At 51.0% G+C, this 56886-nt stretch carries 50 protein-coding genes, 2 tRNA genes and 5 pseudogenes (1 of these 57 only partly in view); 25 read left to right on the top strand and 32 right to left on the bottom strand.

Going from position 1 to position 56886, the window contains the following annotated elements:
- The 6 genes and pseudogenes from pncB to Q9J80_RS03905 form a co-directional block, all read right to left on the bottom strand.
- On the bottom strand, positions 1–440 hold the 5' end (the start) of the coding sequence (gene pncB, locus Q9J80_RS03930) for a nicotinate phosphoribosyltransferase (protein ID WP_304672726.1). It extends 769 nt beyond the left edge of the window; only the first 440 of its 1209 coding nucleotides appear in the window; its start codon is at positions 438–440; its stop codon lies off the left edge, out of view.
- Positions 441–547: 107 nt separating this feature from the next.
- Positions 548–1870: a branched-chain amino acid transport system II carrier protein gene (gene brnQ / locus Q9J80_RS03925; protein WP_304671391.1), complete on the bottom strand. Its 1323-nt coding sequence runs from the start codon at positions 1868–1870 to the stop codon at positions 548–550.
- Positions 1871–1891: 21 nt separating this feature from the next.
- Positions 1892–2737: a segregation and condensation protein A gene (locus Q9J80_RS03920; RefSeq protein ID WP_304671392.1), complete on the bottom strand. Its 846-nt coding sequence runs from the start codon at positions 2735–2737 to the stop codon at positions 1892–1894.
- 170 nt (positions 2738–2907) lie between these two features.
- A pseudogene (locus Q9J80_RS03915) lies at positions 2908–3348 on the bottom strand (hypothetical protein); the annotation flags it as partial.
- Between the two features lie 392 nt (positions 3349–3740).
- Positions 3741–3926 (bottom strand): EndoU domain-containing protein, encoded by a 186-nt coding sequence (locus tag Q9J80_RS03910; protein ID WP_230455333.1) that lies wholly within the window; start codon positions 3924–3926, stop codon positions 3741–3743.
- Positions 3927–4191: 265 nt separating this feature from the next.
- Positions 4192–4968 carry a tRNA threonylcarbamoyladenosine dehydratase gene (locus Q9J80_RS03905; RefSeq protein ID WP_301674180.1) on the bottom strand — a complete coding sequence of 259 codons (777 nt, stop codon included), beginning with the start codon at positions 4966–4968 and terminating at the stop codon, positions 4192–4194.
- Positions 4969–5184: 216 nt separating this feature from the next.
- Between Q9J80_RS03905 and Q9J80_RS03900 the strand changes: the two genes are divergently transcribed.
- The 3 genes from Q9J80_RS03900 to Q9J80_RS03890 all read left to right on the top strand — a co-directional run bounded on the left by Q9J80_RS03900 (position 5185) and on the right by Q9J80_RS03890 (position 7878).
- Complete coding sequence (locus tag Q9J80_RS03900; RefSeq protein ID WP_025457029.1) at positions 5185–5649, top strand: universal stress protein; 465 nt, start codon at positions 5185–5187, stop codon at positions 5647–5649.
- Between the two features lie 81 nt (positions 5650–5730).
- Positions 5731–6459, top strand: coding sequence for a ribonuclease PH (gene rph / locus Q9J80_RS03895; RefSeq protein WP_301674181.1), 729 nt, complete (start codon positions 5731–5733; stop codon positions 6457–6459).
- 201 nt (positions 6460–6660) lie between these two features.
- Positions 6661–7878, top strand: a complete 1218-nt coding sequence (locus Q9J80_RS03890; protein WP_301674182.1) for an aspartate kinase — start codon at positions 6661–6663, stop codon at positions 7876–7878.
- Positions 7879–7999: 121 nt separating this feature from the next.
- Here the strand turns inward: Q9J80_RS03890 and tdfH are convergent, their stop codons facing one another.
- The 4 genes from tdfH to Q9J80_RS03870 all read right to left on the bottom strand — a co-directional run bounded on the left by tdfH (position 8000) and on the right by Q9J80_RS03870 (position 13985).
- A complete protein-coding gene (gene tdfH / locus Q9J80_RS03885; protein WP_301674183.1) occupies positions 8000–10765 on the bottom strand; it encodes a TonB-dependent zinc piracy receptor TdfH in 2766 nt (921 codons plus the stop codon).
- 278 nt (positions 10766–11043) lie between these two features.
- Positions 11044–11604: a pseudouridine synthase gene (locus Q9J80_RS03880; RefSeq protein ID WP_301674184.1), complete on the bottom strand. Its 561-nt coding sequence runs from the start codon at positions 11602–11604 to the stop codon at positions 11044–11046.
- Positions 11605–11719: 115 nt separating this feature from the next.
- The gene (locus Q9J80_RS03875; RefSeq protein WP_301674185.1) at positions 11720–11914 is read right to left on the bottom strand and encodes a YbdD/YjiX family protein; all 195 of its coding nucleotides are present in this window, start codon (positions 11912–11914) and stop codon (positions 11720–11722) included.
- Positions 11904–13985: a carbon starvation CstA family protein gene (locus Q9J80_RS03870; protein WP_301674186.1), complete on the bottom strand. Its 2082-nt coding sequence runs from the start codon at positions 13983–13985 to the stop codon at positions 11904–11906. The genes Q9J80_RS03875 and Q9J80_RS03870 overlap by 11 nt, the downstream gene beginning before the upstream one ends.
- A 492-nt stretch (positions 13986–14477) precedes the next feature.
- Between Q9J80_RS03870 and Q9J80_RS03865 the strand changes: the two genes are divergently transcribed.
- The gene (locus tag Q9J80_RS03865) at positions 14478–14858 is read left to right on the top strand and encodes an MliC family protein (RefSeq protein WP_301674187.1); all 381 of its coding nucleotides are present in this window, start codon (positions 14478–14480) and stop codon (positions 14856–14858) included.
- A 60-nt stretch (positions 14859–14918) separates the two neighbouring features.
- On the opposite strand, the pseudogene Q9J80_RS10965 reads toward Q9J80_RS03865, so the two are convergent.
- The 4 genes and pseudogenes from Q9J80_RS10965 to Q9J80_RS03850 form a co-directional block, all read right to left on the bottom strand.
- Positions 14919–15103, bottom strand: a pseudogene (locus tag Q9J80_RS10965) (hypothetical protein); the annotation flags it as partial.
- Between the two features lie 37 nt (positions 15104–15140).
- Positions 15141–15767, bottom strand: a complete 627-nt coding sequence (locus Q9J80_RS03860; protein WP_301674188.1) for a hypothetical protein — start codon at positions 15765–15767, stop codon at positions 15141–15143.
- A gap of 157 nt (positions 15768–15924) precedes the next feature.
- Positions 15925–16416 carry a contact-dependent growth inhibition system immunity protein gene (locus Q9J80_RS03855; protein ID WP_025457018.1) on the bottom strand — a complete coding sequence of 164 codons (492 nt, stop codon included), beginning with the start codon at positions 16414–16416 and terminating at the stop codon, positions 15925–15927.
- A gap of 138 nt (positions 16417–16554) precedes the next feature.
- Positions 16555–16662: pseudogene (locus Q9J80_RS03850) on the bottom strand (IS5/IS1182 family transposase); the annotation flags it as partial.
- A gap of 191 nt (positions 16663–16853) precedes the next feature.
- Between Q9J80_RS03850 and Q9J80_RS03845 the strand changes: the two are divergent.
- From Q9J80_RS03845 to Q9J80_RS03825, 5 genes are all read left to right on the top strand, one after another.
- The gene (locus tag Q9J80_RS03845; protein WP_301674189.1) at positions 16854–18287 is read left to right on the top strand and encodes an NAD-dependent succinate-semialdehyde dehydrogenase; all 1434 of its coding nucleotides are present in this window, start codon (positions 16854–16856) and stop codon (positions 18285–18287) included.
- Positions 18288–18395: 108 nt separating this feature from the next.
- The gene (locus tag Q9J80_RS03840) at positions 18396–19181 is read left to right on the top strand and encodes a fimb protein (RefSeq protein ID WP_301674190.1); all 786 of its coding nucleotides are present in this window, start codon (positions 18396–18398) and stop codon (positions 19179–19181) included.
- A 106-nt stretch (positions 19182–19287) separates the two neighbouring features.
- A complete protein-coding gene (locus tag Q9J80_RS03835; RefSeq protein ID WP_301674191.1) occupies positions 19288–20844 on the top strand; it encodes a TerC family protein in 1557 nt (518 codons plus the stop codon).
- Positions 20845–20857: 13 nt separating this feature from the next.
- Positions 20858–21604 carry a 5'/3'-nucleotidase SurE gene (gene surE / locus Q9J80_RS03830; protein WP_304671393.1) on the top strand — a complete coding sequence of 249 codons (747 nt, stop codon included), beginning with the start codon at positions 20858–20860 and terminating at the stop codon, positions 21602–21604.
- A 102-nt stretch (positions 21605–21706) separates the two neighbouring features.
- Complete coding sequence (locus Q9J80_RS03825; RefSeq protein ID WP_304671394.1) at positions 21707–22720, top strand: peptidoglycan DD-metalloendopeptidase family protein; 1014 nt, start codon at positions 21707–21709, stop codon at positions 22718–22720.
- A gap of 119 nt (positions 22721–22839) precedes the next feature.
- On the opposite strand, the gene Q9J80_RS03820 is transcribed toward Q9J80_RS03825, so the two are convergent.
- The 4 genes from Q9J80_RS03820 to Q9J80_RS03805 form a co-directional block, all read right to left on the bottom strand.
- The gene (locus tag Q9J80_RS03820) at positions 22840–23322 is read right to left on the bottom strand and encodes an acyl-CoA thioesterase (RefSeq protein WP_101122846.1); all 483 of its coding nucleotides are present in this window, start codon (positions 23320–23322) and stop codon (positions 22840–22842) included.
- Between the two features lie 152 nt (positions 23323–23474).
- Positions 23475–23636, bottom strand: coding sequence for a hypothetical protein (locus Q9J80_RS03815; protein ID WP_003674702.1), 162 nt, complete (start codon positions 23634–23636; stop codon positions 23475–23477).
- 73 nt (positions 23637–23709) lie between these two features.
- Positions 23710–24171: a recombination regulator RecX gene (gene recX / locus Q9J80_RS03810; protein WP_304671395.1), complete on the bottom strand. Its 462-nt coding sequence runs from the start codon at positions 24169–24171 to the stop codon at positions 23710–23712.
- A gap of 71 nt (positions 24172–24242) precedes the next feature.
- The gene (locus tag Q9J80_RS03805; protein ID WP_304671396.1) at positions 24243–24950 is read right to left on the bottom strand and encodes a phosphoglycolate phosphatase; all 708 of its coding nucleotides are present in this window, start codon (positions 24948–24950) and stop codon (positions 24243–24245) included.
- Between the two features lie 406 nt (positions 24951–25356).
- Here Q9J80_RS03805 and Q9J80_RS03800 point away from each other — a divergent pair, with 406 nt between their 5' ends.
- Positions 25357–26622 carry a Glu/Leu/Phe/Val family dehydrogenase gene (locus Q9J80_RS03800; protein WP_301674196.1) on the top strand — a complete coding sequence of 422 codons (1266 nt, stop codon included), beginning with the start codon at positions 25357–25359 and terminating at the stop codon, positions 26620–26622.
- Positions 26623–26680: 58 nt separating this feature from the next.
- On the opposite strand, the pseudogene Q9J80_RS03795 reads toward Q9J80_RS03800, so the two are convergent.
- A pseudogene (locus tag Q9J80_RS03795) lies at positions 26681–26866 on the bottom strand (DUF4198 domain-containing protein); the annotation flags it as partial.
- 107 nt (positions 26867–26973) lie between these two features.
- Here Q9J80_RS03795 and Q9J80_RS03790 point away from each other — a divergent pair.
- Both Q9J80_RS03790 and Q9J80_RS03785 read left to right on the top strand, forming a co-directional pair.
- On the top strand, positions 26974–27183 hold the full coding sequence (locus tag Q9J80_RS03790) for a tautomerase family protein (RefSeq protein ID WP_002223595.1): 210 nt from the start codon (positions 26974–26976) through the stop codon (positions 27181–27183).
- A gap of 88 nt (positions 27184–27271) precedes the next feature.
- Complete coding sequence (locus tag Q9J80_RS03785) at positions 27272–28486, top strand: pyridoxal phosphate-dependent aminotransferase (RefSeq protein WP_301674197.1); 1215 nt, start codon at positions 27272–27274, stop codon at positions 28484–28486.
- 71 nt (positions 28487–28557) lie between these two features.
- On the opposite strand, the gene clpB is transcribed toward Q9J80_RS03785, so the two are convergent.
- On the bottom strand, positions 28558–31131 hold the full coding sequence (clpB, locus tag Q9J80_RS03780; RefSeq protein ID WP_304671397.1) for an ATP-dependent chaperone ClpB: 2574 nt from the start codon (positions 31129–31131) through the stop codon (positions 28558–28560).
- 259 nt (positions 31132–31390) lie between these two features.
- Here clpB and trpS point away from each other — a divergent pair, with 259 nt between their 5' ends.
- Both trpS and Q9J80_RS03770 read left to right on the top strand, forming a co-directional pair.
- Positions 31391–32401 (top strand): tryptophan--tRNA ligase, encoded by a 1011-nt coding sequence (gene trpS / locus Q9J80_RS03775; RefSeq protein ID WP_304671398.1) that lies wholly within the window; start codon positions 31391–31393, stop codon positions 32399–32401.
- An 80-nt stretch (positions 32402–32481) separates the two neighbouring features.
- The gene (locus Q9J80_RS03770; protein WP_304671399.1) at positions 32482–33027 is read left to right on the top strand and encodes a hypothetical protein; all 546 of its coding nucleotides are present in this window, start codon (positions 32482–32484) and stop codon (positions 33025–33027) included.
- A 354-nt stretch (positions 33028–33381) separates the two neighbouring features.
- On the opposite strand, the gene Q9J80_RS03765 is transcribed toward Q9J80_RS03770, so the two are convergent.
- The 3 genes from Q9J80_RS03765 to Q9J80_RS03755 form a co-directional block, all read right to left on the bottom strand.
- Positions 33382–34890, bottom strand: coding sequence for a Ppx/GppA phosphatase family protein (locus tag Q9J80_RS03765; RefSeq protein ID WP_304671400.1), 1509 nt, complete (start codon positions 34888–34890; stop codon positions 33382–33384).
- Between the two features lie 163 nt (positions 34891–35053).
- The gene (locus Q9J80_RS03760; RefSeq protein ID WP_301672743.1) at positions 35054–36721 is read right to left on the bottom strand and encodes a surface lipoprotein assembly modifier; all 1668 of its coding nucleotides are present in this window, start codon (positions 36719–36721) and stop codon (positions 35054–35056) included.
- Positions 36722–36834: 113 nt separating this feature from the next.
- Positions 36835–37884: a factor H binding protein domain-containing protein gene (locus Q9J80_RS03755; RefSeq protein ID WP_301672742.1), complete on the bottom strand. Its 1050-nt coding sequence runs from the start codon at positions 37882–37884 to the stop codon at positions 36835–36837.
- 157 nt (positions 37885–38041) lie between these two features.
- Here Q9J80_RS03755 and Q9J80_RS03750 point away from each other — a divergent pair, with 157 nt between their 5' ends.
- From Q9J80_RS03750 to Q9J80_RS03730, 5 genes are all read left to right on the top strand, one after another.
- Complete coding sequence (locus tag Q9J80_RS03750; protein WP_250314160.1) at positions 38042–38410, top strand: transcriptional regulator; 369 nt, start codon at positions 38042–38044, stop codon at positions 38408–38410.
- A 206-nt stretch (positions 38411–38616) separates the two neighbouring features.
- Positions 38617–39237, top strand: a complete 621-nt coding sequence (locus tag Q9J80_RS03745; RefSeq protein ID WP_301672741.1) for a lytic transglycosylase domain-containing protein — start codon at positions 38617–38619, stop codon at positions 39235–39237.
- 108 nt (positions 39238–39345) lie between these two features.
- On the top strand, positions 39346–40728 hold the full coding sequence (locus Q9J80_RS03740; RefSeq protein ID WP_301672747.1) for an MFS transporter: 1383 nt from the start codon (positions 39346–39348) through the stop codon (positions 40726–40728).
- A gap of 3 nt (positions 40729–40731) precedes the next feature.
- Positions 40732–41268: a single-stranded DNA-binding protein gene (locus Q9J80_RS03735; protein WP_301672740.1), complete on the top strand. Its 537-nt coding sequence runs from the start codon at positions 40732–40734 to the stop codon at positions 41266–41268.
- A 524-nt stretch (positions 41269–41792) separates the two neighbouring features.
- Complete coding sequence (locus tag Q9J80_RS03730; RefSeq protein WP_304672724.1) at positions 41793–42716, top strand: DMT family transporter; 924 nt, start codon at positions 41793–41795, stop codon at positions 42714–42716.
- A gap of 76 nt (positions 42717–42792) precedes the next feature.
- Here Q9J80_RS03730 and fumC read toward each other — a convergent pair whose 3' ends face one another.
- Entirely contained in the window at positions 42793–44181 is a 1389-nt protein-coding gene (fumC, locus tag Q9J80_RS03725) for a class II fumarate hydratase (protein WP_304672723.1), read from the bottom strand.
- Positions 44182–44329: 148 nt separating this feature from the next.
- A complete protein-coding gene (gene tkt / locus Q9J80_RS03720) occupies positions 44330–46309 on the bottom strand; it encodes a transketolase (protein ID WP_304672722.1) in 1980 nt (659 codons plus the stop codon).
- A 555-nt stretch (positions 46310–46864) separates the two neighbouring features.
- Here tkt and ccoG point away from each other — a divergent pair.
- Positions 46865–48361 (top strand): cytochrome c oxidase accessory protein CcoG, encoded by a 1497-nt coding sequence (ccoG, locus tag Q9J80_RS03715; protein WP_196428787.1) that lies wholly within the window; start codon positions 46865–46867, stop codon positions 48359–48361.
- Between the two features lie 2 nt (positions 48362–48363).
- Positions 48364–48912 carry a FixH family protein gene (locus Q9J80_RS03710; protein WP_118792238.1) on the top strand — a complete coding sequence of 183 codons (549 nt, stop codon included), beginning with the start codon at positions 48364–48366 and terminating at the stop codon, positions 48910–48912.
- 210 nt (positions 48913–49122) lie between these two features.
- Here the strand turns inward: Q9J80_RS03710 and Q9J80_RS03705 are convergent, their stop codons facing one another.
- The 3 genes from Q9J80_RS03705 to Q9J80_RS03695 form a co-directional block, all read right to left on the bottom strand.
- Positions 49123–50298, bottom strand: coding sequence for an NAD(P)H-dependent flavin oxidoreductase (locus Q9J80_RS03705; RefSeq protein ID WP_118792237.1), 1176 nt, complete (start codon positions 50296–50298; stop codon positions 49123–49125).
- 558 nt (positions 50299–50856) lie between these two features.
- A tRNA-Glu gene (locus Q9J80_RS03700) sits at positions 50857–50931 on the bottom strand.
- Positions 50932–50948: 17 nt separating this feature from the next.
- Positions 50949–51025: transfer RNA gene (locus Q9J80_RS03695), tRNA-Arg, on the bottom strand.
- Positions 51026–51142: 117 nt separating this feature from the next.
- On the opposite strand from Q9J80_RS03695, the gene Q9J80_RS03690 reads away from it, so the two are divergent.
- A complete protein-coding gene (locus tag Q9J80_RS03690) occupies positions 51143–52528 on the top strand; it encodes a 3'-5' exonuclease (RefSeq protein WP_301672736.1) in 1386 nt (461 codons plus the stop codon).
- 109 nt (positions 52529–52637) lie between these two features.
- Complete coding sequence (locus tag Q9J80_RS03685) at positions 52638–52784, top strand: hypothetical protein (protein WP_239991665.1); 147 nt, start codon at positions 52638–52640, stop codon at positions 52782–52784.
- A 70-nt stretch (positions 52785–52854) separates the two neighbouring features.
- Here the strand turns inward: Q9J80_RS03685 and Q9J80_RS10880 are convergent.
- Positions 52855–53074, bottom strand: a pseudogene (locus tag Q9J80_RS10880) (hypothetical protein).
- On the opposite strand from Q9J80_RS10880, the gene Q9J80_RS10875 reads away from it, so the two are divergent.
- Complete coding sequence (locus Q9J80_RS10875) at positions 53059–53187, top strand: hypothetical protein (RefSeq protein WP_308017661.1); 129 nt, start codon at positions 53059–53061, stop codon at positions 53185–53187. The pseudogene Q9J80_RS10880 and the gene Q9J80_RS10875 sit on opposite strands and share 16 nt — an antisense overlap.
- Positions 53188–53239: 52 nt before the next feature.
- Here Q9J80_RS10875 and Q9J80_RS03675 read toward each other — a convergent pair whose 3' ends face one another.
- From Q9J80_RS03675 to Q9J80_RS03665, 3 genes are all read right to left on the bottom strand, one after another.
- Positions 53240–53662 (bottom strand): hypothetical protein, encoded by a 423-nt coding sequence (locus Q9J80_RS03675; RefSeq protein ID WP_239991664.1) that lies wholly within the window; start codon positions 53660–53662, stop codon positions 53240–53242.
- Entirely contained in the window at positions 53659–54438 is a 780-nt protein-coding gene (locus Q9J80_RS03670) for a ferredoxin--NADP reductase (protein WP_301672746.1), read from the bottom strand. The genes Q9J80_RS03675 and Q9J80_RS03670 overlap by 4 nt, the downstream gene beginning before the upstream one ends.
- Before the next feature lie 637 nt (positions 54439–55075).
- A complete protein-coding gene (locus tag Q9J80_RS03665) occupies positions 55076–55252 on the bottom strand; it encodes a hypothetical protein (RefSeq protein ID WP_167435370.1) in 177 nt (58 codons plus the stop codon).
- Between the two features lie 253 nt (positions 55253–55505).
- Here Q9J80_RS03665 and dinB point away from each other — a divergent pair, with 253 nt between their 5' ends.
- A complete protein-coding gene (gene dinB, locus Q9J80_RS03660) occupies positions 55506–56564 on the top strand; it encodes a DNA polymerase IV (protein ID WP_301672745.1) in 1059 nt (352 codons plus the stop codon).
- Positions 56565–56886: the final 322 nt, after the last annotated feature.

Genomic DNA, 56886 nt, shown 5'->3' with positions numbered 1-56886 from the left:
TCGCCTTCTTCTATGACCGCAGGGGTTTCCAGGCGGCGGAAGTAAAGTTCATTGACTATGGCAAGGATGAAGATTTCAAAGAACATCGCTTGAATCATGGGGCCTTCGATACGGATGTTCAGACGGCCTTCAGCATCGGTGCCGACTTCGACAAAGCGGCGCTGGAGCTGGAAGAGTTCGAGATAGTCGACGAAATCGCTTTTAATGAAACGCAGGCTGCGGAGGTAGCCGAGTTCGTCATGGGTAAAGCGCAGTTGGCAGAGTGAGTCAAGTTCCTTTTCCAAGTCTTCCTTGATATCGGCAAGCGGATAGGGAGTTGAGGCATTGCGGCATCGGAATTCGTAAAGGCTGTGTGTCTGCGGAAACTGGTGCAGAACCACTTGCAGCATAGTGAATTTGTAGAGGTCGGTGTCAAGAAGTGAATGTATGATGCCGGTCATATGGCGTGTCTCCCGATTTCTGGTGGCGGCTTAGGACGTATTAGAACATATCACATTTGCCCTGTGTACCGAAAATGCCGTCTGAAGGTCTTTCAGACGGCATGGTTTCAGGATTTTTTCCTTACGGCCGCATTGAGCAGGCAGCCTAAGGCAAAGCAGGTTAAAGAGGGAATAATCCAACCCAGTCCTATGCTGTATAGGGGAAGGGCTTTGTCGATGGCTTTTGCTGCCGTTTCGCTGAAACCGAAGGCGGTTTTGTATGCATCGAGCAGACCGACCGCCAGTGCAGGCATCATGGTGCAGAAATAGACGATGCGGCTGCTGCCGAACAGCCTGTCGGTCAGGGTCAGCAGGATGAGTACGATGGTCAGCGGATAAAGCAGCATGAGCATGGGGACGGAAATCTGCAGGATGGCTGACAGACCCTTGTTTGCCAAGACAATGGAAACCAGCGTATTGATGATGACGAAGGTTTTGTAGGAAATGCCCGGACAGAGGCGGTTGAAATATTCGGCGCATGAGGTAATCAGGCCGACAGCGGTGGTCAGGCAGGCAAGCAGTACGATAATGCCCAGCAGCAGGTTGCCGCCCAGTCCGAAATAGTATTGTGCCGATTTCGACAATACCAGCGCACCGTTTTCCTGCAAACCGATTCCCGCCACACTGGTTGCCCCCATATAGCCTATCAGCAGGTAAACCGCAGCAAGGCAGCCTGCAGCCATCAGGCCTGATATGGCGGTGGTTTTCAGCAGGTCCGAACGGTTGTCGACACCCATGGCGCGGACGGCGTCGATAACGATAATGGCAAAGACGAGTGAGGCGAGGGCGTCCATCGTGCCGTAGCCTTCCAAAATGCCTTTAATCATCGGGCGGACGGCAAAATCGCCTTGTGCGGCAAGCGGTGCGCCGATGGGGTTGAGTGCGGCATAACCGACCAATACGGCGATGGTCAGCAGGAGTGCGGGCGTCAGGATTTTTCCGATGCGGTCAACCAATTTGCCCGGAGACATCGAAAGCCAGTAGGCCAGGCCGAAAAAAAGTAGGCTGAATACTGCCTGAGCCATATTCGGGGGAAGGTTGCCGATCAGCGGTAAAACGCCGATTTCAAAGGAAACCGTCGCCGTCCGGGGCAGGGCGAACAGCGGGCCGATGGCAAGGTAGAGGGAGGCGGCAAACGCTATGCCGTACCAGGGGGCGACACGCGAGGCGAGTGCTTCGACATCACGGGAACCCGAGTAGCCGATGGCGATTACGCCCAATAGCGGCAGGCCTGCACCGGTCAATAGGAAGCCGGGCATGGAAATCAGCCAGTTTTCGCCTGCCTGTTGGCCGAGATACGCGGGATAGATGAGGTTGCCTGCGCCGAAAAACAGGGCAAACAGCATGAGTCCGACCGCCCATAATGAGGCTTGGTTTTGTTTGCTTGTCATCCATGTTCCTTTTTAAATAGGTCAATCCGGTGTTTCTGTCCCGGTCGTGCCGTCTGAATGCGCCCCTTCATGATTGAGGCTGATTCGGATTTCTCCGAAACCGTCTTCCTGTACGATTCTGACCAAGCCTTCCTTGGCAAGCTCCAACAGTGCGATGAAGTTGACGACCACGTAAGCCGCGCCCTGTTCGGGATTGAACAGGTCGTGAAACCCGCATATCCCGTGTTCGTTCAAACGGCGCAGGATTGCCGTCATTTGCGCTCGCACGGAGATGGTTTCTTTGATCACTTCGTGACTGCGCGTATGTTTTGCCCGAGACAAAATACTCAGCCACGCTTGCGTTAAGTCGGCAATATAGACTTCGGGCAGCTTGGCTTCGACGACAATTTCCAGAGGCAGGTACGCCCATGCGAAATCCCGTCCGGCTCGGGGCAGCGCGTCCAAACCCTGTGCCGCCAGCTTCATCTGTTCATAAGCCAACAGGCGGCGCACCAACTCGGCACGCGGGTCGGCTTCTTCGTCTTCGACGGCTTCGGTACGCGGCAGCAGCAGGCGCGATTTGATTTCAATCAGCATGGCCGCCATAAGCAGGTATTCCGCCGCCAAATCAAACTGATAGGCTTCCATTTGGGCAATATAGTGCAGATACTGTTCGGTAATCTTCACCATCGGAATATCCAGTACGTCGATATTCTGTTTGCGGATCAGATACAGCAGTAGATCCAAAGGGCCTTGGAAGCTGCCCAATACGACTTTCAATGCATCGGGCGGAATAAACAAATCCTGGGGCAAATCGGTAACGGGTTGACCGAATACCCATGCGACAGTGTGCTCGGATGGTGCGGATGGGGCAGGGATGGGCGGCATGGCGTGAATCGGTAAGTGAATTTTAATATAAATTTACAAAAGAAAACAATCTGCCGGCATTCACGCATAATGTGGTCGGGCAGATGTTCAGACGGCATTATAACGGCTTTTAAATGCAAATGTTTTGAAAAGGAGCGGGTTGTGAATACGGTTTTGCTAAAACCTCTTAATTAATATAAATGTCTGAATTTTAAGTTTCTTGAGACAATATAATCAGTACTGGCTCTATCTATATAACCAGTAGCTTCTTTTACTTCAATATTATCTACATTACCGTATATTACAGGTAGCGACCCATAAATGATAAATTTATTCCCCAAAATTTTTTTACTAATTGATATATCATCTTCCATAAGTAATTCAGCGTAATTTTTAGCTCTTACTTGAAATCTAAACAATATTTTTCCTGCGTAAATTCTCGCATATGTGGGAGAGTTTATACCATAATCTTTGTATAGATGAACAATAGAAATACATTGTTTATCTATGCAATAATAAGCTACTTTTTGTTGGTCAAGATAACGGCAATATATGTAATACATACTGCAAAGTATTACCACTAATAATGTAAAACTTGTTCTTAGGATACATATTTTGCGATAACGTATCTTACTCTGCGCTTGCTCAAATTCGGTGGTATAATTTTTCTTAATAAAATTAATACATTCTTTTAATTTTTCTGTAAAAATTTTTGTTGATATCACAGAAACAATTTCATCAGTTAGCAAGCTATCTATTTGTACTATGTCGCCATTAATAATGACCCCAAAATTTTCTCTATATTGATAAATTTCTTCTTGTGATGATGCATTTTCTTGTATTTCTTTTAATAAAGATTCTGACATTTTTAATAAATGCAAAACTCCTACTCCACCATCATCCATTAAAAAACTACCTAGCCAAGCTAAATTATCATTAGTTTCAAAAACACCAAACCTATCATTACTTCCATCTTTGAAAAAATCTTTAGTAAATATTAAACTCATACTTATTTCTTATTAATTTACATTTTAGGATAAACAGTAATATTTGGTTCTAAATAACCTTCAACTTTTACACCACTTGGTGTAATGCCTTTCCATATTCGAGTAGGTTTTCCACCGCGCAATTCTATACTAATTGTTTTATTTGCAAATGCATGTTCAACTTCATTTTTGATGCGAGCACCATCCCATGATTTTGGAAACATTGTTGAAATTCCACCATTGTTTGTTTTTGGAACCCATCTTCTGGTATATACCATATACTACAAAAAATATCGGAATAAGCATTAGTAATAAAAATGAAAAAAATAACTAAATTATTAACGAATTCCATTAAATAGCTCTCCGATACTTGGTATATTATTAGGAATCATATATTTTATGTTATTTTTTATCCGTATCCTTTTTTGTCCTAAATCATAACCATAGTTTGTTCAAATGCCGTCTGAATCCTGTTTCAGACGGCATTGCTTATTTTTTGCCTGCGATGTGTTCCACCGCCGCCTGCGCGCAATACAGACCGAACGAAGCGGTAACGAGCATACTTGCGCCATAGCCGGCGCACGACAAGCCTTGCGGAGCGGCATCGGCAGAACACGCCGCACCCGATTGCGGCGGTGTGATGTTTTCGGTTGAGAACACGCAGGGCACGCGCATTTTTTCCTTAGTATCGCGGCTGAAGCCGTAGCGTTTCCGCAAGGTGTAGCGCAGGTTGGCAAGCAGCGGATCGTGGGTTACGCGGCTCAAATCGGCGGTTTGGATCGACGCCGGATTTTTTTGTCCGCCCGCGCCGCCGCTGATGATAAAAGGTTGACGGTTTTTCACAAAATAAGCCGCCATTGCCGCTTTGACGCGCACTTGGTCGATCGCGTCGATGACGAAATCAAAACCTTTTCCGAAGTATTCCGGCAAATTGTCTTCGGTAACGAAATCTTCAATTTCAAATACTTCGCATTGCGGATTGATTTGTGTAATGCGTTCGCGCAAGGCGGTAACTTTTGCTTTGCCGAAGTCGCCGGTCAGGGCGTGCAGCTGGCGGTTGACATTCGATTCGGCAACGTTGTCCAAATCAATCAAAGTCAAACGCCCGATGCCCGTGCGCGCCAAAGCTTCGACCGCCCACGAGCCGACACCGCCCACGCCGACCACGCAGACGTGTGCCTGTGAAAAGTGCGCCAAGGCAGAGTCTCCGTAGAGTCTGGCGATGCCGCCGAAGCGTCGCGAAGAGGTCAAAGCGTTGTCGGACATGGTCGAATCCTGCAAGATTGCGTCAAATCAAAAAGTGAACGAAAGCCGGCAAAAAATGCCTGACTGCACGGAAGCGGCATATTATACTGGAAAGCGGTCAGGCTGTTCGGCTGTTGTATAAAGCCCGACGGCGGGTCTATAATGAAACGGCGCAAGCTGTCCCTGCGCCCATCCGACAAGACGGCACCGCGAGGCGGTGCAAAAGGAGAATACGATATGTACAAACATCTGGTCGTTGCCGTTGACGGCAGTGAAACTTCCATCAATGCCCTGAAACATGCCGCCGAACTTGCAGGAGTCAACAGCGCGCGCTTGACTTTGGTGCACGTTGCCAATCCTGCCGAATATATGGCACTTGCCCCTGAATTTTTGCAACACGAGAGTTACGAGGCAGCCGCCATTGCACAAGGCAACGAGGTTTTGGATGCCGCCGAGCGCACCGCCCGGGAACTGGGTGTGGAAAATACCGTTAAACACCTGCTGGTTGCCAATAAGGGTGCGCGTGAAATGGCGCAGGATTTGGTCGATTATGCCGATGAAAACGGTGCCGACCTGCTGGTGTTGGGCACGCACGGGCGCACCGGCCTGATGCACCTTTTGATGGGCAGTTTCGCCGAAACGGTAATGCGCCAAAGCCACCTGCCGCTTTTGATTATCCGCAGCAAAGCCGAAGAGGCGTAGAAATTTTCAGTTTGAAGGCCTTAAATGTGATTTTTCATATTTAAGGCTTTTTAATTTATCTGTTTTTAACGGGAGGGCAGTATGCCTGATTACATCCGCACCTCACGCGCTGCCGACAGCCTGCGCGATATCAAAATCACCCCTCATTTCCTGCCGCATACGGACGGTTCGTGTCTTATTGAATGCGGTAATACCAAAGTTATCTGTACCGCTTCCGTGGATGAAAACGTCCCGCCGTTTCTGCGCGGTAAAAACCAAGGCTGGGTAACGGCGGAATACGGGATGCTGCCTGCATCCACCGCTTCTCGGATGCGCCGCGAAGCTTCGGCGGGCAAACAGTCGGGACGCACACAAGAAATCCAACGTTTGATCGGGCGTTCGCTGCGCGCGGTCGTGGATATGGAAAAACTTGGCGAACGCCAAATCCTGATTGACTGCGACGTGATTCAGGCGGACGGCGGCACGCGTACGGCTTCGATTACCGGTGCGTTTGTGGCGCTGCAAATCGCCGTCGGAAAATTGCTTTCAGACGGCATATTGACCGAAAATCCCATCCGCGAAGCCGTTGCCGCCGTATCCGCAGGCGTAGTGAATGGAGTGCCGCTTTTGGATTTGGATTATCCCGAAGACTCCGGTTGCGACAGTGATGTGAATATCGTGATGACCGCATCGGGAAAAATCATCGAAATACAGGGAACGGCGGAAGGCGCGCCGTTCAGTTTGGAAGAATTGGGCAAACTGATCGGACTGGCGGAACAAGGTATAAGAGAGCTGCTGCGTTATCAGCAAAATGCATTGTCCGTTGCTTAATTATTGTCCGTATGCCGTCTGAAAACCGTTCAGACGGCATTTTGTCAAAAATCTGAAAGAACAGGTTTTTTGCTGACCGCTGTCAAACGGCAGGCGGGAAAGCGCAGTCCGTTCTTGAACTTCATGTAAAAAATAGTAATAATAGCCGCTTTTCCAGCAAACCATGCTGCCCGACCAACCCTACACAAGAAAGCACGAAACATGGCGTTAATCGTACACAAATACGGCGGCACATCCGTAGGCTCGCCCGAACGCATCAAAAACGTGGCTAAACGTGTCGCCAAAGCCCGCGCCGAAGGACACGACATCGTCGTCGTCGTATCCGCCATGAGCGGCGAAACCAACCGCCTGGTTGCGTTGGCGCACGAAATGCAGGAGCATCCCGATCCGCGCGAGCTGGACGTCGTCTTAGCTACCGGCGAACAAGTAACCATCGGCCTTTTGGCAATGGCGTTGAAAGACATCGGCGTGGATGCCAAAAGCTACACGGGCTGGCAGGTCGCCCTCAAAACCGATACCGCCCACACTAAAGCCCGCATCGAAAGCATTGATGACGAAAAAATGCGCGCCGACCTCGCCGATGGTAAAGTCGTCATCGTCGCCGGCTTCCAAGGCATCAGCAGCGAAGGCGATATTTCCACACTCGGACGTGGCGGTTCCGACACCTCCGCCGTTGCGCTTGCCGCAGCCCTCAAAGCGGACGAATGCCAAATCTATACCGACGTGGACGGCGTTTACACCACCGACCCCCGCGTCGTACCCGAAGCGCGCCGTATGGATACGGTAACGTTTGAAGAAATGATTGAGCTGGCAAGCCTCGGCTCGAAAGTTTTGCAAATCCGTTCAGTAGAATTTGCCGGAAAATACAAAGTGCGCCTGCGCGTACTGAGCAGCCTGCAAGACGGCGGCAACGGCACTTTAATCACATTTGAAGAGGACGACAATATGGAAAAAGCCGCCGTAACCGGTATCGCATTCGACAAAAACCAAGCCCGCATCAACGTGCGCGGCGTACCCGACAAACCCGGCGTTGCCTATCAGATTTTAGGCGCGGTTGCCGATGCCAACATCGAAGTCGATATGATTATCCAAAACGTCGGCAGCGAAGGCACGACCGATTTTTCTTTCACCGTACCGCGCGGCGATTACAAACAGACTTTGGAAATCCTGTCCGAACGCCAAGACAGCATCGGTGCGGCTTCTATCGACGGCGACGACACCGTGTGCAAAGTCTCCGCAGTCGGTTTGGGTATGCGTTCGCACGTCGGCGTAGCCGCCAAAATCTTCCGTACCCTTGCAGAAGAAGGCATCAACATCCAAATGATTTCAACTTCTGAAATCAAAGTTTCCGTATTGATTGATGAAAAATACATGGAACTGGCAACCAGGGTATTGCATAAAGCCTTTGATTTGGGCTGATGTTTCACGGTTTGAAACGGACAACGGCACTGCCTTTATCGGGCAGTGCCGTTTTGTCTGCCGTCTGAACGTTCAGACGGCATATTTTTGTTCCGCCGGACGGATAAAACCCTTTCCGTTTTTAAAACTTGTAGCTCATCGTCATCAAAAAGGTGCGTCCGCGTGCAAAATTGGTCAATACGCTTTGGCTTGTGCCGCCGTATTTGCCGTTGCACAAGCCATCAGCATTACACGTTACGTCTTCGTCCTTGTCTTTCGGGTCGAACGAGCTGTAATAACGCTGCGTTGCCGCATCATTGCCCGCATCGAGCGGATCGATATAACGCCTGTCGAACAGATTTTTGACTTCGGCGCGGAAAATAAGGTTTTTCTTCGGTTCGTAAGCGGCGTAAAAATCAAAAATCAAAGGCTGTCGGGCAAGGGTTTCAGTCTGCTTGATGGTGCGTTTGCCTAGTTGTCGAACATTGCTGGTATTTCCCCCGTTGGTGCCGTCGATATAGCGTTCTTCTGCTGTAGCGCGGATGCTCTTGCCGAAATAGCGCATTGCACCGCCTAAAGTCAGTTTGTTGCCCAACCAGCGCGTACCGACTTCCAAACGTCCATAATCTCGCGGCAGAGCGGAAACTCTGCTCAACCCATAACCTTGTTTGAGTTGGTCTTCTTTGGAGGCATTGTTGGGTGACTCGCTCGCATCACTGAAGTTGGTTGGTTGCGTGCTTTTTTGATAGGCGTAAGAAAGGTTGGTAAAAAAACGTCCATAATCGTAATTCAGCTCCAACTCAAAACCGTGTTTGTGTACTTTGTCTTTGAAATTGCGGTGTTGGATGGTGTAGGCAAGCCTTGTGCTGTCAACCCAGCTCGGGATATCCCCATTCAAGTCCCACCATTTCCCGTAAACGTTGTGGATGTAGTTGTCAATGCGACTGCGGTAGCCGACCAGTTTTAATCCTAATATATCATCTTGTTTTAAAAATCCTTTTTTATAGGTATTGAAGCCAAATTGCCAAGTGTTTGCGCGCTCTGGTTTTAGGTCGGTGTTAACGCCGGAGTCGCTGATTTGGGAAAAATACATTTCTTGGATGTTGGGCATACGGTGTGTGCTCGAATAGCCGGCGAACGGCATAAAATAGTCGCCGAAGTCCGCACTAATGCTGACCGAATGGTTGTTGGCGCGCTTTTTGCCGTATTTTTTCAATACGGGTTCATAAAGTCCGCAGCTCGGGTTGCAATGTTTCTTGTATGCCGGCGAGTTTTCTCCGAATGCCCGCTTAAATTCGCCTTCCGAGCTGTAATAGCCCGTATATTCGCCGCCGAAACGGTAGCCGACGGTATTGGTGCTGTAGTTTAAGCGGTAAATGTCTTTTTTGAGCGCGGCATCGAAGTAGAACGTGTTGAAATATTGGCTGCCGGCCGGTTGGACAATGGTTGATTTTTGGGGCAGCAGCCCTTTATCGCCCTTAAACCGCCCCAAATAGGAATAAAGCCCGTTGTCCTGGTCGGGGCCGTCGAAAAATAGGCCCAATTCTTCAGGGAAGCGGTTTTTGCTGTATTTGTTGTTGAAATAATTGAAACCCAAAGTGGTTTTCAACTCGGTTTCACGGGGCAGTTGGAAGGTGGAGGTGTTGTTGAGGTCGAGGATTTTCGCGTTGTTGTAGGTTTCAAAATCTTTTAAAAGTCCCCAGCCTGTAAACTTAGACCCTTTCGGATATCTCTGTCTGCCCGAATTGTAGGCTGCGGTCAGATTGAGGTTGGTATACGGATTCAAAGACAAACCGTAATTGAATTGATAATTGCGGTTGATGATTTTCCGGCTGCCGATTTTGGTGTTTAAATCGCGAAATTGCGCCGTGTATTTATTGAATACGCCGTCGTATTCCAATTTAAACAGATTGCCTGCCGACTGCTGCTTCAGGCTGGACGGATCGATGGGGGTGATGTCGTATTGCGGCGCCAGGTTTTCCCGCCAGCTTTTGTCATGACCTTCGATGTATTTTTGCAGTTCTTGAGGGTCTTCGTATTTTTTATACCACTTGGTTTTCCAGTATTGCCTTTGTAAATCCCGCTCCCATTTTCCGCTGTCGGAATTGAATTTCAAACCACCCTCTTGTACAAAATATTGCTGTTTGCGCCGTTCCAGATATTCTTCACCAAAATTTCCGATGTGCTGCCCGCCGCCACCCACCCGGTAATTTTGAGCCACGCTATGCCTGCTATGTCCGTAAATCAAACCGACAGATGCTCCGCTTTCCAGCCATTTGCGTGCACCTAGCGTTGCCATCGCATTGCCTTTGTTTGAGTTGGTTCCGGTCAGACCTTTTAGCAGCAGTCCGTAGGTATTGTCGCCCTGTACGACGTCATCCACGCTTAAAGTCCGCAGGTTCGCCGAACCGGCAAGGCTGTTGATGCCTGCCGAGCCGCTGAAGCTGCCTTTGACGACATCCATGCCGGCAATAAAATTGGTATCGACAGATGCGCCGAATTGCGAAGAACCGCCAGCCCTACCTGCATCGGTCGAAGTCGAATAAAAGGTCTGCGTGATACCGTCCACCATCGTATTGACCCGCCCGAACCCGCTGTCGCCGCGAATATTCAAAGACACAATGCCCGAGCTTTTATCTTGCTGTGTAAACGCACCGGGTATGCTGCGGACGATGGCATCGAGGTTTTCGCTGGATTTGAATATATCCTGACGGGTCGATACGGCACGTGCATCGGTGAATACCTTTTTGTCTTTCGGTACGCGCTTTGCCTTAACGTGCACATCTTCCAAAACCTGTATCTGCGCCTTGCTGCCCGTGCGCCCTACATCTTCTGCATAACTATAATGATATAACATAACACTCATAAGATAAAAACAAATCGGCTTCAACCTGAAAGAAGATCTCATATTTTCCTTAATTGCAATCAAATAAATGTGTTATGGTATCACTTTTTAACATAAATAAACATCAGAATGATGAAGAAAAGTTGGAATAAAGATAAATATCGATACTATTTGTATTTGAAATGATGAGTTCTGTTTGTTTTCAAATGCAGATCCGACTTTTCTAAATGGTAATCCGATGCAAAATAAAGTTTGCCGGCTGTTGTAAAATGCCGATGCGGTCAAACTGTACAGAAGTAGCAGAAGCGGGTTTAAAAGGATAATGGCAGGGCAGTGCGGTTTTATGGTCTGAACGGGGCGTATGCCCATTCCCCGGGTTTTAAATCCAAATCAAACAGTTTCAGTCTGCCGCTGGCTACCCTGACCAGTCGCAGGCAGGGATAGCCCGCCTTGGAGGTCATTCGCCTGACTTGGCGGTTTTTGCCCTCGGAAATGGTAATTTCAATCCAAAAATCGGGAACGGTTTTGCGGACGCGTATCGGCGGAACGCGCTCCCACAAACACTCGGCTTCGCCGGGATTTAAAACGCGGACGAAGGCGGGGCGGGCAGTGAAATCGCCCAAGTCCACACCTTTTCGCAGAATATCCAAACGGCTTTCGTCGGGCGAGCCTTCCAGTTGCGCCCAGTAGGTTTTGGGCTGTTTGAATTTCGGGTCGGCGATTTGCGCCTGAAGCCTGCCGTCGTCTGTCAGCAGAAGCAGCCCTTCGCTGTCGGTGTCGAGCCGTCCGGCGGGATAGAAGCCGGGCAGACCGATGAAGTCTTTGAGGCTTTTGTGTTTTTCGTGCGGTGAGAATTGGCAGATTACGCCGTAGGGTTTGTTGAAGATGATGAGGTTTTTCATGGTTGGTCTATAGGGACTTGATGCCGGATATTGTAGCCATTTGCCTTTTGGTGTGGAATTTCAAGATAAAATGCCGTCTGAAATTGGTTTCAGACGGCATTTGTTTCAAGCAGGCTTAACAGCAGCGTCCGCCGTTTGCTCCGCAGCGGCGTTTGCGGCAATAGTCTTGAAACTGCAGCTTGGTCATCACGGGGGCGTTGGGATTATGTTTGCGCTGCTGTGCAACGTAGTTTTCATAATCGGGCACGCCTGCCATCAAGTTTGCCGTCAGCTTGATGGTTTTCCACCAAGACGCGATCTTATGCTTCACTTTGAGCCTCCTGTTGTTTTCCGTCGCGGTACACTGCCGGAATTTCTTTAGCAGTTGGCCAGCCGACTTTGCGGGCTTTCATCGCAGTACGGAAACCGTACACGGCGACAATCACGACAACTGCCAGGAACAAAGCGGTCAGACCGGCATTGATTTGGTCGTTGAAGATGATTTGTGACATTTCTCCAATGTCTTTAGCCGGAGCAAGGACTTCGCCTGAAGCCAAGGCATCGCGGTATTTGCCTGCGTGAGCCAAGAAGCTGACGCGTGGGTCGCTGTGGAACAGTTTTTGCAAACCGGCATAGCAGGTGACAAACAATACGCCGACGGCGGGAACGAGTGCCACCCAAACATAACGGTCGCGTTTCATTTTAATCAACACAACGGCGCACATAATCAAGGCTACGCCCGCCAGCATTTGGTTGGCGATGCCGAACAAAGGCCAGAGCGAGTTGATGCCGCCCAGCGGGTCGGTTACGCCGGTGTAGAGGAAGTAGCCCCACAATGCCACGGCGAAGAAGGTTGCAATCAGGTTGGCGGGGATGGAGTCGGTGTTGCCGAAAGGTTTGTAGAAGATGCTGCCCAAGTCTTGAATCATAAAACGTGCGACGCGCGTACCGGCATCGACGGCGGTCAGGATGAACAAGGCTTCAAACAACAGGGCGAAGTGATACCAAAACGCCATCATCGCCTCGCCCGGAATCAGGCGGCTCATAATGTGCGCCATACCGACTGCGAGGGTAGGTGCACCGCCTGCACGGGAAAGGATGGTGTTTTCGCCCACTTCCTTAGCGGTGTGCAACAGGGTTGCGGCATCGACAGGGAAGTTCAGTTTGGCGGTAATCACTTCGGCGGCGGTGTTGGCATCCGTACCGATCAGGGCGGCGGGGCTGTTCATCGCGAAGTACACGCCGGGATCGAGCGAGGCCGCAGCGGCAAGCGCCATAATCGCCACGAAACTTTCCATCAACATACCGCCGTAACCGATCATACGGACGTGGGTTTCGTTTTCCAGCATTTTCGGCGTGGTGCCGGAGGAAATCAGCGCGTGGAAGCCCGAAACCGCACCGCAGGCGATGGTAATGAACAAGAACGGGAACAATGCGCCTGAGAATACCGGACCCGAACCGTCGATAAAGTGGGTAACCGCAGGCATTTGCAAAGCGGGATTGACGATGACGATACCCAAAGCCAAGGCCGCGATCGTACCGATTTTCAGGAAGGTAGAGAGATAGTCGCGCGGGGTCAGCAAGAGCCAGACCGGCAATACTGAAGCCACGAAACCGTAAATCATAATCGCCCAAGTCAATTGGATGCCGTCAAGGTCGAACCAATGCCCAAAGGAACTTTTCGCCACATCTTCTCCGTAAACCACCGCCAACATCAGCAAAATAAAGCCGACGATGGAAATTTCGCCGATTTTGCCCGGACGGATATAACGCGTGTAGATACCCATAAACAGCGCAATCGGCATCGTTGCGGCAATGGTAAACGTACCCCAAGGGCTGTGAACCAGCGCTTTTACGACAATCAACGCCAACACCGCCATAATGATGACCATAATCATCAAAATACCGATGGACGCAATCACGCCGGGAACAGTGCCGAGTTCCTGTTTCACAATATCGCCCAAAGACTTACCGTCGCGGCGCATAGAGACGAACAAGACCATCATATCCTGTACCGCGCCGGCAAATACCACGCCGAAGATAATCCACAAAGTACCGGGCAGATAACCCATTTGCGCCGCCAAAACCGGACCGACCAAAGGGCCCGCGCCGGCAATCGCGGCAAAGTGGTGTCCGAACAATACGCCTTTGTGTGTAGGAACATAGTCCAAACCGTCATTGTGCCGCTCGGCGGGCGTGAGGCGGTTCGGATCAAGCTGCATCACATATTTGGCGATGTAGAGGCTGTAAAAACGGTAGGCGATGCAGTAAACGGATATGGCGGCGGTGACCATCCATACTGCGCTGACCTGTTCGCCTCGGCTGAGGGCCAGAGTGGTAAAGGATGCTAAGCCGACCAGTACCACTATGCCCCAAATGAGGAAGGTTTTGAGTGATTTCATCGAATAAATCCTTATCTCATACTGTCGGGATATGTCGGAGCGGACGGGCAACGGTTGGCTACCCGTAATCCGATGCCGACACAAACCGGAGTTTGACTGATTGATAAAGTGGCTGAGACAGTGGGTTTAGCAGAGCACCTATTCTTACCTTCGCGTAAAAATGGAATGGGAAAATATGTGCAAAACCACTGAACAGCGTGGGTAATTTTAACGCAAGTTGACACTGTGATAATAGTTTTTACCTGCTATTTGAGGGAATTTTACATTTCTGCCGGAGTGACGGGAGGGGATTGCGTATTCGGAAGGCATAGGCAGACAGAATAGTAATATCAGAATGTTAAAGATGGATTATATAATCTGTATATTCATGGACTTTGGGTAAATTCGGGTTATCCGGCTTGTGCAGAAGGGAATCTGTTTATAGTATGGTACAGCCGTCGGTAAGGAATCAGGGCGGTTAATTTATATTTTGTTTCTTATTGAGAAGTTTTCATGAATATCAAATTCTTTACACCGGCCGTATCGGTTTTACTTCTTGCTGCTTGTGCCGCACCTGAAATTAATCATCATGGCAGATACGATTCTATGCAGCCTGTTCAACATACAGTTACTCAGGTTTCGGATGGGGTATTCTCATGTGAGAACGGTTTGTCTGTACATGTCCGTCAGCTAGGCAGCGGAAAGGTTGAATTACGTTTGGATGACAAACGTGCTGTTTTGTCTTCCGCCGTTGCTGCATCAGGTGAACGTTATACTGCAGAAAACGGTCTGTTCGGACACGGGGCTGAATGGCACCAGAAAGGCGGCGAAGCCTTTTTCGGCTTTACCGATGCCTACGGCAATTCGGTCGAAACTTCCTGCCGCGCCCGTTAAACGGGGCAGCCTGTTTGAACCGCCGTCCGGATTTTTCGGGCGGTTTTTTATGTCGGATTTGTTTTGCAGTTCGGCCTCCGGCAGGGTTTTGGCTGTCTGATACCGTCCGTAACTTCGGGTATTGCCGAGTTTGTCGGCAACGACCGCTGCGACTTGGGCGGCGTTTTGCCGAACGCCTGCGTTACTTCCCTTTGTAGGCCGATCTCTTTGGCAACCGCGTCTTTGTCGAAGCTGTTTTTCAGACGGTCTTTTGAATTCATACAATCTATGGCTTGCTTATCTTTATAATTGTCCAAATTTCCAATAATCCCGCCCTTCAATTTTCCAATAACAAAATTCGTCCGGTATTAAATACCCAAAATCCATCGCCTTTGCAAACCAGCCGTCATAAACATAATCTTCATGACATCTGTCCCAATCCATATGTAAGTACACTTCAGTGTCAAAATTGACATAGAATAAAGGCAGCCTCGAGGAAATCTGATTGATTTTTAAGAAATCACTTTGCCGGCCGGAATCTGAGATAGGATCATTGTACGACAGCTTGTTCTCGACAACGGAATATAACCTTACCGCTTCATCAGAAGTAAACCCCTGAAACATCAGTTCCTTTAATTCATCCTTTTTTAATACAATGACTGAATCTGATTGAAGATAGCTTTCAAAATTGTCCTTAGTTAACTGCCAGATACCATTACGGTAATTTTTATAATCATAATTATATTGTTCTTTTGTTATAATTCCTTCTCTTAGATAAATATCAAAAGATATTTTTGCGTTTAATTCAAAATTTTCCTTATAATCAATCAAGTAATATATCTTTTTCTTGTGGACAAAAATGGATATACACTGAATGTACTCAAAGATGTTATCCAATAATTCAGATTTAAATTTCTCAATCTTTTCCATATTTGCCAAATTCCTTAATAACTTTATCTTCAGCAAGTCGTAGCCCGCATTAAACCTGTGCAGGTAAGGTGTGCGCGGTACGCACGCGGGCTTTGAGTGTGATAAAAAAGATCGTCTGAAACATTTTTCCGGCTTTCAGACGGCCTTTTGCCAAATATTATCGGCAGCGGCTCAATGCTAACCTTAAACCTGTTCCGATTTCTTCAGGACTGTTATCCAATGATAAAATTACATCGTCTGCATCAATGGCATCCCACGCGTCCAGCTTGACATGGCGGCTCGGGCTGATTTTCAGGCAGCCGTTGTGCAGCCAAATATCCACGCTCATCATGTTTTTAAATAGGGCGCGTTTGGTTTTATAGCCCAAGTTCCCGCATAGCTTGGCAACCCAATCCTCATAGCGTGGTTTAAAATTTTCCTGTTTTAAAAAATCAATACGTTCAGCTTCGTTGTCTAACGTCCTGCTGTTTGCCAACGCTTGCAAGACCGTTGTGCCTAAAGTTTCATTGTCGGTATCCAATGGCAGGATATGGGGGGGATATAGGTGGTCTATTGCCGTTAACCCCAAACCTGAACATGTTTGAACAATCAGAGCTTCTTCATTCGCATAAAAAACTGCCCAATAATTTTGATCCTGTTTAAAAATCATTATTTGATCTCCGTAATTTTGACTTTAATGTTTCAATTTTTGCCATACTCTACCACACGTTGCAACTGCAATCTTTGCTCCTTATATATTGCACCCCATCAAAGGGTTGCATTACTTTTCTTTCTAAAGATTACCATTGTATAGCGGATTAAATTTAAACCAGTACGGCGTTGCCTCGCCTTGCCGTACTATTTGTACTGTCTGCGGCTTCGTCGCCTTGTCCTGATTTAAATTTAATCCACTATATAAAAAGTATTTTTCTTAAACGACAGGGATTGTGCCCGCGCCATATTCAGACACCGCCCGGATGTTGCGCTGCCCGATCAGATGCTTCAGACGGCATCGGAAGGGTTTGCAGTTTTGGAATATGAAGATGATAATGTCCGCGAGATTGACGGCATTTGAAAGCGGTTATCCCGCATACCGGAGGACACGAAATGAACGAATATTCCCAATTAATCAAGCATCCCGATATTTCCCTTTCCCCGGTTTCAGACGGCATCAAAGTCGGCAATCCGGCGACGGGCGAGACTTTGGCGTTTGTCCGCACAACCCGTTCAGACGGCCTCAAGCTGTTGATTCAAAAGGCGGCGGTAGCGCAAAAATTATGGGCGGCAAAAACTGCGTTGGAACGCGCCGATGTGTTGTGGCGTTGGCATTTTTTGATAAAGGAAAACAAAGAAGCACTGGCGCGTCTCATGACGATGGAGCAGGGCAAAAGCCTGACCGAGGCGCGCGGTGAGATTGATTATGCGGCTTCGTTTGTACGCTGGTTTGCCGAAGAGGCGCGGCGGATTGACGGCGATGTACTGACAAGTGTGAAAGCGTCGCAAAAACTGGTCGTGTTGAAACAGCCGGTCGGCGTTACCGCCGCGATTACGCCGTGGAACTTCCCGTCTGCGATGATTGCGCGCAAGGCTGCGCCAGCTTTGGCAGTGGGTTGCGCGATGATAGTCAAACCCGCGTCGCTCACGCCTTTGAGCGCGTATGCGTTGGCCGTGTTGGCTTACGAAGCGGGCGTGCCGCAGGATTTGCTGCCTGTTGTCAGCGGCAGTGCTTCGGAAATCGGCCGTGAATTTGCCACAAATCCGATTATCCGAAAAATCAGTTTTACCGGCTCGACCGAAGTCGGTGCGAAAATTTTTGCTGACAGCGCGGCAGACATTAAAAAACTCAGTTTGGAGCTGGGCGGTAATGCGCCGTTTATCGTGTTTGACGATGCCGATTTGGACAAAGCCGTCGAAGGTGCGCTTGCCAGCAAGTTCCGCAACAGCGGTCAGACCTGCGTCTGCACCAACCGCGTTTACGCCCAAGCCGGCATTTACGACGAATTTTGCCGCAAATTGAGTGAAAAAGTGGCCGCGCTCAAATTGGGCAACGGCTTGGATGAAGGCGTGAACCAAGGGCCGCTGATTGAGGAAAAAGCAGTGGAAAAAGTCGAGCAGCACATCGCCGACGCGCTCTCAAAAGGCGCGGTCTGTCTGACCGGCGGCAAACGCAGCGCATTGGGCGGAACGTTTTTTGAGCCGACTGTCTTAAGCGGTGTTACGGCGCAAATGGCGGTGGCTCGCGAAGAAACCTTCGGGCCTTTGTGTCCGGTGTTCCGTTTTGAAACCGAAGCCGAAGTCATCGCAGCCGCCAACGATACGGAATACGGTTTGGCAGCTTACCTTTTCACCTCCGACACCGCACGCCAGTGGCGCGTCGGCGAAGCCTTGGAATACGGTATGGTCGGCATCAATACGGGCTTAATCAGCAATGAGGCGGCACCCTTCGGCGGCGTGAAACGCAGCGGTTTGGGACGTGAAGGCAGCAAATACGGTGCGGACGAATATCTAGAATTGAAATATTTGTGCATTGATGTCGGGTGAAGGATGCCGTCTGAACGGCAGGTTTTCAGACGGCGCCGCATTTTAAGGAGTCTTTATCTGTTGTACAATGCGCTCTGTTTTTACGGTTAGTTTTGATTTGAACAAGATATGATGGAAAACGGAAAAACAGTTTCGAGATGGCGTTTTGCCTTGAAAAGTGCGGGCTGGCACCTCTTAATCAGCCTATCGGTTGCAGGGCTGGCGGCATTGCTGGTTTTTAAGGTTTGGTATCCTTATCCTTATGCCGAGCTGACGGGAGGGCTGTCGCTTTATAAGCTGGTGGTGGCTGTCGATATTGTATGCGGACCCCTGTTGACGCTGATATTGGCCAGTCCGAAAAAGACAAGCAGGGCGCGGATCGTGGATTTTTCCCTGACCGGCGCGATTCAGCTTGCCGCATTGGCATACGGTCTGCACAGCGTTTCTTTGGCGCGCCCTGTGATAGAGGCGTTTGAAAAAGACAGGATTAATATTGTAACCGCCGCCGAAGTGGCGGTTGAAGATTTGCACAAGGCGCCGGAAGGACTGCAAAGCCTGTCGTTGTCCGGTATCCGCCGCGTCGGGCTGAAAGAGCCGGATACGGCGGACGAACAAAACAAAACCTTGGATTTGTCTATGCAGGGCATAGAGCCGAGTATGCGCCCGGATCGGTGGCTGCCGTATTCCCGTCAAGAGGCGGAGAAAATCCGTAAGGCGATGAAGCCGCTGAAAAAATTGGCAGATGCGAGAAAAATCGCCGTTGCCGATATTTTGAAGCAGGCAGATATTTCCGAAGATAAAGACTGGTATTTCCTGCCCTTTACCGGCAGCAGGCAGAAAGATTGGATCGTGGTGCTGGACGCGCAGGGAAATGCACGGGGCTACGCGCCGATAGACGGCTTTATCGCCGACTAAGCCCGATGCCGTCTGAAACCGGCGTTCAGACGGCATCCCTAAATATGCCGGACATTGCAAACACAACGGCGGCCTTGCCGCCGTACTGTCGAGGAACACGAAAATCATGGATTTCAGTTGGTTGGCAGAACCGCATACCTGGATAGGTTTTGCCACGCTTTTGGTGTTGGAAGTCGTATTGGGGATAGACAACCTTGTCTTTGTGGCGATTTTGGCAAACAAGGTTCAGCCCGCACGGCGCGACCGCGCACGGATTACCGGGCTGGGGCTGGCAGTCGTCATCCGCATCATTATGCTTGCTTTTATGGCGCACATCATCACGCTGACCGAACCGCTGTTCCAAATCGGCGGCCTCGCCGTTTCCGGCAAGGACATGATTATGCTCGCGGGCGGTATTTTCCTGCTTTACAAAGCCACTACCGAACTGCACGAACGCCTCGAAGGGCACAACCGGTTTGCCGTTGCCGACAACCAAAAAAAACACGCGCCGTTTTGGGGCGTGGTTGCGCAAATCCTGATACTGGATGCCGTGTTTTCCATCGATTCGGTCATCACCGCCGTGGCGATGGTCGATCACATCGTCGTGGCGATGGGTGCGGTGGTTGTTGCGATGGCTGTAATGATTTCCGCCAGCAAACTCTTGACCGAATTTGTCGACAGACACCCTACGGTCGTGATGCTTTGCCTTGGTTTTTTGTTGATGATCGGTTTCAGTCTCATTGCAGAAGCGTTCCATTTCCATATCCCTAAAGGTTATCTCTATGCCGCTATCGGTTTTTCCATCCTGATAGAACTGTTTAACCAGATTTCACAGAGGAACAGCCGTAAGAACGACTATATCAGCAGCTCTTGGCGTAAACGGACTGCTGAAAATGTCTTGGGTATGATGGGTATACGCGAGAGCGTGCTGGCCAAAGCGGGTAATGAAGCCGAAGACGACGCCCATTTTGAAGAAAATGAGAAATCCATGATACGCAGCGTTTTAACGCTTGCCGAGCGTCCGATTCCGGGCATCATGATTCCTCGGCGCGACATCGAACGGCTGGATATTTCCCAAAGCCGCGAAGAACAGTATGCCCAACTGCAAAATACGCCTTACAGCCGCCTGCTTGTTGTCGGTAAGGCGGGTGTTGACGAACCGTTGGGTTATGTCAATAAAAAAGACCTGCTTGCCCAACTGCTCGAAACAGGGGAACTCAACATTCAGACGGCATTGCGCCAACCGCTCGTATTGCCCGACAGTACCACTGCGCTGGGGGCAATCGAGCTCTTCAGGCAAAGCAGTGCGGATTACGCCCTCATCGTAGACGAGTTTGGTGCGGTATTGGGTATGGCAACCATGAAAGACCTGCTTGAAACCATTGCCGGTGATTTCCCTGAAGAATTCGAACGGGAAGAAGAGCCGTCCGTTCAAGAAAATCCCGACGAAAGCCTGACGGTGGAAGGTTCGTTAGAATATGTCGAACTTGCCCCTCAACTTAATTTGCCGCAGCAGGAGGAAGATGCCGATTTCCATACGGTTGCAGGGTTGATTATGGAAGAGCTGCAAAATATTCCCGATGTCGGAGATTTTGCCGATTTTCACGGCTGGCGGTTTGAAGTGGTTGAGAAGGAAGGACAGCGCATCGAACGGGTCAGGATTACTAAACTCTCCGAAGAATGATTCAGGATAAGAAATGAATGTTTTGATTTCCAATGACGACGGCTATCTTTCCGAAGGCATTGCCATTTTGGCGCGTGTAACGGCAGAGTTCGCCAATGTCAGGGTGGTTGCACCGGAGCGCGACAGGAGCGGTGTCAGCAATTCGCTGACGTTGGACCGGCCTTTGGAGATGAAGCAGGCGCAAAACGGCTTTTACTATGTCAACGGTACGCCGACCGACTGTATCCATGTCGGTCAGTCCGCCTTGTCTGACTTCAAACCGGATGTTGTGTTTTCAGGCATCAACCGTGGTGCAAATATGGGGGATGACACGCTTTATTCGGGAACGGTGGCTGCAGCAACCGAAGCTTATCTGATGGGTATTCCCGCATTGGCTTTTTCCTTGAATGACAGTTCGGGACGCTATTGGGAAACCGCAGAGAAGGCTGTGTGGGCGGTGTTGGCGCATTTTTTCAAGAATCCGCCTTCCTCACCGGTTTTATGGAATATCAATATTCCTGCCGTCGCCCCGGATGAAATCAGGGGAATTAAGATTACCCGTTTGGGCAGGCGGCATCACGAGCAGAGTATTGTACCGTCGCGAAATCCGCGTGGTGAACAGATTTACTGGATAGGTCCGGTCGGCAGGATTTCCGATAATGAAGAGGGAACGGATTTCGGAGAATGCGCGGCAGGCTTTATCAGCATAACGCCGCTGCAAATTGACCTGACCGCTTATTCGGAGATGGCGGATACGGCGGCTTTTTGGCATGCGGACTAAGCCTTTCTTCAAAGGCGGATGGGCTTTGCGCTTGAGAAGAACGCGCATTTTTATTATGATATAGCGCATTCAGGCTATATATCGGAACATGAAGGTTATCTTATGTTGAAACAAACGACACTTTTGGCAGCTTGTGCCTCCGTTGCCGCACTGTTGGGCGGTTGTGCCACCCAACAGCCTGCCCCCGTCATTGCAGGAAATTCAGGAATGCAGGCTGTACAGTCTGCGGCGGTCTACAACAACCCTTATGGCGCAACGCCGTACAGTCCTGCTCCTGCCAACGATGCACCTTATGTGCCGCCGGTGCAAAGTACGCCGGTTTATACGCCTCCTGCTTATGTGCCGCCTTCTCCGGCGGTTTCGGGTGCATATATTCCTTCTTATGCGCCTGTCGACATTAATGCGGCGACGCACACTATTGTGCGCGGCGACACGGTGTACAACATTTCCAAACGTTACCATATCTCTCAAGACGATTTCCGTGCGTGGAACGGTATGACCGACAATACGTTGAGCATCGGCCAGATTGTTAAAGTCAAACCGGCAGGATATACCGCACCGAAAACCGCCGTCGCAGAAAGTAGGCCCGCCGTACAAGTCGCTGCACAGCCGACAGTGAAGCCTGCTGCGCAACCCGTCGTACAAACAGCAACGCAACCTGCCGCGCCCGTTGTAGAAAATAAAGCAGTTCCTGCTCCTGCGCCAGCTGTTTCACAGGCTTCTGTCTCTTCGTCATCCGGTACGCGTTCGGTCGGCGGCATTGTTTGGCAGCGTCCGACGCAAGGCAAAGTGATTGCCGATTTCGGAGGCAGCAACAAGGGTGTTGATATTGCAGGAAATGCGGGACAGCCTGTTTTGGCGGCGGCAGACGGCAAAGTAGTTTATGCGGGTTCCGGTTTGAGGGGGTATGGAAACCTGGTTATCGTTCAGCATAATTCTTCTTTCCTGACCGCATACGGACACAACCAAAAATTGCTGGTTGGAGAGGGGCAGCAGGTTAAACGCGGGCAGCAGGTTGCCTTGATGGGCAATACCGATGCTTCCAGAACACAGCTTCATTTCGAGGTTCGGCAAAACGGTAAGCCGGTTAACCCGAACAGCTATATCGCGTTCTGACTTTCTGTTTGAAATCAGGCTAAAAATGCCGTCTGAAAGCTTTTCAGACGGCATTTTATTTAAGGATAGTTTGGGTTGACGGCGATAACCGGCCTATATGCCTGTTTCGGATGTCGCCGTCAGCAGCCGCAGGACATGTCTTCAGAGGCTTGCAGGCTGATGTTTTTACGTTTTTTGGCTTTTTCGTAGCGGCAGCGTTGACGGTCGGTCAGGATTTCCAGGGGTGGGACGGGAACGGGTTTGCCGTCTTTGACTGCAACCATGGTGAAGTAGCAGCTGTTGGTATGGCGGATTTCTCCAGTACGGATGTTTTGTGCTTCGACACGGATGCCGATTTCCATAGAGGTACGCCCCGTGTAGTTTACGCTGGCGTAGAAAGTAACCAGGTCGCCGACATGGATGGGTTCTTTAAACAGGACTTTGTCTACTGAAAGGGTTACGCAATAGTTGCCGCTGTAACGGCTGGCGCAGGAATAGGCGACTTGGTCAAGCAGGAGCAGGAGCTCGCCGCCGTGTACGTTGCCGCTGAAATTGGCGGTGTCCGGCATCATCAGTTCGGACATAATGAGTTCGTGCGAAGGCAGTTGGCGTTGTTGTGTCATAGTGTACCTGTTTTAAGAAAGGGTGTTTTGAAATGGGTGCGGGAAAATTTTAGGGAATGGGGAAGTGGAATTCAAGCTAAAAAAAGCTATGATGGGATAGCCTGCCGAAATGGGCTGCTGATGCCGTCTGAAGGTTTCAGACGGCATTTTGTTTAGGAAAGCCAAAAACGGAAGACTAGGAAAAACACGAGTGCCAATACGGCGGCCCAAACGACGAGCATGAATCCGGCAACTGCCTGACCCATACGGTAAACCGGGTTTTTGCGTTCATCTTCAAGAAGCGGGTTGTGATTTTTCTCGGATTGTTCGGACATTTTATTCTCAATCAGAAAAGTTGGAAATGGAGGTAAGGTTACGCTGCCGTGCAAAAAGATTCAAGAAGGAAGGTCAGCAGCCGTCTTCCCAATTTTCGTCCCAAGCGTGTTTCAATGCCGTCTGAACGGTATCGGCATCAAAACCGCGATAGGCGAGGAAGCGTGCCTGTTTTTGTTTTTCTTTAAGGTCGGCGGCCGGATGTTTGAACTTTTTACGTAACACGGTCATGGCGGCCTGTTTTTCGATCGACCTGTCCGGAAGCAGCTTTCGGCTTGTCTCTTCGTCTATGCCCTGTTGAGCCAGGGCTTGTTTCAGGCGCAGAGAGCCGTGTTTCCGGCTTTTGCTGTGGATATAGGCTTCTGCATAGCGTAAATCCGACTGCCAGTTGCGTTCGGAAAATTCGTTCAAGACGTTTTCCAACTCTTCTTCGCTTTCGGCATGGGGGGCGAGCTTGCGCTTCAGCCCGAGACGGCTGACTTCCTGACGGGACAGGATGTCCATCGCTCGGGCTCGGAGTGATTTTTGCGCTTTCATGAGGCGGTTTCAGTATGTGGCAGCATTTAAACGATATAGGGGCGGATTCCTACGTCGCCTGAATGCGTTGTTTATTCTTCTTTATTTTTCTGCGGTTGCAGGTTTTCGTAAATTTCGGGCAGCGAGCCGATAATCCAGTCGGGACAGGTCGCATCATTTTGCGAGAGCAGCGTCATGTCTCCGTAACCGAAGGTAACGCCGACACTCAGGCAGCCGGCGGCTTTGGCGGCGATGATGTCGTTGCGCGAGTCGCCGACCATAAGCATATTGGCGGCATCAATTCCTAAAACTTCGGCAGCGTGCCGCAGCGGCAGCGGGCTGGGTTTTTTTTCGGGCAGGCTGTCGCCGCCGAGTATCAGGCTGAAATAGTCGGCGAGTCCCAGTTGTTTTAGAAGCTCGGCGGCAAGGATTTCGTTTTTGTTGGTAACGACGGCGAGCGGGATGCCCAAAGATTTAAGCAATGCCAGCCCGGCCTCGGTTTCGGGATAGGGGCGGGTGAAGACGCTCAAATGGTCGCGGTAGTATTTCATATAGGATACGAAACCTTTTTCCCACAGTTCGGGATCGGCTTCGCGGTCGCGGTCGTTGGTGAGGACGCGGTGAACCAGTTTGCCGATGCCGTCGCCCACATAGCTTTCGACCACTTTGGCGGGCAGCGGTTTCATACCGAGTTGTTCCAACATCGCTTCTGCGGCGGCGGCAAGGTCGGGGACGGAATCGCACAGTGTGCCGTCCAAATCGAAGGCAACGGCTTGGACGTGTTCGATGGCTGCATTCATAATCCGGTTTCCTGTCGGGTTGAAAGGGTTTATTTTAACATCGTTTGCACAGGGCTTCTAATGTATGGATTGTTAACAATCGCAACAGGTTTTGCAGGCGGTGTTTTCGGATTTCGGGGCGGAGTCGGGCAAGGGTTTGAAATCCCGGCAATGTTCCAATTAAATTTTTAAAAAATAAAAGGATGCCTATATCTTTATTTAATTGGACATTTATTTTTCGGACGCGGAGGCTGCTTTTTCAGGCGGAGTCCGGGCTGATTCCGTGCGGCTTGAAAAATAAAATCATATATAGATTAATCAAATCGGGCTGATTCCGACTACACGCTATTACATTTTGTCGGGAAATTGGTTATAGTAATGAGCGAAATGCACGCCCCTGAAAATCTTTTTGTGAAAAGGAAGCAAAATGTCTGATGCCGTTGCAAAAGAAACCCTCAATCCGTTTGAAATCGCGCGAAAACAGGTCAAAACCGCCTGCGACCGGCTGAAAACCGATCCGGCCGTTTATGAAATCCTGAAGAGTCCGACCCGCGTGTTGGAAGTCAATTTCCCCGTCAAACTCGACGACGGCACGGTCAAAACCTTCACGGGCTACCGTTCGCAACACAACAACGCCGTCGGCCCCTACAAAGGCGGCGTGCGCTTTCATCCCGGTGTGAATCTGGACGAAGTCAAAGCCCTGTCGATTTGGATGACCATCAAATGCTGCGTGGCAGGTATTCCATACGGCGGCGGTAAAGGCGGTATTACTTTGGATCCGCGTAACTATTCCGAAGCGGAATTGGAACGCATCGCCCGCGCTTATGCTGAAGCGATTGCCCCGCTGATTGGCGAAAAAATCGATATTCCCGCCCCCGATGTGAACACTAACGGCAAAATTATGTCGTGGATGGTGGATGCCTATGAAAACGTGGTGAAACATTCTGCACCGGGCGTATTTACCGGCAAACCGGTCGAGTTCGGCGGCTCTTTGGCGCGTACCGAAGCCACGGGTTACGGCGTGAACTTCGCCGCCGTCCAAGCCTTGGAAAAACTGGGCAAAGACGTGAAGGGTGCCACTTACGCCATTCAAGGCTTCGGTAATGTCGGTTACCACACAGGTTATTACGCGCATCAATCCGGTGCGAAAGTCGTTGCCGTATCTACTGTCGATGTTGCCATCTACAACGAAAACGGCTTGGATATGGAAGCGCTGTTCAAAGAATACCAAGAAAAAGGCTTCATCACCAACGAAGCCGGTTACGGCAAGGAAATTACCAACACCGAACTTTTGGCTTTGGATGTGGACGTACTCGCCCCTTGCGCGCTGGAAAACCAACTGACTTCTGAAAACGCCGGTAAAGTCCGCTCGAAAATCGTGGTTGAAGGCGCGAACGGTCCGACTACGCCCGAAGCCGACGTTATTTTGCGTCAAAACGGCGTATTGGTTGTTCCTGATATTTTGGCAAACTGCGGCGGCGTGGTGGTATCCTATTTTGAATGGGTACAAAACCTGCAAGGCTACTACTGGGAGTTTGACGAAGTTCAAGAGAAAGAAACCGTTGTCCTGCGCCGTGCGTTCCGCGATATTTGGAACTTGGCGCAAGAGTATGATGTCGATTTGCGAACCGCGTCTTATATGATGAGTATCCGCCGTGTTGAAAAAGCGATGAAGCTGCGCGGCTGGTATTGATATTTGAACAAAAAAATGCCGTCTGAAGCCTTCAGACGGCATTTTTGTGCGGGCGGGATTAATGGTGAGAATGGCCGATTTGGAAGGTTAAAGTTGAGTAGTTCGCCTGTTTTTGGCACACGGTTTGATCGGGGAAGTCGGCTTTGTGTTCGACACTGGCTTTCCAGAAGCCTTGGCGCAAGGGGATGATGTCTGCTCCGCCTTTGCCGTCTGTGCTGTCGGAGAAAGCCTGTGCTTCGGTGCTGATAAATAAATTATTGTCTGATATATGGTTTTTGAGAAATTAAAAAGCCGGTTGGGTGTAACGGGCTTGTCTGATAAGATGGCAAAATTTTTGAATGGAGAGAAAAGATGCCCTATGTCAATATTAAAGTAACCGGCGGCAGCGAAGCACCGACTGCCGCGCAAAAAGCGGAATTGATCGGCGGCGTAACCGAATTGCTGGCACGCGTGTTGGGTAAAAATCCCGAAACAACGGTTGTCGTGATTGACGAAGTGGATACCGATAACTGGGGCATAGGCGGCAAAAGCGTCAGCGAACGGCGCAAAGAGGGCAGGTAAAAAGCCTGAAAATCTCGGTTTGATGCTTTAAATTCGAAGTTAAAAAGAGTACATTTCCATCCATTGCCCAAAATTTACGGAACACATCATGGATAAATTTCCCAAGTCTGCAAAACTCGACCACGTCTGCTACGACATACGCGGGCCGGTTCACAAAAAAGCCCTTCAGTTGGAAGAGGAGGGCAACAAAATCCTCAAGCTCAATATCGGCAACCCTGCGCCGTTCGGCTTTGAAGCCCCTGATGAAATCTTAGTCGATGTCATCCGCAACCTGCCGACTTCTCAAGGCTATTGCGATTCGAAGGGATTGTATTCCGCACGCAAAGCCATCGTTCACTACTATCAAACCAAAGGTTTGCGCGATATTACGGTAAACGATGTCTATATCGGCAACGGCGTGTCCGAGCTGATTACGATGTCTATGCAGGCATTGCTCAACGACGGCGACGAAATCCTGATTCCCGCGCCCGACTACCCCTTGTGGACGGCGGCGGCAACGCTTGCGGGCGGTACGGTACGCCATTATCTGTGCGACGAAGAAAACGGCTGGTTTCCCAACCTTGCCGATATGGAAGCCAAAATTACGCCCAAAACCAAAGCCATCGTCGTCATCAACCCCAATAACCCGACAGGAGCGGTGTACAGCAGGGAAATCCTGTTGGAAATCGCCGAACTGGCGCGCAAGCACGGTTTGATTATTTTCGCCGACGAGATTTACGACAAAATCCTTTATGACGGCGCGGTTCACCACCATATTGCCGCGCTTGCCCCCGACCTTTTGACGGTAACGTTCAACGGTTTGTCCAAAGCCTACCGCGTTGCCGGATTCCGCCAAGGCTGGATGGTGCTTAACGGGCCGAAACATCATGCAAAAGGTTATATCGAGGGTTTGGATATGCTCTCGTCCATGCGCTTGTGTGCGAATACGCCGATGCAGCATGCGATTCAGACGGCATTGGGCGGTTATCAGAGCATTAACGAATTCATTTTGCCCGGCGGACGGCTTTTGGAACAGCGCAACAGGGCGTGGGAACTGGTCAACCAGATACCCGGCGTGTCCTGCGTCAAACCGATGGGCGCGATGTATATGTTCCCGAAAATCGATACCGAAATGTACCGCATCCACGATGACATGAAATTCGTTTACGATTTGCTGGTGCGCGAAAAAGTCTTGCTGGTGCAGGGAACGGGGTTTAATTGGATCAAGCCCGACCATTTCCGCATTGTTACGCTGCCTTACGTCCATCAGATTGAAGAGGCGGTGGGCAGGCTGGCAAGATTCCTGCAAACCTACCATCAGTAGGATTCTGATAAAAAATGCCGTCTGAAACGGAGATTCCCGTTTCAGACGGCATTTTCAACAGCAGGAACAAATCAGGCAAATTTCAGTCTGTCGCCGTCGGCTTCTACCTTGATTTCGCTTTCGGGCGCATAGTTTCCGGCAAGCAGGGCTTTTGCCAGCGGGTTTTCGATTTCCGACTGGATGGCGCGTTTGAGCGGACGTGCGCCGTAAATCGGGTCGAAACCGGCTTTGGCGATGATGTCCAGTGCGGCATCGGAAACAGTTAGGCGCAGGTTTTGTTTTTCCAAACGTTTTTCCAAACCTTTGAGCTGGATTTTCGCAATGCTGCGGATGTTTGCCTGATCCAAACCGTGGAACACGACCACTTCGTCGATGCGGTTGATCATTTCAGGACGGAAATGTTCTTTCACATCCTCCATCACAACTTCTTTTACCGCTTCGTAATCCTGAATGCCCATTTGTTGGATGTGCTGGCTGCCGATGTTGGAAGTCATCACAATCACGGTATTTTTAAAATCTACCGTCCTGCCTTGCCCGTCGGTCAAACGACCGTCATCCAATACTTGCAGCAGGATGTTGAACACATCGGGATGGGCTTTTTCCACTTCGTCCAGCAGAATCACGCTGTACGGTTTGCGGCGCACTTGTTCGGTCAGGTAGCCGCCTTCTTCGTAGCCGACATAACCCGGAGGCGCGCCGATTAAGCGGGCAACGGCGTGTTTTTCCATATATTCGGACATATCGATGCGAATCAGATGATCTTCGCTGTCGAACAGAAAGCCTGCCAGGGCTTTACACAACTCGGTTTTACCCACGCCGGTCGGGCCCAAGAACAGGAAGCTGCCGTAAGGCTTGTTCGGATCGGCAAGACCGGAGCGGCTGCGGCGGATAGCGTCGGAGACGGCGCGCACGGCTTCGTCTTGACCAACCACACGGCGGTGCAATACTTCTTCCATTTTCAGCAGTTTGTCGCGTTCGCCTTCCATCATTTTGGACACAGGAATGCCGGTCATACGCGATACGATTTCGGCCACTTCGTCCGCGCCGACTTCAGTGCGGAAGAGTTTGTTTTGTTTTTTGCCCTCAGGATTGCTTTCCGCAGCTTGCAACTGTGCGCCCAATTTCGGCAACTCGCCGTATTCGAGTTCGGACGCGCGGGCAAAATCGCCTTGACGTTTGGCCTGTTCAATTTTGACTTTGATGTCGTCCATCTGTTTCTTGATGTCGGCGGTGCTGGAAGATGCAGCTTTTTCGGCTTTCCAGATTTCGTCCAAATCGGCGTATTCTTTTTGCAGGCCGTCGATTTCCTCGTCTATCAGTTCCAAACGTTTTTTGCTGGCCTCGTCGCTTTCTTTAGCAACGTGCATTTTTTCCATTTTGAGCTGGATGATGCGGCGGTCGAGTTTATCCATCTGCTCGGGTTTGCTGTCCAGTTCCATTTTGATGCGGCTGGCTGCTTCGTCGATCAAATCAATCGCTTTATCAGGCAGGAAGCGGTCGGTGATGTAGCGGTCGCTCAACTCCGCTGCGGCAACGATAGCAGGGTCGGTGATGTCGATGCCGTGGTGGATTTCATAACGCTCTTGCAAACCACGCAGGATGGCGATGGTGTCTTCCACGCTGGGTTCTCCGACCAATACTTTTTGGAAGCGGCGTTCGAGTGCCGCGTCTTTTTCGATGTACTGACGATATTCGTCCAAAGTAGTCGCACCGATACAGTGCAGTTCGCCGCGCGCCAAAGCCGGTTTCAGCATATTGCCCGCGTCCATTGCGCCGTCGGTTTTGCCCGCGCCGACCAAAGTATGGATTTCATCAATGAAAATCAGGGTGTTGCCGTCGTCTTTAGCCAAGTCGTTCAACACGCCTTTCAAGCGTTCTTCAAATTCGCCGCGGTATTTCGCGCCGGCAATCAAAGCCGCCAAATCCAAAACCAGCAGGCGTTTGTTGCGTAGGGATTCAGGCACTTCGCCATTGACGATGCGTTGCGCCAAGCCTTCGACGATGGCAGTTTTACCCACGCCCGGTTCACCGATCAGCACAGGGTTGTTTTTGGTGCGGCGTTGCAATACCTGAATCGCGCGGCGGATTTCATCATCACGACCGATAACGGGGTCAAGCTTGCCGTCGCGGGCGCGCTGGGTTAAGTCAAGCGTGTATTTTTTCAGAGCATCGCGTTGGTCTTCGGCATTGGCATCGTTCACGTTTTGTCCTCCTCGTACCGCGTCAATCGCGGCATTGATATTTTGTTCGTTCGCACCGGCTTCTTTCAGGATTTTGCCGGTCGCATCGTTCTGTTGTACCAAGGCAAGCAGGAAAAGTTCGCTGGCGATATAGGCATCGCCGCGTTTGGTTGCCGCTTTGTCCATCAGGTTCAACACCGCCTGCAATTCGCGGCTGGGTAGAATGTCGCCGCCCTGGCCGGACACTTTCGGCAGGCTGTTCAAATGCTGCTGCAAACGCTGTTTCACTTGCGGCACGTTCACGCCCGAATGCGCCAGCAACGCGGCAGCCCCGCTGTTTTGGTCGTCAAGCAGGGCTTTCAGCACGAAGCCCGCTTCCAGATAGCTGCTGTCCGCAGCCAACGCCAAACTCTGAGCTTCTGCAAGGGCTTGTTGGAATTTGGCGGTTAATTTGTCGTATCGCATTTTCTTTTCCTTTTTAAAATGTCCGCTGTCGAAGCCTATATGTGCATAATTGTGGATAACTCAAGCGTCAGATTTTAACTTTTCAGGTTTAATTGCTTATCTTGTTGAATATGATTGAAATAAATTTTTTGATTTGTGTGTATAACTTAATCTGTCCAATAGGGAAACGTCCGATGCCGTCTGAACAAATATTGTGAATCGGGTATAATCGGCGCATCTTTTTCCCTTTCAGACGGCATTGATGCCGTAAGGACATTTTATGAGCAAAAAACGAGTTCTGACCGGCGTAACCACCACCGGCATCCCGCATCTGGGCAACTACGTCGGCGCTATCCGCCCCGCCGTCCGCGCGGCGCAAAATCCCGATACCGAATCCTTCCTCTTTCTCGCCGACTACCACGGCATCATCAAATGCCACGAACCGGAGATGATTCACCAATCCACCCAAGCCGTTGCCGCCACTTGGCTGGCCTGCGGACTCGACCCCGAGCGCACCACCTTCTACCGCCAAAGCGATATTCCCGAAGTGATGGAATTGAACTGGATTCTGACCTGCATTACCGCCAAAGGTTTGATGAACCGCGCCCACGCCTACAAAGCCGCCGTGCAGGCAAATGCAGAAAACAATCAGGAAGATCCTGATTTCGGTGTGGAAATGGGTTTGTTCAGTTATCCGATTCTGATGACTGCCGATATTCTGATGTTTAACGCCAACGAAGTCCCCGTCGGACGCGACCAAATCCAACATGTCGAAATGGCGCGCGACATTGCCGGCCGCTTCAACCACCGCTTCAAAGAAACCTTCACCCTGCCCGAAGTGAAAATCGATGAAAACGTCGAACTCTTGGTTGGTTTGGACGGACGCAAAATGTCCAAATCCTACGGCAACACCATTCCGCTTTGGGAAAACGACAAAAAAACCCAAAAATCGGTCAACAAAATCATCACCAATATGAAAGAGCCGGGCGAGCCGAAACAGCCGGACGAAAGCCCCTTGTTTGAAATCTACAAAGCCTTCTCCACGCCGTCTGAAACAGCAGCGTTCACACAAATGCTTTCCGAAGGCCTGGCTTGGGGCGAAGCCAAAAAACTTTTGGCTGCCAAAATCAACGCCGAGCTGGCAGAACCGCGCGAACGCTACAACGAGCTGACCGCCGACCCTTCGCAAATCGAAGACATTTTGCAGACCGGCGCACAAAAAGCACGTAAAGAAGCGCGCGAATTATTGGGCAAAGTACGCGATGCGGTCGGTATCCGCCCGTTGAAATAAACCCAATGCCGTCTGAACATCCATTGTCCGTGTTTCAGACGGCATTTCAGACGGCATTTTGAAACCATCAGGAGTGTGGAATGCTTAAAACATCTTTTGCCGTGTTGGGCGGCTGCCTGCTGCTTGCCGCCTGCGGCAAATCCGAAAATACGGCGGAACAGCCGCAAAACGCGGTACAAAGCGCGCCGAAACCGGTTTTCAAAGTCAAATACATCGACAATACGGTGATTGCCGGTTTGGATTTGGGACAAAGCAGCGAAGGCAAAACCAACGACGGCAAAAAACAAATCAGCTATCCGATTAAAGGCTTGCCGGAACAAAACGTTATCCGACTGATCGGCAAGCATCCCGGCGACTTGGAAGCCGTCAGCGGCAAATGTATGGAAACCGACGGAAAGGGCGCACCTTCGGGCTGGGCGGCAAACGGCGTGTGTCATACCTTGTTTGCCAAACTGGTGGGCAATATCGCCGAAGACGGCGGCAAACTGACGGATTACCTGGTTTCGCATTCCGCCCTGCAACCCTATCAGGCAGGCAAAAGCGGCTATGCCGCCGTACAGAACGGACGCTATGTGCTGGAAATCGACAGTGAGGGGATGTTTTATTTCCGCCGCCGCCATTACTGAGGTATTCAGAAATCCCATAAGTTCTTTGTCTTGAGGAGACGGCCGGAGAATTGTTTGCAGAAATGGGGGATTTAGGTGCTCCATATGTATTGTGATTCTGATGTAAGAACGAGTGAATCGGTACCGCTCATCTTTACAAAAAAAGCGGCAGCCATCCGGTTGCCGCTTTATCTATGCCTTAAGTCCTGCTCTGCTTTGACGGGAGTCTGCACCATGCACGCGGGTTATGGAAAGACTTGCTCGGTCTTATTCGGCCCGTCTGCCGTCGCAGATACAAGGCAGTCGGTTTTTTGGGTGTTGCGGATAGGGAAATGCCGTCTGAACATCATTCAGACGGCATTTGGTTTGTCAAGGTCAGACGGCTTCAACCTTAAACGGCATATTGATTTTTTGCCATTGGACGCTTTCATATTCCAATGCGTCGGCAATCAGGGGGTGGCGTTCCAGCCATTCCCTGCCAATACGCAGGATGAAGCCGCAGCTTTCCGTGTCCGTACGCAACTGCATATTTTTCGGGAAAGACAGGTCTTGGCGCGAACGGCAGAACAGTGCGGCAAGGCGCAGGGACAAAACGGCATACCACAGCATTTCATTGCCGCCGATAATACCGCCCATTTTTTTCATATCGCCGCGATGACCGATGACCAGTTGGGCAAGTATGGTCTGTTCTTTGCGAGAAAAACCCGGCATATCGGCGTTTTCGAGGATGTAGGCGGAATGCTTGTGATAGCCGGTGTGGGCGATGTCCAAACCGATTTCGTGCAGCGCGGCGGCACGTCCGAGATACTGTTGCCACAAAGCAAGTTCTTGAACAGTAACGTTTTTGGCGTGGCAGAGGCTGTCCATAAAGGTTTGCGCGGTCTCAGCGGTGCGTTTCGCCTGATTGAGGCTGACGTGGTAGCGGTGTTGGAACTCGGCAACCGTCTGCCCGCGCATATCTTCGTTTAAACCGCGCCCGATCAAATCGTAGAACACGCCGTCGCGCAGGGCTGCCTCGGTTACGCCCATCCTGTCGAGTTTCATTTCCTCAAACGCCGCCATCATCACGGCAAGCCCGCCGGCAAAAACTTCGATGCGTTCCGGTTTCAGGTTTTCAAATTTGGCTTTTTTGACCGAACCGGCTTCGATGATGCGTTCGGCGAGGGCGCGCATTCCTTTGTAGGTAATGTCCGCCTCTTGGGGCATTTCGGCGGCAAGCACATCGCGGATGGATTTTGCCGAACCCGATGTGCCGACGGCGAAATCCCAGCCTTCGCGCCTCATATTTTTGCTGATGCGCTGGATTTCGTTGCGGGCGGCGGAAATGGCGGCTTGGAAGTCTTTGGCGGTAATTTTGTTTTGGAAGAAGCGCAGGCTGTAGGTTACGCAGCCCAAGGGCAGGCTTTCGGTAATGTCGGGATTCAGCGTCGAACCGATGACAAATTCTGTCGAACCGCCGCCGATGTCGATAACCAGCATTTTGCCGCCGCCGGGGGGGAGGGTGTGGATCACGCCGGTATAAATCAGCCGCGCCTCTTCGCGCCCGGCGATGATTTCGATGGGGAAACCCAGTGCCGCTTCGGCCTTGGGAAGGAAATCTGCGATGTTTTTGGCGACGCGGAATGTATTGGTTGCTACGGCGCGTACCTGTTCGGGATGGAAGCCGCGCAGGCGTTCGCCGAATTTTGCCAGACAGTCCAAAGCCTGTTCTTGGGAGGATGTGCTGAGGTTTTTCTGTTCGTCCAGTCCGGCGGCGAAGCGCACCATCTGTTTGAACGAATCGATGACTTTCAACTGTCCGTTGTTGTTTTCGCAAATCTGGAGGCGGAAACTGTTGGAACCCAAATCGACGGAGGCAAGGACGTTTGCGGGATTGGTGGTCATGGCGGATACCGGTGGGGGAAAAATGCAATGTTACTCTGACGGCGCGGGCGTTGACAATAAATGATGCGGCTGTTTTTGATTCTGCTCACGGATGTTGCCGACGGTATGTTTCCGACAGCAAAAAAATGCCGTCTGAAAAACGTTCAGACGGCATTTTTTGCGCTTATTTGAAATCCTTTTCCACGCTCATGAAAATCTGCGTGTTTTTGCGTGTGTAAAAACTTTTCATATTGCTGTCGATTTTCAGATAGCGGAAATTGAGTTGCGGCGTAAAGCCCTTCCAAGAGATTTTGTCGTGCCACAACGACAGGTTTGCCTGATATTCGTGGTCTTTACGCGGGAAGCGGTACACAATGGTCCCAGGTGCATCAAAAGTCCTGTGGGTATAGCGCAGGTTTGCCCGCAGACCCAAGCCGCCGTCGAACGTTTTGACCGCGCCGACACGCAAACCCTTGCGGACGGAAGCCTGTTCCGCCTCTTTCGTCATGTCGTGCGACCAGTCCGCACCGCCGTAAAGCAGCCAGTCTTTCGGCGCGGAATACATCAGCGTCGCGCCCGCCAGAGGCATATGGCTGTCGTATCGGGCGGCGGTGCGGTCTTCCTGATAACGCTTCCACATATTGCCCGCGTTTAGTGTCAGCCGCCAGTGTTCGCTCAAGCGTTGGGAGAAATCGGCATTGAAGCCGCCGACGAAATTGTATCGGCTGCCGCCTAAGAGGTTTTGCTCGACAAACGGCACGATGCCGAACGAGCGCGTTACCGAACGGTTTTTATAGCCGAACGACAGGCGCAGGCTCTGTTCGCTGAAATCTTTGTTATCCCAATAATGCACGCCGCCGCCGCTGATGCCGCCGTAGAGGAAATGATGCCCGCCCGCATTGATTTCGCGCGACACGCCCAAGCCGTAGCGCAAACCGTGTGCCTTTTGCGGCAGGCTGTCGGCGGTTTTTGTCCAGCTTCTGCCCGCAAATTCAATCGTTTTTTCGGACGAAGCGTTATTCACATTGTCCGTTTGCTCGTATTGCAGCGACACATCAGGCTTCCAGCCTTGAGCCTTGTCTATGGCGGCAAGATAGCGGTCGGCAAGCTGCTGCATCGGCGGCTGCAAATCGGGTTTCGCCCGCTCCAATTCCGCCTTCGCCTCGCGGTACTGTTTGTTTTCAAACAGCATTACGCCCAAATCGAAACGCGGATACGCCAAATCGGGCTGTTGCGCCAAAATGCCGCGATACAAAGCCACCGCCTCGTTATGGCGCAACTGGCTGCGGCGCAAACCGCCCAGCGCGTAATCGTGCAGAACCGGATTGAAATCCGGCAGGGCGCGATAGCTTTCCAGCAGCGTTTGCAGCGTGTCCCAATCGCGGGCGACGACGGCGCGGTTGATCTGCTCTTCCAAACCTGCAAGAGAGGCATTGCCGTCTGAAACGGCTTCGGCGGCTTCTCCGGCTGCAAGGGTTTCAGACGGCATGGACGCACCCGTACCGAAAGCCGCCTCGTTGGAAAACTTCTTATGCGTCGCCACAGGCTTAATTTCGGTCTCTTCCGCCTTGCCGACAGGCGCAACAACAGGCGCGGCAGCCCGCTTCGACGCGGCATGCTGCAACAGGCGGAAGGCATTGTCGATCTGTTCGTCAAAAGATGGGGCATAGGAAGCAAGCGGCAGAACCGGAATTTCCGTTTCGTCAGCCCTTTCAAGTCTTTCGGCAGGCACTATCCTATCGTCGAACTTGCCGTCCACGAACACCTGTTTCGACACGGGTATAGGTAAAATGGGCGTTTCGGCAACGGCCGCCGTCGGCACGGACAAAAGAAGCAAAGCAAATTTTTTCATAAGTCAAACAGTTTCAGGGCAAGGGACCGGACGGGCAAACCGCGCAGTCAAATGGTCGAAATGCCGTCTGAAAGACCGTTTCCGGTTTCAGACGGCATTTGCATTAGGCGGGGTTAACGGGAATGGGAGCCGGCAAAGCCGATTTCGCCGTTATTAACCGTACCGACGATTTCTTCGGCATTCGGACCGAAGAAGCCGAGTTCGTAATCACCTTTATTAGAAGAACCTTTAATACCGTAGCCATTAATTTCGGTGTTATCGATTTCGTTGGTATGTCTAGCTTCTTGGATAGACGCTTCAGACAGATTGATGTCGCTGCCGATTCCGGTAATTTTACCGCTGCCTTTTCTGCTGCCAAAATCAACAGAATACGCCAATGTGCCTTGGCTTGCGCCATCGCTTGCAACACCTGAGTAGTCAAATTTGCCCGCAGTAGGCAAATTTTGGGTAGCTTGTCCTTTAACCAAGATATAAGTATCGTTAAGATTTTCAGATTTATCGACTTCTGGACCTCTAACTGTTACATTGGTCGGGCTGATACCCGCAATTAAAGAATAGTTTTGGCGGTAAATATGGGCTTTACCGCTTCGGGTAACGGTGTAATCGTTGCCTTCGGCACGTGCAATGGCGGTTTCTTGGAAGGCTTGATTAAGCTCTAATTTTTTGATCGGGTATCCGGATAAATTAATATCGCTGCCGCTGCTGGGTTGATTGCCCAGTGTTACTTTGTATGATTTCAGAGTAGCAGTAGTTCCCCGTCCTCCGATTTCTTGTGCCAATTTTTGAATATCCTCATTAGCATTATTTCTTAATCCTTGATATGAAACCGAAAAATCAACGCGAGGTTGAGGATTATTGGCGGCAGTGTTGCCGCTATTGTCGGACAGTTGCGTTGCAGTATTGCCGCTGTTGTCGGACGGTTGCGTTGCAGTTGCGCTGTTGTCGGATGGTTGCGTTGCAGTGTTGCCGCCGTTGTTGGACGGTTGCGCTACGGTGTTGCCGTTGTCGTTGGCAGCGGACGGTTGCGTTGCAGAGTTGCCGCCTGCTGCCGCTTGGGTGCTTGCGCCGTTGTAGTAATAATTGTGGTAAGTCCTAGTGGTCTTACAAGCCGCCAGGCTCAAGGCAATTATGCTCAATGCGAAAACTTTGTTCAAAGTCATCATAAATCCCCAAAATTTCAGAAATTAAGTAAATAAGTTTATGGTTGTGTAAACCGCTTCCCATTATGCCTATATTTACTTTCACTGACAACAAAATTGTTAATGCTATCAATTATTCTGTTTAAAGAAGGCAACAGTCGGCTATTCATAATCCGCCATTATGCATACCGAACAAGATAAAACCGATTTCAGTGAACGTTTGAAAACAGCAATACGCCTCGCGGGTTTGGACGAGCTGTCCAATGCCAGCCTCGCCAACCGCTTCAACCTGCGCCATCCCAATCAGCCTGTCAGTACGCAGGCGTTCCACCATTGGCTGGTCGGCAGGTCGATTCCGACTCCGGATAAAATCGAGACGCTGGCAAAATGGCTGGATACCAGCGCGGAATGGCTGCGCCACGGCAGGCTCTCCGGCACGGAAGGTGCGGCTTCGCCGCAAGAAGCCCTGCTGTTGAAATATTTCCGCCTGCTGCCGCCCGAAAAGCGTGATGCGCTGATGGTGCTGCTGCACAATCCGGACGACAGATAGCCGGTGAAAACGGGAAATGCCCGGGCGGTGTTGTCTGTGCCTGTTTGGACAAGCGTTCTTGAGAGCGGTAAAATCGGGATTTGCCTGAAAAGGGCAGGGCGATATGCCGTGCTTGGATTTTGTGCGCGGTTTTTCGCGTTGAAAGCAATTATGTCTGTTTGAATATTTAATGCCGTCTGAAACGTCCGGACGCGCCCCCGTTTTCTATGAAAAAACCGACCGATACTCTACCCGTCAATCTGCAACGCCGCCGCCTGTTGTGTGCTGCCGGCGCACTGTTGCTCAGCCCGCTGGCACAAGCCGGCGCGCAACGTGAAGAAACGCTTGCCGACGATGTGGCTTCCGTGATGAGAAGCTCTGTCGGCAGTATAAATCCGCCGAGGCTGGTGTTTGACGATCCGAAAGAGGGCGAGCGTTGGTTGTCAGCCATGTCGGCACGTTTGGCAAGGTTTGTCCCCGATGAGGAGGAGCGGCGCAGGCTGCTGGTCAATATCCAGTATGAAAGCAGCCGGGCCGGTTTGGATACGCAGATTGTGTTGGGGCTGATTGAGGTGGAAAGCGCGTTCCGCCAGTATGCAATCAGCGGAGTCGGTGCGCGCGGTCTGATGCAGGTTATGCCGTTTTGGAAAAACTACATCGGCAAACCGGCGCACAACCTGTTCGATATCCGCACCAACCTACGTTACGGCTGCACGATTCTGCGCCATTACCGAAACCTTGAAAAAGGCGACATCGTCCGCGCACTTGCCCGTTTTAACGGCAGCCTCGGCAGCAATAAATATCCGAATGCCGTTTTGGGCGCGTGGCGCAACCGCTGGCAGTGGTAGGCGTATTGTGCCGCAACCGAAATACGGCGAATCCTGTATAATCCGAGAATCTGTTCACTGGAAGTTCAGACGGCATTGCAACTGTTGATGCCGTCTGAAAAATTATTTATGGCAAGAGACAACCGCATCCAAATGTTTCCGCACGAATGGCGCGCCAGTACGACGCTTTCCGGCGTGTACGCGCTGCGTATGCTGGGTATGTTCCTCGTGCTGCCCGTATTGGCGGTGTATGCCGCCTCGCTGCCCGGCGCGGAAGGCAACAAAACGCTGGTCGGGCTGGCAATGGGCATTTACGGGCTGACGCAGGCATTGCTGCAACTGCCTTTGGGTATCGCTTCCGACAAGTTCGGGCGCAAGAAAACCATTTATGCGGGGCTGATTGTGTTTGCAGCGGGCAGCTTCCTTGCCGCCGCCGCCGATACGCTGCCCATGCTGGTCGCCGCACGCGCCATACAGGGTGCGGGAGCGGTCAGTGCGGCGGTTACCGCGCTGCTGGCGGATTTGACGCGCGACGGCGTACGTACCCGCGCAATGGCGATGATCGGTTTGAGTATCGGTCTGACGTTTTCGGTCAGCCTCGTCGTTGCCCCTGTGATTGCCGACGCGGTGGGCGTGCGCGGCTTGTTCCTGCTGACCGGTATTTTGACCGTCATCAGCATCGGCGTGGTGGCGTTTATGACTCCCGACCCGGAGGTTTCCAAGCTGCATGAGGACACGCAGGCGCAGCCTTCGCGCATAGGCGAAGTTTTGAAAAACCGCCGGCTGCTGACGCTCGATTTCGGTATTTTCGCCCTGCACGCCGCACAAATGGCATTGTTTACCGCGCTGCCTTTCGCGATGACCCAGCTCGGTTTGGAAAAAATCCAGCATTGGAAAGTCTATCTTCCTTCTACCGTTGCCGGTTTGGTGGTAATGGTTCCGCTGATTATCATCGGCGAGACGCGCAACAAGCTCAAGCAGGTTTTTGTTTTGGGTATCGTCTGTATTGCGGCGGCGCAGCTCGGTTTGCTGTCCGGTATGCGCTCGGTGGGTCTGATTACCGCTTATTTGGTTGTTTACTTTATTGGTTTCAATGTGTTGGAGGCCAGTTTGCCGTCTATGGTTTCCAAAATCGCGCCGTCTGACCTGAAGGGTACGGCGATGGGCGTGTACAACACGATGCAGTCGCTCGGACTGTTTGCCGGTGGCGCGGCAGGCGGCTTGCTGTTTCAAAAATACGGCTTTTCCGGCGTGTTTGCCTTTTGCAGCATATTGATGCTGCTGTGGCTGGTAATTGCCGTTTTATCGCCCGCGCCCAAGCCCGTCAAAAACCTCAGTTACCCTGTCGGCGGCGTGTGGCAGGGCAATCAGGACGGCTTGCAATGCGCCTTGTCGCAACTCGAAGGCGTGGAAGACATCGGTTTCAGTTTCGACGGGCAGACCGTCTATCTCAAAGTGTTGCAGAAGGGTTTCGATCAGGCTGCCGCTGAAAAAATCATCACAGGAGTTTAAAAAATGTCATTGAACAAAGTCATCCTTATCGGCCGCCTCGGACGCGATCCCGAAGTGCGCTATATGCCCAACGGCGAAGCCGTCTGCAATTTTTCAGTTGCTACCAGCGAAACTTGGAACGACCGCAACGGCCAGCGTGTAGAGCGTACTGAGTGGCATAACATCACCATGTACCGCAAACTGGCCGAAATTGCTGGGCAATACCTCAAAAAAGGTGGGCTGGTTTATTTGGAAGGCAGAATCCAAAGCCGCAAATACCAAGGCAAAGACGGCATCGAACGCACTGCTTACGATATTGTCGCCAACGAAATGAAAATGTTGGGCGGGCGCAATGAAAACAGCGGCGGCGCGCCTTACGAGGAAGGTTACGGTCAGAGTCAGGAGGGCTACCAACGTTCTGCGCCGCAAAGGCAGCAAGCTTCTCCTGCTGCCCCGTCTTATCCCCAAGAAACACACGAAGAAACACCTGCCGCGCCGCGCCGCCAACCCGTGCCGGCCGCCGCCCCGGTCGAGGACATTGACGACGACATCCCGTTCTGAATTTTACGGCAGCACATCCTCGCGGAGGGAAATCATAAAGGATGGAGAAACCTTAAACCTTACGGGGCAGGGTTTCTCTTTTTTGCATTTGTGTCGGCTTGTTGCCGCCCCTTGCGTTGGGCGGAACGTTGCGATTGCGCCGTTCTGGCGTTTTGAGGCAGTGATGCCTGCCGCACGCCCCCGCTGTTTTCAGACGGTATAGTGGATTAACAAAAATCAGGACAAGGCAACGAAGCCGCAGACAGTACAGATAGTACGGAACCGATTCACTTGGTGCTTCAGCACCTTAGAGAATCGTTCTCTTTGAGCTAAGGCGAGGCAACGCTGTACCGGTTTTTGTTAATCCACTATATTTTAAAATTCAGGCGGTGTTTCCAAATAGCGCGAAGCAATAGTCGGGCTTCAGCCGGTTTGTTTGAAATCAAAAGGTTGGAATCAAACGCCAAACGCTTGAACCATCATTGCCCGATGCGGCAAACCGGCATCGTCCGGCAATACGGTTGTTTAAAAATGGGGAAATCAGGATGGAAAACCAAAGGCCGCACCTAGGCTTCGCGTTGGCACTTTTGGCGGCGATGACGTGGGGGACGCTGCCGATTGCCGTGCGGCAGGTATTGAAGTTTGTCGATGCGCCGACGTTGGTGTGGGTGCGTTTTACCGTGGCGGCGGCGGTATTGTTTGTTTTGCTGGCATTGGGCGGGCGGCTGCCGAAGCGGCGGGATTTTTCTTGGCGGACGTTTAGGCTGTTATTGCTCGGTGTGGTCGGTATTTCGGCAAACTTTGTGCTGATAGCCCAAGGCCTGCATTATATTTCGCCGACCACGACGCAGGTTTTGTGGCAGCTCTCGCCGTTTACCATGATTTTTGTCGGCGTGGTGGTGTTCAAAGACAGGATGACTGCCGCACAGAAAATCGGTTTGGTTTTGCTGTTAATCGGTTTATTTATGTTTTTCAACGATAAATTGGGAGAGTTGTCGGGTTTGGGCGCGTATGCGCAAGGCGTGTTGCTGTGTGCGGCAGGCAGTACGGTTTGGGTATGTTACGGCGTGGCACAGAAGCTGTTGTCGGTACAATTCAGCTCGCAACAGATTTTGATGCTGATTTATGCGGCAAGTGCCGCCGTGCTCCTGCCTTTTGCCGAACCAGCGAACATAGGCGGTTTGAAGGGCGTGGCGGCATGGTCATTCTTTGCCTATTGCTGCATGAATACGTTGATCGGTTACGGTTCGTTCGGCGAGGCATTGAAACACTGGGAGGCTTCCAAAGTCAGTGTGGTTACGACCCTGATTCCTGTTTTTACCATGATGTTTTCCATACTCGGACACCATCTTCTGCCTGATATTTTTTCCGCACCGGATATGAATGGTTTGGCTTATGCCGGTGCTTTCGTCGTGGTAGGGGGTGCGGTCATGGCGGCAGTCGGAGACAGGCTGTTTAAGTACCGGTAATGTATGCGATAGTGTGCTTATCACGGAAAATGCCGTCTGAACGAGGTTTCAGACGGCATTTTATTTGAGGGAAAGATTAGCGCGGATGAACCATATCGGCAGGAACGACCAACTCATCAAACTCTTCGCCCGTCAACAAGCCCAATTCGATGGCGGTTTCGCGCAGCGATTTGTCGTTTTTATAAGCGGTTTTGGCGACTTTGGCAGCGTTTTCGTAGCCGATTTTACGGTTTAACGCAGTAACCAGCATCAGGGAATGGTGCAGGAAATAGTCGATTTTTTCCGGTACGGGCTCGATGCCGACGGCGCAGTGTTCGTTGAAGCTGTTGCATGCGTCGCCCAGTAGGCGAATGGATTGCAAGAGGTTGTAGGCGATAACGGGCATATAGACGTTCAGCTCGAAATTGCCCGACGCGCCCGCCATGCCGATGGTAACATCGTTGCCGAACACTTGACAGCACACCATGGTCATCGCTTCGCATTGGGTCGGGTTGACTTTGCCCGGCATGATGGACGAACCCGGCTCGTTTTCGGGGATTTTGATTTCGCCCAAACCGCAGCGCGGGCCGCTTGCCAGCCAGCGGATGTCGTTGGCGATTTTGTTCAGGCTTGCCGCCAGCGTTTTCAATGCACCCGAAGCGGCAACGGCAGCATCGCGTCCGCCCAAGGCTTCAAATTTGTTCGGCGCGCTGACAAACGGCAGGCCGGACAATTCGGCAAGTTTGGCGGCGGCTTTTTCGGCGTATTCGGGATGGCTGTTCAAACCTGTGCCGACTGCTGTGCCGCCCAAGGCGAGTTCGTACAAACCTTTGAGCGCGTCGTTCAGACGGCCTAAGCCGTGGTCGAGCTGGGAAACGTAGCCGGAAAATTCTTGACCCAAAGTCAGCGGCGTCGCGTCCTGCAAGTGGGTGCGGCCGATTTTGACGATGAGGGCGAATTCTTTGGCTTTTTTGTCCAATGTATCGCGCAAGGCTTTTACCGCCGGAATAAGGTGGCGGTTGATTTCAATCGCGGCGGCGACGTGGATGGCGGTCGGGAACGCGTCGTTGGTCGATTGTGCGTGATTCACATGATCGTTGGGATGGACGGGCTGATACGCCGCCAAACCCGTACCGGCGATTTCGTTGGCGCGGTTTGCCAGCACTTCGTTCATGTTCATATTGGACTGCGTACCGGAGCCGGTCTGCCAAACCACTAAGGGGAATTGCCCGTCGAGCTTGCCGTTCAACACATCATCTGCCGCCTGCGTAATCAAATCCGCCTGTTCGGGCTTAATCCTGCCGAGGGAAACATTGGTCGCGGCTGCGGCTTTTTTTACCAGCGCCAAAGCATAAATCAGCGGCTGCGGCAGGGTTTCGCCGCCGATTTTGAAATTGTTGCGGCTGCGCTGGGTCTGCGCGCCCCAATAGGCTTCGGACGGGACTTCGACATTGCCCATGGTGTCGTGCTCGGTACGGGTGCTCATGCGTTTCTCCTTTTTAAATGTAAATAAGAGTAATTCGCAAATATTATAATGGAGATTGGTGGGATGAGAAAGCATTATGGCAGCGAGAATATAAAAATGCCGTCTGAAGCCCTAATTGGTTTCAGACGGCATTTGTTTAGGTGTGGGGTTACAGAACTGATTTCACCGTATCAACCACATTGTCCACGGTAAAGCCGAATTCTTTGAAGAGTAAGTCGGCAGGGGCGGATTCGCCGAAGCGGTTGATGCCGACGACTGCGCCGTTCAGACCGACGTATTTGTACCAGCCGTCGGCGTGTCCGGCTTCTACGGCGATGCGCGGCAGACCTTCGGGCAGGACGGCGGCTTGATAGGCGGCGTCTTGGCGGTCGAATACGTTGGTGGACGGCATGGAAACGACGCGCACGGCGATGTTTTGCGCGGCGAGTGCTTTTTGCGCTTCCAAAGCCAGCTCGACTTCGGAACCGGTGGCAATGATGACGGCTTGCGCGTTGCCTTGGGCTTCGCTGATGACGTAGCCACCGCGTTTGATGTCGTTCAGTTGTTGTTCGTTGCGCGCTTGGAATTTCAGGTTTTGACGGCTGAAAATCAGGCAGGACGGGTGATCGGCGGCTTTGACGGCTTCTGCCCAAGCGACCAGAGATTCGGCGGTATCGCACGGACGCCATACGTCCATATTCGGAATCAGGCGCAGGGTGGCGGTTTGCTCAATAGGCTGATGGGTCGGACCGTCTTCGCCCAAACCGATGGAATCGTGGGTGAACACGAACACAGGGTTGATTTTCATCAGTGCCGCCATACGCAGGGCGTTGCGTTCGTATTCGCTGAACATCAGGAAAGTTGCGCCGAAGGGTTTTACGCCGCCGTGCAATACCAAACCGTTTATAATCGCGCCCATACCGAACTCGCGCACGCCGTAGTGGATGTAGTTGCCGCCTTTGTCGCGGGTAACGGAGACGCTGTTTGACCAGTCGGTCAGGTTGGACGGGGTCAGGTCGGCAGAACCGCCCACCAGTTCGGGCAGCTCTTTTGCCAAGATTTCGATGCTGTTTTGGCTGGCTTTGCGGGTAGCGATGGTTTCGGCTTTGGCGCACACTTCTTTCAATGCCGTCTGAACGTAGGTGTCGAAATTGTCCGGCAGTTTTTTATCCATGCGGCGCACGAATTCTGCGGCTTCGGCAGGATATTTGGTTTGGTATTGCGCGAACAGTTCGTTCCATTCGGCTTCCAGTTTCGCGCCTTGTTCTTTGGCATTCCACGCATCGTAAATTTCTTGCGGGATTTCAAAGGCGGGGTAAGTCCAGCCCAGATGTTTGCGCGTGGCTTCGATTTCGTCCGCACCCAAAGGTGCGCCGTGGGTTTTGTGGCTGCCTTCTTTGTTGGCACTGCCTTTGCCGATTAAGGTTTTGCAGCAGATGATGGACGGTTTGCCGGTTTCGGCGCGTGCGGCTTCGATGGCCGTCTGAATGGCGGCGGTGTCGTGGCCGTTTACGTTGGGAACGACGTGCCAGCCGTAGCTTTCAAAGCGTTGCGGGATGTTTTCGGTAAACCAGCCGTCCACTTTGCCGTCGATGGAAATATTGTTGTCATCATATAAAACAATCAGTTTGCCCAAGCCTAATGTGCCGGCGAGTGAGCAGGCTTCGTGCGATACGCCTTCCATCAGGCAGCCGTCGCCCATGAAGACGTAGGTGTAGTGATCGACGATGTTCAAACCGTCTTTATTAAATTCGGCGGCAAGGATTTTTTCCGCCAATGCCATACCCACAGCGTTGGCAATGCCTTGTCCCAACGGGCCGGTCGTGGTTTCCACGCCGTCGGTGTAGCCGTATTCGGGGTGGCCGGGGGTTTTGCTGTGCAGCTGGCGGAAGTTTTTCAGGTCTTCAATGCTCAGGTTGTAGCCGGTCAGGTGCAGCAGGCTGTACAACAGCATGGACGCGTGGCCGTTGGAGAGGATGAAGCGGTCGCGGTTGTAGAATTTGGGGTTGGCGGGGTTGTGATGCAGGAATTTCGTCCACAATACTTCTGCCATTTCCGCCATGCCCATAGGCGCGCCAGGGTGGCCAGAATTTGCTTTTTGAACGGCATCTGCGGAGAGGAAGCGGATTGCGTTTGCCAGTTGAGACATTTTGTATTTTCCTTGCTGGTGTTTTGGATAAGTGGATGGTCAGACGGCGTTGATTATCGCCCGATTCGTATATGCTTTCAAGAAAAGGAGGAGCGGGCGGTACGGCTGTGCCAGAAGGATATATGCTCCGGGTATCGGGATATCGGTTTCAGCTTGGATGTGAAAGGTGTTTCTATACTTTTGAAAACAAAGTGTTACAAATTATTTATTAAATAAATAGTGTTTGTTTATGATGGGGTATCGACGTTTTTTGCAGTCATTTGCCTATTTATTTCTTACCTGTTGTTTTTTAATTATATTCAAATAAGGAAGTTTTCAGCATATATGGCTTTGTCCGTGAAGGGGAGGTGCATTTGGGGCGGTATTGTTCGGATATTTATCTTTTTGCGTATCAATAAGTGCATAAAGTTGTACAATAGCAAGAGTGTATTTTGAGAAAAATATATTTTCTGAAAATATCAAAACGTAAAGACATCAAAAAAAGCAAAATGCCGTCTGAAAAGAAAACAGTAGCCACGACGGACAAACCATTAATCAAAAATCAAGGAACGTAGCATGACCACGGAAAATCAAGCCGGTAATCCGGAACCCGAGCACAGCCCGTCCGAAAAAACAAAAGCCGCACCGAAAGTGAAAAAAACGTTTGATCCGCGTGCCAGCGTGATTCAAATCCATCCCGAAGGCGAACGCATCCATCCGAAAAAAGCGGAAGGGCGGTTTGCCAAATTGCGTATCGCCGCCGTATTGGCGACGCAGTTTGTGTTTTACGTCATTCCGTGGTTCAACTGGAGCGGCAGGCAGGCTGTCGTTTTCAATATCCCCGAACGGCATTTCTTCATTTTCGGATTGTCGTTGGGGATGGGCGATTTGATTTACCTCGCTCTGCTGCTGATGATTTGCGCCTTCGGGCTGTTTTGGTGGACGACGATTGCAGGGCGACTGTGGTGCGGCTATTCCTGCCCGCAAACGGTTTACACCGAAATTATGCTGTGGATTGACAACCTGGTCGAAGGCGATAGAAACAAACGGCTGAAACTGGAAAAATCGCCGTGGAATTTCACTAAAATCCGCATCAAAGCCACCAAATACCTGTTGATTTTCCTTGTTTGCGCGTGGACGGGCATCACGTTTGCAGGCTGGTTTGTCCCCATCCGCCAGTTCGTTCCCGATTTATTCACCGGAGTAGCAGGCGGCGGCGCAATGTTTGCCGCAGCGTTTTACGGCTTTATGACCTTCTTCTTCGCCCACATCATGCGCGAAAAAGTATGCCTGCATATGTGCCCGTACGCACGTTTCCAAAGCGCGATGTTCGATAAGGACACGCTGATTGTTTCTTATGACGCGGAACGCGGCGAACCGCGCGGAGCCCGCAAGAAAACGGTCAACAAGGAAGAGGCGGGTTTGGGCGACTGCATCAACTGTGCGATGTGCGTCCAAGTCTGCCCTGTCGGCATCGACATCCGCAACGGTCTGCAATACCAATGTATCGGCTGCGCCGCCTGTATCGACGCGTGTGATGAGATTATGGACAAAATGGGCTATCCGCGCGGATTAATCCGTTATACGACCGAAAGCGCGCTGGAACACGAATATTCCGAAAAAGACATTAAAAAACGGCTGCTCAGACCGCGCGTGGCAGGTTACGGCGCGGTGTTGGCAGTGGTTATCGCCGCCTTTTTGGTCGGTTTGTCCACGCGCAAAATGGTCGAAGTCGATATTTTGAAAGACCGTGGCGTAATGGTGCGCGAAAACGCCAAAGGCTGGCTGGAAAACGCATATAGCCTGCGTATCATCAACAACAGTGAAAAAGAACAGCTGATTACCGCAAGTGTCAAAGGATTTGACGAAATAGCCCTGACCGGGCTGCCTGAAGGCGGTATAAAAGTGGCTCCGCGCGAAACAGTAACCCTTCCCGTCCAAGTGTCTACCATTCCGGAATACGCGGACAAAGGCAGTCATCCTATCGAGTTTATCTTCCAATACCGCGAAAGCGGTGCATCAGACGGCAAGCCGGTTGTTTTGGAAGAAGACGCAACCTTTATCGGAGAATAACCGTGTCTCAAAACAATCCAATCAAGCCTTGGTACAAACACGTCTGGCCGTGGGTCTTGATGGCGGGTCCGATTTTTGTCGTCATCGCCAGCGTCGCCATGTTTTTTGTCGCACAGCAGCACGCGACAGATTTGGTTACGGACGATTATTATAAAGACGGCAAGCATATCGACATCCAGCTTCATCGGGATGAAGAAGCCGTCAGACGGCATATCGGGGTGCAGGTCCTCATTTCTCCCGATATGAATGCGGCAAAAGTGTTTGTCAGCGGCGAGTTTGACGGCAAACAGCCTTTGAACCTGCTGCTGATGCACCCGACCCGTAAGGCAGACGATCAAACCGTCGCCCTCAAGCCAGTCGGCAGCGCGCAGAACGGCAGGGCGGAATATGAGGCGGTGTTCAAAACCCTTCCGCCGACCAACCACTGGTATGTGCGCGTGGAGGACGCGGCAGGCGTGTGGCGCGTCGAGAACAAATGGATTACCAGCCAAGGCAATGCGGTCGATCTGACCCCGATGGATAAACTTTTCAATAATGCCGGAAGCAAATAAAAAAGCCGTGTTTTTATTGCATTGGTTTGCCAGATGTAATGCCGTGCAGGCGTTATTTAATCATTCGGCGTGATGGTCTGATTTATCGGACGAAAATAAATGTATCTCATCCCATTTATTTTTCAACACTATTCCGGAACACAACCTGAAAAACGCCGTCTGAAAGGCTTTCAGACGGCGTTTTGTTTGCAAATCAGATCCTACCTGATGTCAGCGTCCGAGCGTTGCAACAGGTTCGCTCCCCGTCAGCAGATATTGTATCGTCTCACGGACGGTGCGTATGGCATTACCGAAGGGCAGCGGGTCTTTACCTCTGAAGAACAGGCCTTTATCTACTTCTCCACGGAATGCGGCAGCAAGCTGGATATCAATACAGAATTGCCCTGCTTTGGAAAGCCCGTCGCGCAGGCCGCAGCTGGTCAGGCAGTTTAATCCTTGGGTACAGCGGCGCGGGTCGGCTTTGGCGTTTGCCTGAAGTTTGCTTTCACGCTTGATGTAGCTGTCTAGGAATTTGGTGCGGACACCGCGCGCCGGCAAACCGGCAACAGACATAAATTCGACTACTTTTTCAGTTTCCGCACCGGCGAGCGTTTTTTTGAAGTTAAGGTGCGCATCTCCTTCTTCGGTAACGGCAAAAGCCGTACCGATTTGAACGGCGGAGGCTCCCCAGTTCTTTAGGGCGGTTTTGACTTTTTCAAAATTTGCCATGCCTCCCGCAAGAATAAGCGGGATTTTTTCGCTTTCTAGCCCTAAACTTTTGAAAACTTCAAACGTTTCCTCAATCACGCGTTTGAAGTCGAATTTAGCATCGTTTACGCCTTCAACGGTTGATGCACCCAAATGTCCAGCCGCGTGGGCAGGATGTTCGACTACAATCGCATCGGGCAATATGCCTTTTTTCATCCAACGTTTCAAAACGATATTGATGCCGCGCGATTCGGATAGAATCGGCAGCAGGGCAACATCTTTATGATAGCCCTCGGTCATTTCCGGCAGGTCTAAAGGCAGGCCGGCACCCATCACGACTGCATCCGCCCCTGATTCGCAAGCCTGGCGGACATACGCGGCGTGGTCTTTGACCGCCTTCATCACGTTGACCGCAATCAGCCCTTTCCCCTCTGAAGCACTTTTGGCTTTTTGGATTTCCCTGTCCAATGCGGTACAGTTCAAAGACGTATATTTCTCCTCGCTCGGATTGATTTGGGATTCGGTGAGCAAGTCTTCGTGAAGGTGGCGTAAATCTACACTGGCAATCGTTCCGATACCGTTTTCACGCGCCACCGCGCTGGATAAACCCGATGCGGAAACACCGACCCCCATACCGCCTTGCACGATGGGGATAAGGGATTTTCCACGAATAATCAAAGGGTCAAAAATATTCTGCATCAGTTTCTCCGAGTATACGAATCAGTCAGGCTCATGAAAAATGGTCCTAACTGTTTTAGAACCATTGCTCAAATTTGGTATTATACTCTAAATATTGCAGCGGTAAACAGAAAAGCAGAAGGAGCTTCGGGCATATTCTGTTACGCCTGTTTCAATCGGGAAAGAAAATATTATAGTGGATTAACAAAAATCAGGACAAGGCGACGAAGCCGCAGACAGTACAAATAGTACGGCAAGGCGAGGCAACGCCGTACTGGTTTAAAGTTAATCCACTATAAATTTGATGATGGCATAAAAAAGCCCTAGTCAGTTGCTGTCAAAGGGGATTGTTAAGAAAAGCAATGCCCCTTTGATGGGGTGCGATATATCAGGCGTTTCAATCGGGTAAAATGTTGAACGGACACCGCATTCGGTTATGTGATATCGGTTTGCACGGCAAAGGTTTGAATATGATTCGATTACGTCTGAGATTCTGATGAAGGGGGTAGGTAAAGATATGGTAACGAGTTGCCGAGGCAATAAAAAATCCCCGAGGGATAATCTCGGGGATTTGGAATTTGGCACGCCCACGGGGAATCGAACCCCGGTTACCGCCGTGAAAGGGCGATGTCCTAACCGCTAGACGATGGGCGCATATTGTATTTTCTTACTGGCGCACCCGGAGCGATTCGAACGCCCGACCCTCTGGTTCGTAGCCAGATACTCTATCCAACTGAGCTACGGGTGCGCTGCAAGAAAGATTTGAATTCTAGGGTAATCATCGGATTCTGTCAATTGTTTTGTTGGATGAAATGCCTTAAAAGTGTAAAATATCGGTTTGTTGTTTGAATTTAAAGAGAATAAAATGATTGTTGCTTCTCGCTGGCCCTTGCTGGAAAAGGTATTTTTACGGTTTGGAATGCCTGTTGCCGTGGTTGATTTGGAATCGACGGGTGGCAATCTGTATGAAGACAGGGTAACCGAAGTGGCTTTGGTCAAGTTTGAGCAGGGAAGGGTGGTGAGGCATGAGTGGCTGGTTAATCCTCAAAAACCTATTCCGCAGTTTGTGGCGGGGCTGACGGGGATTTCAGACGGCATGGTTGCCGACGCACCTGTTTTTGCAGAGATTGCTGGCGAGTTGTTTTCGGTATTGAAGGGTTGTGTGCTGGTTGCGCATAACAGCCGTTTCGACTATACGTTTTTAAAGCATGAGTTTCATCGTGCGGGTATCGGATTCTCATCGCCTGCTTTGTGCAGTGTGCAGCTGTCCCGGTGTCTGTATCCGCAATTTTACAAGCACAGCCTGGACAGTATCATCGAAAGGTTGGGGATTGTTGTGGAAGACAGGCATCGTGCGATGGCGGATGTATCGGCATTGTGTGATTATTTGGAATACAGCCTGTCGGAACACGGGGTTGAGGCATGGATTAGGCAGTGTTTCCGTTTGATGAATCCGAAACCGCTGCCTGCCGCGCTGCCCGAACGGTTGAGGGAACAGTTGTACGGTTTGCCTGACGGTATGGGGGTGCTGGCTTGTTTCGACGGCGGAGGAAAAGTAAATTACATCGGTACGTTTGAACGGGTATATAGCGAGGTTTCGGCTTTATTGGATTCCGGAAAAGCCCCGTTTGATTGGTGCAATACGGAGGAAGTCCGTTTTTTTCCTGCATTGGGCAGCCTGCATGCATATAAGATTAAAGCGGAATTGGTCGGGCGTTATCATTCGGGTTGTTATGTGTCTGCCAAAAATCTGCTTAAAACATTTACGACAGTCAGGTTTGAAAAAGGTTCAGACGGCATGTTGAATGCGAAAACAGCGGCTTTGAAAAACGGTGTGGCGGATAATCCGCCTACCGGATTATTTGCCAATAAAAAGGCGGCGAGACGGGCTTTGTCGTCGTGGGCGGAAACATACGGATTGTGTCCTGCCGCAGCCGGTATCCTTCCGGACGGTTATGCAGAGGATGAGCCTTGTCCCGTATATGTTTCAGGCCGATGCGATAAGGCGTGCGGCCGTTCTGACGAACAGGTTTTGGCGTGTGCACACAAGTTGCCTGTTTTGGATTGGGGAAAAATGCATGAGGTGGAAATTACCGAAACCGATCCTTTAACGGGGGAAAAAGTCGTTCTGCATGGAATGGGCGGCGCATTGGAAATGGATGATGGGCTTTGGTATTTCGATAAAGATTTACCGGATGTGTTTAAGGCGAAGTTTAAAACGGACAGGAAAAATATTAAGGAAATCGGTTAAATTGATATTGCTTGGTGAAAGCCGGTAAGTATGTAAACAGCCGTCACCGTATCGATTGCCTAATCGGTTTGTGCAGGTGTGCTGCCGTTTGCAGATAATGTATCCGAAAATGCCGTCTGAAGGCTTCAGACGGCATCTTTGCCGACGCGGTTTTCGTGCCGTGTCGGTTTTGCCCGTCCGTCCCGAGGCATCGGACGGGCAAGGCGGGTTCGTTTTGGTGTGGCGGCTGGGTCGGGGCAGGCGGCGTGGGTCTTGATTGCGGTTTTTAGGTTTGGGGTCGGTAAAAAATGCTGCACCCTACGGGCAGGCTTCGCACTCTGAAGGCTTCAGACGGCATTTGTTTTTTCTATCCAATCGAGGAACTGCCGCCATTTTTCCAGAGGCATATCGGCCCGCCGCGTTTCGGTATCGGGTTCGGCTTCATAGTGGCAGGTTTCGGTAAGGACGGCGGCAAATCGGGCTTTGTCTGCCGGTTTGCCGTCGAAAAAAATAAAATCGTAAAGGGTGATGCCGTTTTCGGAATGGCGGTAATGCCCGCCCGGGCATTCGCCGTCTGCCTGCCTGTGGATTGTGGCAATCAGACGGGGATGGCGGCAATGGGTAATGAAACGGCTTGCGCCGTCTTGCCCGATAATCCATTCGGGGTAGCGGTTGAATAGTGCGGATCTGTTCATTTTGTTCGGGGGATAAAGCCCCTCGCGGGGCTTGTGGTCAGGCAAATTTGAATATCAGTGCCAACACGGCGGCGATGGCGGTAACCAGCCCGGTTGCCGCCATCATGGGATACCATCGGGATTCTTGGGCTATTTTTACCGATTCGGCGTTGATTTTGTGCGCGTCGGCAATGATTTTGGCGATTTCGGCATCTATTTCTCTTAACCCGGCGCGTTTCATTTCTTGTTCGATTATGTTCATTGTATTTCCTTTCGTTTTTGGCGGTTGCCGCCGCTTGTCGGATGGCAGGATGCCGTCTGAAATTTTTTTAGGCGGTTTTTTGTTTTTGCGGGGTTTGGCTTTTGTTCGGCAAGGGGCGGCGTGGTTGCGGCGTTCGTCGGTAATGATGCCGCGCCGGACGGCGTAGTCCCATATTTGGGTGAGGACTTGTTTTGTGCGGGGGGTAGGGTAATTTTTCAAAAACCGTTTTCCATCATGATTTGACCGGGAATGCGGTTGCGGTGCATGGCGTAACCCATGTCGAGCAGCGTTTGGAAGGTGTCTTTGACCATTTCCGGGTTGCCGCAAATCATAAACCGTGTGGATTCCGGGGTGAACTTGGTATGCAGCGCCTGTTCGATGCTGTTGTTTTTTAAGAGTTCCGGAATGCGTTTTCCGCCTAAGCCCGAGGGGTTGGCGGCACGGGTGGTTACGGGGACGAAACGGAATTTGTGCAGGTATTCGCCGACCAGAGGGTGTTCGGAAAGGGCGGCGAGGCGGCTGTTGAAAATCAGTTCTTCCGAGAAGGAAACGGAGTGTATCAGGCTGATGGTGTCGAAACGCTGCCAAATTTCGGGTTGCTCGAGAATGGAAAGGAAGGGGGCGATGCCCGAGCCGGTGCAGAGCATCACCAAATCCTTGCCGTCGGGGAAGCGTTCGGGCAGGAGGAAGCCAGTGGCATTTTTATCGAGCAGGATGGTGTTGCCCTGTTGCATTTTGGCGAAACGGGCCGACATGGGGCCGTCTTGGATGAGTACGGCAAAATATTCGAGCGTGTCGGCATATTCTGCGGAAACGATGGAGTAGGCACGCCAAATAAAGCCTTCACCTTCGTAGAAACCGAGTCGGGAGAACTGTCCGGCTTTAAAACGGTAGGATTCGGGACGGCTGATGGCGAAAGTGATGAGTTTCGGCGTGTGGTGTTTGACCCACAAAATCTTTTCTTCAGTGAATTTTGCTTCGGGCGAGGCTGCCATGTTGTTGTCCTTGAGTGTGTTTGTGGGGATTATAGCCAATTCGGGTGTTTTTTTCCGCATTTCCTGTATTTGAGTGGCAATCAGGCAATATGCCGTTATCCGTTTGCCTGTTTCCAACACCCTATTTTTGCATCTCTTCACGGATTTTCTCCTTAACCCATTGGGAAAAGTTGACTTTATCTACAAAATCCAATAACGCTTGTTCGGTATCGCGGTTAAATGAAACCCCGCGATGCGCCCGCTTTTCCTTTTCGTATCTCTTTTTTTGATTCGGCTATTTTGTCTTCTTCCACAGGCATACTCCTTGATTTTTTATCGGATTGCGTTAAAATGGCAGCAGGTTTGAATCGGAAGGGGCGCGGTGTTCTGCCACCCCTTTGTTTAAAAGCTATTTTCTAATTACATTCCTGCGCGGTTGCAATCAGAAAAATTATCAGCAATATAAACAGTTTCCAATTCATTTTGCTGCTCCTTTCCATTCAGACTTAACTTGCCCCGATTGGTTGCCGCCTTTCGGGGCTAAGTGCTTTCTGAATGGTTGCATTATATTTCGTTGTTACGAAAAAAAAGTCAAGCCTTACCTCCGATAAAATCAAAGAACAATGCCGTCTGAAGCCCTGTTCAGACGGCATTTATGTTACTTGAGCCGATTTTTAAACTCTTTTCGGATTTGTTCTTTAACCCATTGGGAAAAATCAACTTTATTTGCAAACTCAAGTAAATCTTTCTCGGCTTCGTTGTTAAAAGAGACATTTTTTATCGTCCTCTTGGCTGCCGCCCGTTTGCGGTATTCGGCCAGTTTTTCATCAACCATAGGTAATCCTTGATTTTTAAAACTATTGTAGTAAAATGGCTCGTAGAAAGGTTGGCGAAAGGGGCGCGGTGTTCTGCCACCCCTTGTTATTTCAGTTTTTCATTAGTAGGCTGGAGCGCAAACTAACAAAAGAAACAGGAATAAAATAACTTTCGCCATTTCTTCAAGCCTCCTTTCTATCCGATAAGCCCCCGATGTTCCAGCATCGGGGCTTTGCTTTATCGGATGGATGCATTATATTATGTATAGACATATGCCTTCACGCAAAATCATCCACATCGACATGGACGCGTTCTACGCATCGGTAGAGCTGCGCGAACAGCCTCATTTGAAAGGGCGGCCGGTGGTCGTCGCGTGGGAAGGCGCGCGTTCGGTGATTTGCGCCGCATCGTATGAGGCGCGGCAGTTCGGGCTGCATTCCGCGATGTCGGTGGCAACGGCGAAAAGGCTGTGTCCGCAAGCGGTGTATGTGCCGCCGCATTTTGATTTGTACCGTCAGGTTTCCGCGCAGATTCATGCCGTATTCAGGCGTTATACCGATTTAATCGAACCCCTGTCACTGGACGAAGCCTATCTTGACGTTACCCGTAATTTCAAAAACATCCCATATGCCAGCGAAGTTGCCAAAGAAATCCGTGCCGCCATTTTTGTGGAAACGGGTTTGACCGCATCCGCAGGCATCGCGCCGAACAAATTTCTGGCGAAAATCGCGTCGGACTGGCGCAAGCCGAACGGGCAGTTTGTGTTGCCGCCGCACAAAGTCGCGGCATTTTTGGAAACCCTGCCTTTGGGCAAAATCCCCGGAGTGGGCAAAGTCACGTTGAAAAAAATGCAGTCACTGGGTATGCAGACGGCAGGCGATTTGCGCCGTTTCGAGCGCGGCGAGCTCTTAAACCATTTCGGACGCTACGGTTACCGCCTCTATGATTTGGCGCGCGGTACGGACGAACGCCCAGTCAAAGCCGAACGCGAACGCCTCCAAATCTCCACAGAAATCACCCTGCCTGAAGACCTGCCTCTCGAGCAGGCTGCCGGACACCTGCCCCATCTTGCCGAAGACCTGTGGCGGCAAATCACGCGCAAAAACGTCGAAGCCCAAAGCGTAACGCTCAAGCTGAAGACCTACGATTTCCGCATCATCACGCGCACGCTGACTTATTCCTCCGTATTGCCCGACTGCGCAGCTCTGCTGCAGGCTGCGCAAATGTTGATGGCGCGCGTCCCGCCGCAGACGGAAGACGCGTTCCGCCTCATCGGTATCGGTGTCGGCCGCCTTGTGCCGAAAAATCAACAGCAGGGCTTGTGGGCGTAAACCGATTTACCATGCCGTCCAAAAAACATGCCGTCTGAACGGTTTTCAGACGGCATGGCTGCTTTATAGTGGATTAACAAAAATCAGGACAAGGCGACGAAGCCGCAGACAGTACAAATAGTACGGAACCGATTCACTTGTTGCTTCAGCACCTTAGAGAATCGTTCTCTTTGAGCTAAGGCGAGGCAACGCCGTACTGGTTTTTGTTAATCCACTATACTTAGTATTTTTTTATATCTATCTTTTAGATATTCACTTTTTGTTTCACTATATTTCAAACTGAAGTATTGAATCAATTCTGACTTATACATCATAGGTACAA

The sequence above is a fragment of the Neisseria blantyrii genome (genome assembly GCF_962747855.1).
GTDB classification, from domain to species: Bacteria; Pseudomonadota; Gammaproteobacteria; order Burkholderiales; family Neisseriaceae; genus Neisseria; species Neisseria viridiae.
This window is presented reverse-complemented; position numbering and strand designations above follow the sequence as displayed.

What these genes read in the sequence shown, in the direction of transcription:
- Q9J80_RS03705 (WP_118792237.1), bottom strand. Translation starts at nt 50,298, where the DNA reads ATGCAGAATATTTTTGACCCTTTGATTATTCGTGGAAAATCCCTTATC.
- Q9J80_RS03805 (WP_304671396.1), bottom strand. Translation starts at nt 24,950, where the DNA reads ATGAATGCAGCCATCGAACACGTCCAAGCCGTTGCCTTCGATTTGGAC.
- Q9J80_RS03735 (WP_301672740.1), top strand. Translation starts at nt 40,732, where the DNA reads ATGTCATTGAACAAAGTCATCCTTATCGGCCGCCTCGGACGCGATCCC.
- Q9J80_RS03860 (WP_301674188.1), bottom strand. Translation starts at nt 15,767, where the DNA reads ATGGAAAAGATTGAGAAATTTAAATCTGAATTATTGGATAACATCTTT.
- Q9J80_RS03670 (WP_301672746.1), bottom strand. Translation starts at nt 54,438, where the DNA reads ATGGCAGCCTCGCCCGAAGCAAAATTCACTGAAGAAAAGATTTTGTGG.
- Q9J80_RS03905 (WP_301674180.1), bottom strand. Translation starts at nt 4,968, where the DNA reads ATGTCCGACAACGCTTTGACCTCTTCGCGACGCTTCGGCGGCATCGCC.
- Q9J80_RS03840 (WP_301674190.1), top strand. Translation starts at nt 18,396, where the DNA reads ATGATGGAAAACGGAAAAACAGTTTCGAGATGGCGTTTTGCCTTGAAA.
- Q9J80_RS03690 (WP_301672736.1), top strand. Translation starts at nt 51,143, where the DNA reads ATGATTGTTGCTTCTCGCTGGCCCTTGCTGGAAAAGGTATTTTTACGG.
- Q9J80_RS03760 (WP_301672743.1), bottom strand. Translation starts at nt 36,721, where the DNA reads ATGAAAAAATTTGCTTTGCTTCTTTTGTCCGTGCCGACGGCGGCCGTT.
- Q9J80_RS03665 (WP_167435370.1), bottom strand. Translation starts at nt 55,252, where the DNA reads ATGGTTGATGAAAAACTGGCCGAATACCGCAAACGGGCGGCAGCCAAG.
- recX (WP_304671395.1), bottom strand. Translation starts at nt 24,171, where the DNA reads ATGAAAGCGCAAAAATCACTCCGAGCCCGAGCGATGGACATCCTGTCC.
- Q9J80_RS03755 (WP_301672742.1), bottom strand. Translation starts at nt 37,884, where the DNA reads ATGATGACTTTGAACAAAGTTTTCGCATTGAGCATAATTGCCTTGAGC.
- tkt (WP_304672722.1), bottom strand. Translation starts at nt 46,309, where the DNA reads ATGTCTCAACTGGCAAACGCAATCCGCTTCCTCTCCGCAGATGCCGTT.
- Q9J80_RS03900 (WP_025457029.1), top strand. Translation starts at nt 5,185, where the DNA reads ATGTACAAACATCTGGTCGTTGCCGTTGACGGCAGTGAAACTTCCATC.
- Q9J80_RS03770 (WP_304671399.1), top strand. Translation starts at nt 32,482, where the DNA reads ATGCTTAAAACATCTTTTGCCGTGTTGGGCGGCTGCCTGCTGCTTGCC.
- tdfH (WP_301674183.1), bottom strand. Translation starts at nt 10,765, where the DNA reads ATGAGATCTTCTTTCAGGTTGAAGCCGATTTGTTTTTATCTTATGAGT.
- Q9J80_RS03815 (WP_003674702.1), bottom strand. Translation starts at nt 23,636, where the DNA reads ATGTCCGAACAATCCGAGAAAAATCACAACCCGCTTCTTGAAGATGAA.
- trpS (WP_304671398.1), top strand. Translation starts at nt 31,391, where the DNA reads ATGAGCAAAAAACGAGTTCTGACCGGCGTAACCACCACCGGCATCCCG.
- Q9J80_RS03685 (WP_239991665.1), top strand. Translation starts at nt 52,638, where the DNA reads ATGCCGTCTGAAGGCTTCAGACGGCATCTTTGCCGACGCGGTTTTCGT.
- Q9J80_RS03825 (WP_304671394.1), top strand. Translation starts at nt 21,707, where the DNA reads ATGTTGAAACAAACGACACTTTTGGCAGCTTGTGCCTCCGTTGCCGCA.
- rph (WP_301674181.1), top strand. Translation starts at nt 5,731, where the DNA reads ATGCCTGATTACATCCGCACCTCACGCGCTGCCGACAGCCTGCGCGAT.
- Q9J80_RS03835 (WP_301674191.1), top strand. Translation starts at nt 19,288, where the DNA reads ATGGATTTCAGTTGGTTGGCAGAACCGCATACCTGGATAGGTTTTGCC.
- brnQ (WP_304671391.1), bottom strand. Translation starts at nt 1,870, where the DNA reads ATGACAAGCAAACAAAACCAAGCCTCATTATGGGCGGTCGGACTCATG.
- Q9J80_RS03865 (WP_301674187.1), top strand. Translation starts at nt 14,478, where the DNA reads ATGAATATCAAATTCTTTACACCGGCCGTATCGGTTTTACTTCTTGCT.
- Q9J80_RS03790 (WP_002223595.1), top strand. Translation starts at nt 26,974, where the DNA reads ATGCCCTATGTCAATATTAAAGTAACCGGCGGCAGCGAAGCACCGACT.
- Q9J80_RS03765 (WP_304671400.1), bottom strand. Translation starts at nt 34,890, where the DNA reads ATGACCACCAATCCCGCAAACGTCCTTGCCTCCGTCGATTTGGGTTCC.
- Q9J80_RS03820 (WP_101122846.1), bottom strand. Translation starts at nt 23,322, where the DNA reads ATGACACAACAACGCCAACTGCCTTCGCACGAACTCATTATGTCCGAA.
- dinB (WP_301672745.1), top strand. Translation starts at nt 55,506, where the DNA reads ATGCCTTCACGCAAAATCATCCACATCGACATGGACGCGTTCTACGCA.
- Q9J80_RS03880 (WP_301674184.1), bottom strand. Translation starts at nt 11,604, where the DNA reads ATGAAAAACCTCATCATCTTCAACAAACCCTACGGCGTAATCTGCCAA.
- Q9J80_RS03845 (WP_301674189.1), top strand. Translation starts at nt 16,854, where the DNA reads ATGAACGAATATTCCCAATTAATCAAGCATCCCGATATTTCCCTTTCC.
- Q9J80_RS10875 (WP_308017661.1), top strand. Translation starts at nt 53,059, where the DNA reads ATGCCCGCCCGGGCATTCGCCGTCTGCCTGCCTGTGGATTGTGGCAAT.
- fumC (WP_304672723.1), bottom strand. Translation starts at nt 44,181, where the DNA reads ATGAGCACCCGTACCGAGCACGACACCATGGGCAATGTCGAAGTCCCG.
- Q9J80_RS03890 (WP_301674182.1), top strand. Translation starts at nt 6,661, where the DNA reads ATGGCGTTAATCGTACACAAATACGGCGGCACATCCGTAGGCTCGCCC.
- clpB (WP_304671397.1), bottom strand. Translation starts at nt 31,131, where the DNA reads ATGCGATACGACAAATTAACCGCCAAATTCCAACAAGCCCTTGCAGAA.
- Q9J80_RS03920 (WP_304671392.1), bottom strand. Translation starts at nt 2,737, where the DNA reads ATGCCGCCCATCCCTGCCCCATCCGCACCATCCGAGCACACTGTCGCA.
- Q9J80_RS03730 (WP_304672724.1), top strand. Translation starts at nt 41,793, where the DNA reads ATGGAAAACCAAAGGCCGCACCTAGGCTTCGCGTTGGCACTTTTGGCG.
- Q9J80_RS03785 (WP_301674197.1), top strand. Translation starts at nt 27,272, where the DNA reads ATGGATAAATTTCCCAAGTCTGCAAAACTCGACCACGTCTGCTACGAC.
- Q9J80_RS03800 (WP_301674196.1), top strand. Translation starts at nt 25,357, where the DNA reads ATGTCTGATGCCGTTGCAAAAGAAACCCTCAATCCGTTTGAAATCGCG.
- surE (WP_304671393.1), top strand. Translation starts at nt 20,858, where the DNA reads ATGAATGTTTTGATTTCCAATGACGACGGCTATCTTTCCGAAGGCATT.
- ccoG (WP_196428787.1), top strand. Translation starts at nt 46,865, where the DNA reads ATGACCACGGAAAATCAAGCCGGTAATCCGGAACCCGAGCACAGCCCG.
- Q9J80_RS03855 (WP_025457018.1), bottom strand. Translation starts at nt 16,416, where the DNA reads ATGATTTTTAAACAGGATCAAAATTATTGGGCAGTTTTTTATGCGAAT.
- Q9J80_RS03745 (WP_301672741.1), top strand. Translation starts at nt 38,617, where the DNA reads ATGAAAAAACCGACCGATACTCTACCCGTCAATCTGCAACGCCGCCGC.
- Q9J80_RS03870 (WP_301674186.1), bottom strand. Translation starts at nt 13,985, where the DNA reads ATGAAATCACTCAAAACCTTCCTCATTTGGGGCATAGTGGTACTGGTC.
- Q9J80_RS03740 (WP_301672747.1), top strand. Translation starts at nt 39,346, where the DNA reads ATGGCAAGAGACAACCGCATCCAAATGTTTCCGCACGAATGGCGCGCC.
- Q9J80_RS03910 (WP_230455333.1), bottom strand. Translation starts at nt 3,926, where the DNA reads ATGTTTCCAAAATCATGGGATGGTGCTCGCATCAAAAATGAAGTTGAA.
- Q9J80_RS03750 (WP_250314160.1), top strand. Translation starts at nt 38,042, where the DNA reads ATGCATACCGAACAAGATAAAACCGATTTCAGTGAACGTTTGAAAACA.